Origin of the sequence: Paracidovorax citrulli (assembly GCF_900100305.1) — a bacterium.
GTDB lineage: Bacteria > Pseudomonadota > Gammaproteobacteria > Burkholderiales > Burkholderiaceae_C > Paracidovorax > Paracidovorax citrulli.
The window spans coordinates 56,984-112,505 of sequence record NZ_FNEY01000010.1 but is presented as its reverse complement, the minus strand read 5'-3'; the positions used below and the strand labels follow the sequence as shown (position 1 = coordinate 112,505).

General features: G+C 68.9%; 53 protein-coding genes, 2 pseudogenes and 2 riboswitches (2 of these 57 cut by a window edge). Of the genes and pseudogenes, 25 read left to right on the top strand and 30 right to left on the bottom strand.

Translation table 11 applies throughout. From position 1 onward, the window contains the following. A pseudogene (locus BLR99_RS09210) lies at positions 1–1,189 on the top strand (long-chain fatty acid--CoA ligase); it begins 521 nt to the left of the window's first position. A gap of 43 nt (positions 1,190–1,232) precedes the next feature. Here the strand turns inward: BLR99_RS09210 and BLR99_RS09205 are convergent. After that, positions 1,233–1,640, bottom strand: coding sequence for a PilZ domain-containing protein (locus BLR99_RS09205; protein ID WP_011796229.1), 408 nt, complete (start codon positions 1,638–1,640; stop codon positions 1,233–1,235). A 176-nt stretch (positions 1,641–1,816) separates the two neighbouring features. On the opposite strand from BLR99_RS09205, the gene BLR99_RS09200 reads away from it, so the two are divergent. The 3 genes from BLR99_RS09200 (at position 1,817) to BLR99_RS22565 (ending at position 3,790) form a co-directional block, all read left to right on the top strand. After that, positions 1,817–2,596, top strand: coding sequence for a 2OG-Fe dioxygenase family protein (locus tag BLR99_RS09200; RefSeq protein WP_011796228.1), 780 nt, complete (start codon positions 1,817–1,819; stop codon positions 2,594–2,596). 79 nt (positions 2,597–2,675) lie between these two features. Next, positions 2,676–3,113 carry a universal stress protein gene (locus BLR99_RS09195; RefSeq protein ID WP_011796227.1) on the top strand — a complete coding sequence of 146 codons (438 nt, stop codon included), beginning with the start codon at positions 2,676–2,678 and terminating at the stop codon, positions 3,111–3,113. Between the two features lie 281 nt (positions 3,114–3,394). Next, positions 3,395–3,790: a hypothetical protein gene (locus BLR99_RS22565; RefSeq protein ID WP_017438747.1), complete on the top strand. Its 396-nt coding sequence runs from the start codon at positions 3,395–3,397 to the stop codon at positions 3,788–3,790. Positions 3,791–3,849: 59 nt separating this feature from the next. Here BLR99_RS22565 and BLR99_RS23880 read toward each other — a convergent pair whose 3' ends face one another. The 10 genes and pseudogenes from BLR99_RS23880 to gcvT form a co-directional block, all read right to left on the bottom strand. Beyond that, positions 3,850–4,500, bottom strand: coding sequence for a KUP/HAK/KT family potassium transporter (locus tag BLR99_RS23880; protein WP_434802976.1), 651 nt, complete (start codon positions 4,498–4,500; stop codon positions 3,850–3,852). A gap of 140 nt (positions 4,501–4,640) precedes the next feature. Continuing rightward, positions 4,641–5,276 (bottom strand): annotated as a pseudogene (locus tag BLR99_RS23875) (KUP/HAK/KT family potassium transporter); the annotation flags it as partial. Positions 5,277–5,344: 68 nt separating this feature from the next. Then, positions 5,345–6,346, bottom strand: coding sequence for a Bug family tripartite tricarboxylate transporter substrate binding protein (locus BLR99_RS09180; protein WP_011796226.1), 1,002 nt, complete (start codon positions 6,344–6,346; stop codon positions 5,345–5,347). Positions 6,347–6,423: 77 nt separating this feature from the next. Next, a complete protein-coding gene (locus tag BLR99_RS09175; RefSeq protein WP_041827510.1) occupies positions 6,424–7,188 on the bottom strand; it encodes an SDR family NAD(P)-dependent oxidoreductase in 765 nt (254 codons plus the stop codon). Between the two features lie 77 nt (positions 7,189–7,265). After that, positions 7,266–7,985, bottom strand: a complete 720-nt coding sequence (locus BLR99_RS09170) for an RluA family pseudouridine synthase (protein WP_011796224.1) — start codon at positions 7,983–7,985, stop codon at positions 7,266–7,268. After that, positions 7,982–10,234: a PAS domain-containing hybrid sensor histidine kinase/response regulator gene (locus BLR99_RS09165; protein ID WP_011796223.1), complete on the bottom strand. Its 2,253-nt coding sequence runs from the start codon at positions 10,232–10,234 to the stop codon at positions 7,982–7,984. The genes BLR99_RS09170 and BLR99_RS09165 overlap by 4 nt, the downstream gene beginning before the upstream one ends. 115 nt (positions 10,235–10,349) lie before the next feature. Continuing rightward, positions 10,350–10,811: an FKBP-type peptidyl-prolyl cis-trans isomerase gene (locus BLR99_RS09160; protein WP_011796222.1), complete on the bottom strand. Its 462-nt coding sequence runs from the start codon at positions 10,809–10,811 to the stop codon at positions 10,350–10,352. Positions 10,812–10,902: 91 nt separating this feature from the next. Continuing rightward, positions 10,903–13,869, bottom strand: coding sequence for an aminomethyl-transferring glycine dehydrogenase (gene gcvP / locus BLR99_RS09155; protein WP_011796221.1), 2,967 nt, complete (start codon positions 13,867–13,869; stop codon positions 10,903–10,905). Positions 13,870–13,980: 111 nt separating this feature from the next. Next, positions 13,981–14,355: a glycine cleavage system protein GcvH gene (gene gcvH, locus BLR99_RS09150; RefSeq protein WP_011796220.1), complete on the bottom strand. Its 375-nt coding sequence runs from the start codon at positions 14,353–14,355 to the stop codon at positions 13,981–13,983. A gap of 136 nt (positions 14,356–14,491) precedes the next feature. Beyond that, complete coding sequence (gcvT, locus tag BLR99_RS09145) at positions 14,492–15,622, bottom strand: glycine cleavage system aminomethyltransferase GcvT (RefSeq protein ID WP_011796219.1); 1,131 nt, start codon at positions 15,620–15,622, stop codon at positions 14,492–14,494. A 65-nt stretch (positions 15,623–15,687) separates the two neighbouring features. Continuing rightward, positions 15,688–15,820: riboswitch (glycine riboswitch) on the bottom strand. A 15-nt stretch (positions 15,821–15,835) separates the two neighbouring features. Beyond that, positions 15,836–15,937, bottom strand: a riboswitch (glycine riboswitch). Between the two features lie 240 nt (positions 15,938–16,177). On the opposite strand from gcvT, the gene BLR99_RS09140 reads away from it, so the two are divergent. After that, positions 16,178–16,636: an Lrp/AsnC family transcriptional regulator gene (locus BLR99_RS09140; RefSeq protein WP_011796218.1), complete on the top strand. Its 459-nt coding sequence runs from the start codon at positions 16,178–16,180 to the stop codon at positions 16,634–16,636. A 51-nt stretch (positions 16,637–16,687) separates the two neighbouring features. On the opposite strand, the gene BLR99_RS09135 is transcribed toward BLR99_RS09140, so the two are convergent. The 5 genes from BLR99_RS09135 to BLR99_RS09115 all read right to left on the bottom strand — a co-directional run bounded on the left by BLR99_RS09135 (position 16,688) and on the right by BLR99_RS09115 (position 22,292). Then, complete coding sequence (locus BLR99_RS09135; protein WP_046060109.1) at positions 16,688–17,482, bottom strand: ABC transporter ATP-binding protein; 795 nt, start codon at positions 17,480–17,482, stop codon at positions 16,688–16,690. 175 nt (positions 17,483–17,657) lie between these two features. After that, positions 17,658–18,539, bottom strand: coding sequence for an ABC transporter permease (locus BLR99_RS09130; RefSeq protein ID WP_011796216.1), 882 nt, complete (start codon positions 18,537–18,539; stop codon positions 17,658–17,660). A gap of 92 nt (positions 18,540–18,631) precedes the next feature. Next, positions 18,632–19,615, bottom strand: coding sequence for an ABC transporter substrate-binding protein (locus BLR99_RS09125; protein WP_041827509.1), 984 nt, complete (start codon positions 19,613–19,615; stop codon positions 18,632–18,634). 211 nt (positions 19,616–19,826) lie between these two features. Next, entirely contained in the window at positions 19,827–20,441 is a 615-nt protein-coding gene (locus BLR99_RS09120; protein WP_011796214.1) for a lipocalin family protein, read from the bottom strand. Between the two features lie 144 nt (positions 20,442–20,585). Next, positions 20,586–22,292: an electron transfer flavoprotein-ubiquinone oxidoreductase gene (locus BLR99_RS09115; protein ID WP_011796213.1), complete on the bottom strand. Its 1,707-nt coding sequence runs from the start codon at positions 22,290–22,292 to the stop codon at positions 20,586–20,588. Between the two features lie 147 nt (positions 22,293–22,439). On the opposite strand from BLR99_RS09115, the gene BLR99_RS09110 reads away from it, so the two are divergent. The 3 genes from BLR99_RS09110 (at position 22,440) to BLR99_RS09100 (ending at position 25,705) form a co-directional block, all read left to right on the top strand. Then, positions 22,440–23,222, top strand: coding sequence for an SDR family oxidoreductase (locus BLR99_RS09110; RefSeq protein WP_011796212.1), 783 nt, complete (start codon positions 22,440–22,442; stop codon positions 23,220–23,222). Between the two features lie 282 nt (positions 23,223–23,504). After that, positions 23,505–25,028 carry a catalase KatB gene (gene katB, locus BLR99_RS09105; protein ID WP_011796211.1) on the top strand — a complete coding sequence of 508 codons (1,524 nt, stop codon included), beginning with the start codon at positions 23,505–23,507 and terminating at the stop codon, positions 25,026–25,028. A gap of 71 nt (positions 25,029–25,099) precedes the next feature. Continuing rightward, a complete protein-coding gene (locus BLR99_RS09100; RefSeq protein ID WP_011796210.1) occupies positions 25,100–25,705 on the top strand; it encodes an ankyrin repeat domain-containing protein in 606 nt (201 codons plus the stop codon). Between the two features lie 5 nt (positions 25,706–25,710). Here BLR99_RS09100 and BLR99_RS09095 read toward each other — a convergent pair whose 3' ends face one another. After that, positions 25,711–26,613, bottom strand: a complete 903-nt coding sequence (locus BLR99_RS09095; RefSeq protein WP_011796209.1) for a metal-dependent hydrolase — start codon at positions 26,611–26,613, stop codon at positions 25,711–25,713. A 138-nt stretch (positions 26,614–26,751) separates the two neighbouring features. On the opposite strand from BLR99_RS09095, the gene BLR99_RS09090 reads away from it, so the two are divergent. Next, complete coding sequence (locus tag BLR99_RS09090) at positions 26,752–27,414, top strand: TetR/AcrR family transcriptional regulator (RefSeq protein WP_011796208.1); 663 nt, start codon at positions 26,752–26,754, stop codon at positions 27,412–27,414. 16 nt (positions 27,415–27,430) lie between these two features. Here the strand turns inward: BLR99_RS09090 and BLR99_RS09085 are convergent, their stop codons facing one another. Next, positions 27,431–28,003, bottom strand: coding sequence for a peroxidase-related enzyme (locus tag BLR99_RS09085; protein WP_011796207.1), 573 nt, complete (start codon positions 28,001–28,003; stop codon positions 27,431–27,433). A 55-nt stretch (positions 28,004–28,058) separates the two neighbouring features. Between BLR99_RS09085 and BLR99_RS22560 the strand changes: the two genes are divergently transcribed. The 4 genes from BLR99_RS22560 (at position 28,059) to BLR99_RS09070 (ending at position 33,240) form a co-directional block, all read left to right on the top strand. Continuing rightward, a complete protein-coding gene (locus tag BLR99_RS22560; protein ID WP_116212362.1) occupies positions 28,059–28,280 on the top strand; it encodes a hypothetical protein in 222 nt (73 codons plus the stop codon). A gap of 68 nt (positions 28,281–28,348) precedes the next feature. Continuing rightward, complete coding sequence (gene katG / locus BLR99_RS09080; RefSeq protein ID WP_017438199.1) at positions 28,349–30,580, top strand: catalase/peroxidase HPI; 2,232 nt, start codon at positions 28,349–28,351, stop codon at positions 30,578–30,580. A 109-nt stretch (positions 30,581–30,689) separates the two neighbouring features. Further along, entirely contained in the window at positions 30,690–31,817 is a 1,128-nt protein-coding gene (locus BLR99_RS09075) for a DUF945 family protein (RefSeq protein WP_011796205.1), read from the top strand. 142 nt (positions 31,818–31,959) lie between these two features. Beyond that, positions 31,960–33,240, top strand: a complete 1,281-nt coding sequence (locus BLR99_RS09070; RefSeq protein WP_011796204.1) for an NAD(P)/FAD-dependent oxidoreductase — start codon at positions 31,960–31,962, stop codon at positions 33,238–33,240. A gap of 36 nt (positions 33,241–33,276) precedes the next feature. Here BLR99_RS09070 and BLR99_RS09065 read toward each other — a convergent pair whose 3' ends face one another. Continuing rightward, positions 33,277–34,116 (bottom strand): hypothetical protein, encoded by an 840-nt coding sequence (locus tag BLR99_RS09065; protein ID WP_233427220.1) that lies wholly within the window; start codon positions 34,114–34,116, stop codon positions 33,277–33,279. 116 nt (positions 34,117–34,232) lie between these two features. Then, positions 34,233–34,778, bottom strand: a complete 546-nt coding sequence (locus BLR99_RS09060) for a PAS and helix-turn-helix domain-containing protein (protein WP_011796202.1) — start codon at positions 34,776–34,778, stop codon at positions 34,233–34,235. A 79-nt stretch (positions 34,779–34,857) separates the two neighbouring features. Between BLR99_RS09060 and BLR99_RS09055 the strand changes: the two genes are divergently transcribed. From BLR99_RS09055 to BLR99_RS09045, 3 genes are all read left to right on the top strand, one after another. Beyond that, complete coding sequence (locus BLR99_RS09055; protein WP_011796201.1) at positions 34,858–35,670, top strand: CoA transferase subunit A; 813 nt, start codon at positions 34,858–34,860, stop codon at positions 35,668–35,670. Between the two features lies 1 nt (position 35,671). After that, the gene (locus BLR99_RS09050; protein WP_011796200.1) at positions 35,672–36,313 is read left to right on the top strand and encodes a 3-oxoacid CoA-transferase subunit B; all 642 of its coding nucleotides are present in this window, start codon (positions 35,672–35,674) and stop codon (positions 36,311–36,313) included. A 232-nt stretch (positions 36,314–36,545) separates the two neighbouring features. After that, entirely contained in the window at positions 36,546–37,055 is a 510-nt protein-coding gene (locus BLR99_RS09045; RefSeq protein WP_011796199.1) for a chemotaxis protein CheW, read from the top strand. Positions 37,056–37,100: 45 nt separating this feature from the next. Here the strand turns inward: BLR99_RS09045 and BLR99_RS09040 are convergent, their stop codons facing one another. Both BLR99_RS09040 and BLR99_RS09035 read right to left on the bottom strand, forming a co-directional pair. Then, the gene (locus tag BLR99_RS09040) at positions 37,101–38,123 is read right to left on the bottom strand and encodes a Bug family tripartite tricarboxylate transporter substrate binding protein (RefSeq protein WP_011796198.1); all 1,023 of its coding nucleotides are present in this window, start codon (positions 38,121–38,123) and stop codon (positions 37,101–37,103) included. Positions 38,124–38,172: 49 nt separating this feature from the next. Continuing rightward, complete coding sequence (locus BLR99_RS09035; protein WP_011796197.1) at positions 38,173–39,600, bottom strand: M20 family metallopeptidase; 1,428 nt, start codon at positions 39,598–39,600, stop codon at positions 38,173–38,175. A 117-nt stretch (positions 39,601–39,717) separates the two neighbouring features. On the opposite strand from BLR99_RS09035, the gene BLR99_RS09030 reads away from it, so the two are divergent. After that, positions 39,718–40,638, top strand: coding sequence for a LysR family transcriptional regulator (locus tag BLR99_RS09030; protein WP_017438569.1), 921 nt, complete (start codon positions 39,718–39,720; stop codon positions 40,636–40,638). Between the two features lie 21 nt (positions 40,639–40,659). Here BLR99_RS09030 and BLR99_RS09025 read toward each other — a convergent pair whose 3' ends face one another. Beyond that, positions 40,660–41,913, bottom strand: coding sequence for a GNAT family N-acetyltransferase (locus tag BLR99_RS09025; RefSeq protein WP_041827508.1), 1,254 nt, complete (start codon positions 41,911–41,913; stop codon positions 40,660–40,662). Positions 41,914–42,203: 290 nt separating this feature from the next. On the opposite strand from BLR99_RS09025, the gene BLR99_RS09020 reads away from it, so the two are divergent. Together BLR99_RS09020 and BLR99_RS09015 are read left to right on the top strand one after the other, a co-directional pair. Beyond that, entirely contained in the window at positions 42,204–43,856 is a 1,653-nt protein-coding gene (locus BLR99_RS09020) for an NAD+ synthase (RefSeq protein ID WP_011796194.1), read from the top strand. Between the two features lie 86 nt (positions 43,857–43,942). Then, positions 43,943–44,281: a P-II family nitrogen regulator gene (locus tag BLR99_RS09015; RefSeq protein ID WP_011796193.1), complete on the top strand. Its 339-nt coding sequence runs from the start codon at positions 43,943–43,945 to the stop codon at positions 44,279–44,281. Positions 44,282–44,327: 46 nt separating this feature from the next. Here BLR99_RS09015 and BLR99_RS09010 read toward each other — a convergent pair whose 3' ends face one another. The 7 genes from BLR99_RS09010 to BLR99_RS23080 all read right to left on the bottom strand — a co-directional run bounded on the left by BLR99_RS09010 (position 44,328) and on the right by BLR99_RS23080 (position 48,107). Further along, the gene (locus BLR99_RS09010; RefSeq protein WP_017438568.1) at positions 44,328–44,921 is read right to left on the bottom strand and encodes an LOG family protein; all 594 of its coding nucleotides are present in this window, start codon (positions 44,919–44,921) and stop codon (positions 44,328–44,330) included. Then, a complete protein-coding gene (locus BLR99_RS09005) occupies positions 44,918–45,310 on the bottom strand; it encodes a diacylglycerol kinase (RefSeq protein ID WP_017438567.1) in 393 nt (130 codons plus the stop codon). The genes BLR99_RS09010 and BLR99_RS09005 overlap by 4 nt, the downstream gene beginning before the upstream one ends. Before the next feature lie 99 nt (positions 45,311–45,409). Continuing rightward, on the bottom strand, positions 45,410–45,850 hold the full coding sequence (locus BLR99_RS09000) for an RDD family protein (protein ID WP_041828063.1): 441 nt from the start codon (positions 45,848–45,850) through the stop codon (positions 45,410–45,412). A gap of 115 nt (positions 45,851–45,965) precedes the next feature. Continuing rightward, positions 45,966–46,838: a DUF3106 domain-containing protein gene (locus BLR99_RS08995; RefSeq protein ID WP_011796189.1), complete on the bottom strand. Its 873-nt coding sequence runs from the start codon at positions 46,836–46,838 to the stop codon at positions 45,966–45,968. Between the two features lie 15 nt (positions 46,839–46,853). Then, positions 46,854–47,318 (bottom strand): DUF3619 family protein, encoded by a 465-nt coding sequence (locus BLR99_RS08990; protein WP_074687077.1) that lies wholly within the window; start codon positions 47,316–47,318, stop codon positions 46,854–46,856. After that, positions 47,315–47,884 carry an RNA polymerase sigma factor gene (locus BLR99_RS08985; RefSeq protein WP_011796187.1) on the bottom strand — a complete coding sequence of 190 codons (570 nt, stop codon included), beginning with the start codon at positions 47,882–47,884 and terminating at the stop codon, positions 47,315–47,317. Before BLR99_RS08985 ends, BLR99_RS08990 begins: the two co-directional genes overlap by 4 nt. 76 nt (positions 47,885–47,960) lie before the next feature. Further along, a complete protein-coding gene (locus tag BLR99_RS23080) occupies positions 47,961–48,107 on the bottom strand; it encodes a hypothetical protein (RefSeq protein WP_157050036.1) in 147 nt (48 codons plus the stop codon). Positions 48,108–48,176: 69 nt separating this feature from the next. Here BLR99_RS23080 and BLR99_RS08980 point away from each other — a divergent pair, with 69 nt between their 5' ends. The 6 genes from BLR99_RS08980 to BLR99_RS08955 all read left to right on the top strand — a co-directional run. Continuing rightward, entirely contained in the window at positions 48,177–49,982 is a 1,806-nt protein-coding gene (locus tag BLR99_RS08980) for an acetolactate synthase 3 catalytic subunit (protein WP_011796186.1), read from the top strand. A gap of 138 nt (positions 49,983–50,120) precedes the next feature. Further along, positions 50,121–50,612, top strand: a complete 492-nt coding sequence (gene ilvN, locus BLR99_RS08975; RefSeq protein ID WP_011796185.1) for an acetolactate synthase small subunit — start codon at positions 50,121–50,123, stop codon at positions 50,610–50,612. A gap of 53 nt (positions 50,613–50,665) precedes the next feature. Continuing rightward, positions 50,666–51,682 (top strand): ketol-acid reductoisomerase, encoded by a 1,017-nt coding sequence (gene ilvC / locus BLR99_RS08970; protein WP_011796184.1) that lies wholly within the window; start codon positions 50,666–50,668, stop codon positions 51,680–51,682. Between the two features lie 187 nt (positions 51,683–51,869). After that, complete coding sequence (pssA, locus tag BLR99_RS08965) at positions 51,870–52,703, top strand: CDP-diacylglycerol--serine O-phosphatidyltransferase (protein ID WP_011796183.1); 834 nt, start codon at positions 51,870–51,872, stop codon at positions 52,701–52,703. A gap of 181 nt (positions 52,704–52,884) precedes the next feature. Next, a complete protein-coding gene (locus BLR99_RS08960; RefSeq protein WP_011796182.1) occupies positions 52,885–54,423 on the top strand; it encodes a 2-isopropylmalate synthase in 1,539 nt (512 codons plus the stop codon). A gap of 114 nt (positions 54,424–54,537) precedes the next feature. After that, positions 54,538–55,522, top strand: the 5' portion of a protein-coding gene (locus tag BLR99_RS08955) for a serine hydrolase (RefSeq protein ID WP_011796181.1). Its footprint extends 131 nt past the window's final position; only the first 985 of its 1,116 coding nucleotides appear in the window; its start codon is at positions 54,538–54,540; the stop codon falls past the right edge of the window.

The following is a 55,522-nucleotide window of genomic DNA, read 5'->3' as shown; positions in this document are numbered from 1 at the left end:
GCTCTGCCCGGTGCGCCCGCTGCCCGCGCTCGAAGGCGGCGCGGTGCAGCCCTGGAGCGAGGCCGTGGCCAGCGGTGCCGAGCCGCCGGCCTGCGAGGCGGGCCCCGAGGACCTGGCCGTGCTGCCCTACACCAGCGGCACCACCGGCCTGCCCAAGGGCTGCATGCATCCGCACCGCAGCATCATGCACAACGCCGTCGCCAGTGCGCTCTGGGGCACGGCCACGTCCGAGAGCGTGACCCTGGCCGTGGTGCCCATGTTCCACATCACCGGCATGGTCAGCCTGATGCATTCGTCCATCTATGCCGGCGCCACGCTGGTGATGATGCCGCGCTGGGACCGGGACCTCGCCGGCCGCCTCATCTCCGGCCACCGCGTGACCAACTGGACCAACATCCCCACGATGGTGATCGACCTGATGGCGAGCCCGCGCTTCTCGGAGTACGACCTCTCCAGCCTGGTCTATATCGGCGGCGGCGGGGCCGCCATGCCGCAGGCCGTGGCGCAGCGGCTGCTGGAGCAGTTCGGCCTGCGCTTCTGCGAAGGCTACGGCCTGACCGAGACGGCCGCGCCCTCGCACACCAACCCGCCCGACCGCCCCAAGCAGCAGTGCCTGGGCGTGCCGTTCATCAGCACCGATTCGCGCGTGATCGACCCGGACACCCTGCGGGAAGTGCCCGTGGGCGAGCAGGGCGAGATCGTCATTCATGGGCCGGGCGTGTTCAGCGGGTACTGGAAGCAGCCTGCCGCGACGGAGGCGGCCTTCATCTAGATCGACGGCAAGCGCTTCTTCCGCTCGGGCGACCTCGGCCGCGTGGACGAGGAAGGCTACTTCTTCATCACCGACCGCCTCAAGCGCATGATCAACGCCAGCGGCTTCAAGGTCTGGCCTGCCGAGGTGGAGGCGCTCATGTTCCGCCACCCCGCCGTGCAGGAGGCCTGCGTGATCGCCGCGCGCGACAGCTACCGCGGCGAGACGGTGAAGGCCGTGGTGGTGCTGCGGCCCGCGCACCGCGGGCAGGTGTCCGAGGCCGACATCATCGCCTGGTGCCGGGAGACCATGGCCGTGTACAAGGTGCCGCGCGTCGTGCAGTTCGCCGACGCGCTGCCCAAGAGCGGCAGCGGCAAGGTGATGTGGCGGCAGCTGCAGGAGGCGGAACTGGCCTCGGCCCCGGCTGCCGCGGCCTGAAGCCGCGCGGAGCGCGGGGGCTGGACAGGGCAGGGCAGGCGGCTCAGTGCCCGGTCGCCGGCTGCGCCGGCACCCCCCGGCCGCGGTGCGCCGACACCAGGGTCTGCAGGTCGCGTTCCAGCAGGGCCGGGTCGCCGAGCTGCAGTTCGATGACACGGCGCAGGTGGGTGGCGCTGTCGAGGTCCATGGTGTGGCCCTGCAGGCCCGCGCTGGCGCCGTCCACGTGCGCCAGTTCGCCGGACATCGCGATCTGCTCTTCTCCCGCCATCAGCGGGATGGACAGAGCGCAGGGCGCGCCCGGCGGCAAGGCCTGGCCCGCGGGCAGTTCCAGCAGCGCGCCGCGCAGCGACACGTCCAGCACCTGCACGTCGAAGGTGCCATGGCCGCTCACGGCCAGGCGCGCGGGCGCCTCGAAGGCGACGCGGACATAGTTGCGGCGTTCATGGGCCATGGTGTTTCTCCTGCAGCGCGAGCGCCACTGCCGGCGCGCCGACCTGGATGCTACTGCAGGAGCGCCCGCCGCGGCGCATGCGGCCGGGCAATCTTCGCTGCGTGGTCTCCGGGGCACCACGAACACGTTCCGGGAACGCTCGCGCCGCACCCGCGGCGGGGTTAAGCTCGCGCCACATGGCGCACATCACGTTTCCCCCTCCCTATCTGCCGCCCGACCAGGTCGCCGGCCACCTGCGCAGCACGGGCTATGCCGTGCTGAAGCCCGAGGACACCGCCGCCTGGATCGGCGTGCCGCTCGCGGCGCTGCAGGCGCTGCATGCGGATTGGCCCTCGCTGCCGCCCGATGAATTCCTGAAGGACGGCGGCCGCTACCGCCGGCGGCGGCACTCCTGCTTCGTGGCGGACGGATCCGGGCTGCGGCAGGTGCCGCACCGCGCCCACTGGCAGCCGCTGGACTACAACGCCCTGCACGGCGGCATGCAGCGCTGGTTCGCGCCCATGCAGGATGCCACCGTGTCGCTGCCGGCCTGGCAAAAACTGCTGGCCGCGCTGGCGGGCCTGTCGCAGCAGGCGCTGGCGGAGGGGCCCGAGCGCTGGTTCCTGGAAGCCCACCAGTTCCGCATCGACACCACCGACGGCATCGGCCGGCCGACGCCCGAGGGCGCGCACCGCGACGGCGTTGACCTCGTGGCCGTGTTCCTGGTCGGCCGCGAGGGGGTGAAGGGCGGGGAAACCCGCATCTTCGAGGCGGCGGGGCCCAGCGGCCACCGCTTCACCCTCAGCGAGCCCTGGTCGCTCATGCTGCTGGACGATGCCCGCATGATCCACGAAACCACGCCCATCCAGCCCCTGGGGGATGCGCCGGGCTTCCGCGACACGCTCGTGGTGACCTGCCGGCGCGGCGGGTTCCAGGAGGAAGGCGGGGAAGGCGCGGCAACAACCTCTGGCGCTTGATGCGAATCAACCCGGCGCCGCCGCGTTGCGGCACACTGGTCCCATCGGTTCCACACCACCATCGACGAAGGAGAAGTTCATGTTCAAGCACATCCTGATTCCCGTGGACGGTTCGCCCACTTCCATGATGGCCGTCACCAAGGCCGCCGGCCTCGCCAGGACCTTCGGCTCCCAGGTCACCGCCGTGTACGTGGTGGACCCCTATCCCTTCACCGGCGTGGGCGCGGATTTCGCCTACGGCCAGTCGCAGTACATGAACGCCGCCACCGCCGAGGCCAACACCGCGCTGGACGCCACGCGCAAGGCGCTGGAGGAAGCCGGCGTGGCCGTGACCACCGTGATCGGCGAGGGCCATGCCGTGCACGACGGCATCCTGCGCGCGCTGGAGAGCACCGGCGCCGACCTGATCGTCATGGGCTCCCACGGCCGCCGCGGGCTGGAAAAGCTGGTGCTGGGCAGCGTCACCCAGCGCGTGCTGGGCGTGGTCCACGTGCCGGTGCTGGTCGTGCGCGACTGACGCACCCCGGCAGCAACTGCTTCGCGCTGCGGCAGACAGCGGCTCCCTCGTGGAGCCGCTTTTTCGTGGACCCGCGCACGGCGCGGATACCGCTACAGGGTTCGGCGGTTTTGTTTATGCGCCAGATAATATTTATTGGCGATGGGGTGGGTTTTGTTCATGAATAATCCGGTCGCGCAGCAGAGGTATCCTCGGCGCATTCACCCACCGGAGATGATTTTCCGGTGTTTTTTCTCGTGTGCGCGTAATTTGATTTGCGAAGAATCGATACAGGAAAATTCATGATCGGTAAAAAACACCTCGCCGGACTGGGTATGCTCGTGGCGCTCATGTCCGGAAATGCCTATGCAGTGAACTGTGGAGTGGGACAGACCAAGCACTACATCAAGGTTTCCTCATCCGGCCAGACCGGCTATAAGTGGTCTGTCTTTGCGGATCTGGCGGCTGGTAATGGAGCGAAGGTATATCACTGGGAGGAAACCGACAAAAATTACGGAAGCAGCACGTATTGGGAATACTGCGATGGTCATGATAATGGCAGGCTTTACCTGTGGATCCATCCCACGGGTGTCAACCAATTCGAGTACCTCGATCTTCCGCTGGGCACGGACCATTGCTTCGAGGTATCGGCGCCCCGCAACGCCCTGTTCCCCACGTCGAGAAAGGTCAGCTGCTGACACATTCCGGGCGCTCCCTTGTCCGAGCGCCTGCGTCCTGTCCGTGCAGTGCCTCCGGGCTACATCTCAGTCTTCGACCCCATCTCCACCACCGCGTTGTTCGGCAGTTTCAGGAAATCCGCCGCGGAGCTGGCGCTGTGGTGCATCTGCGCGAACAGCTTCTGCCGCCAGACGGCCATGGCGGCGCCCAGCGTAGGCACGACGGTTTCGCGCGCCAGGAAGTAGCTGGTGCGCATGGGGTCGAGCAGGCCTTCCAGTTCCCTGGCCTGCTGGAGAGCGCGGGGAATGTCCGGCTCGTCCATGAAACCGAAGCGGATCCGCACGCTCCAGGCGCCATCGGTGAGCGGCTGTACCGCCACCTGCTCCCGCAGCGGGATGCGGGGCACGTCGCCCGCCTGGACGTGGACGAACAGGTTGTGGTCGTGCAGCACCTTGTTGTGCTTGAGGTTGTGCAGCATCGCCCCGGGCACCACGCCGGCATGGGCGGTGAGGAAGACGGCGGTGCCGTCCACGCGGGTGGTTCCGGCCGCGAGGATCGATTGCAGGAAGGGCAGCAGCCCGATCACCTCGGCGTTCTGGCGCTGGCGCGGCAGGCCGCGACCGTCGTGCCATGTGGACATGACCAGGTACAGCGCTGTGGCCATCAGCAGGGGGAACCAGCCGCCTTCCGCGATCTTCAGCGAGTTGGAAGCGAAGAAAGCGACATCCACGCACAGGAATGCGCCGGTGGCCGCGATGCACAGCGGCAGGGGCAGGGGCAGGGGCAGGGGCAGGGGCAGGGGCAGGGGCAGCTTCCAGCCATGGCGGATGACGAAGAAGGTCAGGATCGACCATGACCAGGCTGACCGAGATGCGCGGCGATGTGGGGAATGCCCGCGAGCCCCAGGCACGCGAACCACACGAGCATGGCGATGCCGAAGAACCGGCCGAGCCGCGCCGTTCCCCAGCGCTGGGCCACGAAGAGCGCGAGCAATACGGAGAGCGAGATCGGCAGGATGCAGGGCGTGGCGCGGGTGGTGACGACCTCCAGCCCCTCGACCGCGGAGAGCACCGAGATGGCCGGCGTGATGACGCCGTCGCCGAAGAAGAGCGCCACCCCGAAGACCCCGACCGTCATCAGCGCCCGCTTCAGGCGGGGCAGGTGCTGCACCGACTGCGTCGCCAGGGCCAGCAGCGCCATCAGGCCGCCTTCGCCGTGGTTGTCGGCCCGCATGATCAGGACCACGTACTTGACCGAGACGATCACCGTCAAGGTCCAGAAGAACAGAGAGAGGATGCCGATGACGTTGGCCGGCGTGATCTCCAGCCGGCCGGCGGCGAACACTTCCTTGAAGGCGTAAAGCGGGGAAGTGCCGATGTCTCCATACACTACCCCGATCGCGGCGGTGGTGAGCGCCGTGAGCGATGTCGGGGTCTTTGCGTCTGCCGTGGCGGGTCTCGTGGGTCGAATGTGTCGTGGAACGCGGCGGTGCGCGCAGGCCCGCATCAGAACACATTTCGATACGCCATGGCAGAGCCCCGGGCGGGCCGGCGGTCAGGGCCGGCCGGCCATGTTCACTCGATCTTCGCGCCGGACGCCTCCACGATGCCCTTCCACTTGGCGTAGTCCGCCTTGATCAGGGCGGAGAACTGCGCGCTGGTCATCGTTTCGGGTTCGGCGCCCTGGGCCTGGATGGCAGCGCGCATGTCGGGCTGGGCGAGCAGCTTGTTGACCTCGGTGTTCACGGTGGCGACCACGTTCGCGGGCGTGCCGGCGGGGGCGAGGATGCCGTACCAGGAACTCACGTCGAAGCCCTTGTAGCCGGACTCGGCCACGGTGGGCACGTCGGGCAGCGAGGAGCTGCGCTTGATCGAGGTGACGGCCAGCGGGCGCAGCTTGCCGGACTTGATCTGCGCCATGGCGGACGGCACGGACGACACCAGCAGGTCCACGTTGCCGGCCAGCGCGTCCATCAGGGCCGGGTTGGAGCCCTTGTAGGGGATGTGGCTGAGCTTGATGCCCGCGGCCTTCTCGAACAGGTCGCCCGCGAGGTGGATGGTGGTGCCGTTGCCGGGCGAGCCGTAGGTGATCTTGCCGGGCTCGGCGCGCGCGGCCGCCACCACGTCGGCCAGCGTCTTGAAGCGCGAGTTCGCGCTCGTGGCGATGATGACCGGCGTATAGGCCACGTGCGCGATGGCGACGAGGTCCTTGGTGGGGTCCCACGGCAGGTTCTTGTAGAGGTAGGGCGCGACGACGAGGTTGTCCTTCTGGCCCATGACGAGGTCGTAGCCCGTGGGCGCGGCCTTCACGGCCTCGGTGATGCCGATGGTGCCGCCCGCGCCGGCGCGGTTGTCGGGCACCACGGTCCAGTGCAGCGTCTCGGTCAGCCTGGTCGCCACGAGGCGCGAGAGGATGTCGGTGCCGCCGCCGGGCGGGAAGGGCACGATGAGGCGCACCGGCTTGGCCGGGTAGGCGGCGCCCGCGGGCGCGGGGGTGGAGGCGGCCGGCGCGGTCTGGGCCGTGGCGGCGCCCAGCGCGAAGGCGAGGGCGGTGAACGAAATCAGCGAACGGATCATGGGTGTTTGTCTCCGGGAAAGGAACGCCTGTCCCGCGGGCGGGCGGCGCGGCCTAGTTTCTCATGCGCGGGGGGCGCTCAGGCCTCGCGCACGTCGGCCACGGGCGCGTCGCCGAAATCGGGCCGCGCGAGCCAGGCCAGCACGCGCGCCGCGGCCTCGCCGGGCGAGGCGAGCATGCCGGTCGCCTTCAGCTGGGCGAAGTTCTGCACATCGGGGAACGCCCCGGGGTCGGCGCCGCGCAAATGGACCTGCATGTCCGTGTCGATCACGCCGGGCGCCAGCGAGCACACCCGGGCGCCGCCGGGCTGCCGCGCCTCGTCCAGCGCGAGGCAGCGCGTGAAATGGTCCATGCCGGCCTTGGCCGCGCAGTAGGCCGATTGCGAGGCCATCGGCCGCCGCCCGAGGCCGGAGGAAATGTTGAGCACCTTGCGCGGCACGCCCCAGCCGCGCGTGGCGGCCAGGAATGCGGCGGTGAGCTGCATGGGCGCCTCCAGCCCGATGCGCAGCGCATTGGCGAGATCGGCCGGGTCGCTGTCGGCCAGCGGTGCGATGCGGGGCACCACGCCCGCGTTGTTGATGAGCGTGGCGCTGGCGTATCGGCCGGACGGCTGGTCTTCCAGCCATGCGCGCAGCCGGGCGGCGGCCCGGGCGCCGTCGGCGAGGTCCTGCGGCCATTGCGCCAGCGGCATGCCGGTGCGCTGCGCGACGTCTTCCAGCTCGCTGCTCGTGCCGCGCGAGAGGGTGACGAGCGCATGCCCGCCCTGCAGCAGTTGCCGGGCCATAGCCAGGCCCATGCCGCGCGAGGCGCCGGTGAGCACGACCAGGGGCAGGGCTCCGGGCATGGCCGCGGAGCTGGGTGAAGAAGAGGTGGGGGCGGAGGTGTCCTGCATGGTGCCGCGATGGTACTGCGGCGCGGTGCTCAGAACGGCGCTGGCAGCTCGAAGGCGAGCGGCGTTCCGGTGCGCGGGTGGGCGAAGGCGATGTGCTGCGCGTGCAGCAGCAGCCGCGGCGCGAGCGCCTGCACGGCCGGCAGGGCGTAGAGCGTGTCGCCGAGGATGGGCTGGCCCACGGCCGCCATGTGCACGCGCAACTGGTGCGTGCGGCCGGTCACGGGCTCCAGCAGCACGCGCAGGGTGCCGTCCGCCGCCGGCCAGGTTCCGGCACCGTCCCCCGGCACGGCGGGGCGCCAGCGCGTCAGGCTGGCTTTGCCGCCCGGGGCGCCATGGGGAACCACCACGCGCAGCGGCCTGCGCTCCCAGTCGGCGGCGATGGGCATGTCGATCTCCCGCCAGGCCGCGCCGTCCCCGGCCGGGCGCGGCGCATGCACGACCGCGACATAGCGCTTGTGCACCTGGCGCGCGGCGAAGGCGTCGCCGAGCGCGCGCTGGGCCTGCGCATGGCGCGCCATCACCACGATGCCGGAGGTGGCCTGGTCGAGCCGGTGCACGATGCAGGCGCCGGGCCAGTGCAGGGTGGCGCGGGCGCTCAGGCAGTCCTGCTTGTCCGGGCCGCGGCCGGGCACGCAGAGCAGGCCGGAGGGCTTGGCCAGCACCAGCAGGTCATCGTCCGCATGCAGGCAGCCGGGGGGCGCGCCGGCATCGGCATCGGCCAGCGCCTGCGCCGGCAGGGCAGCGTTCACGCCGGCCCGCCGTGGACCAGGCGGTCCACCGTGGCGCACAGTTCATCCACGTCGTTGGGCTTGTGGATCAGCGCGCTCGCGCCTTCGGCCAGCGCCTCGCGCTCGATCTCCGCCGTCACGTGCCCCGAGGCGAGCGCCACGGGCAGGTCGGCGCGGATGCGCTTGGCCTCGCGCACCAGGTCCACGCCGCAGTAGCCGGGCATGTTGTAGTCGGTCACGACCAGGTCGTAGGCCTGCGGGTCCGCGCCCAGCGCCACCACGGCCTCGCGCGGATCGGTGAAGCCGGTCACGCGGTAGCCGCGGCGGCGCAGCAGGCGCTGCACGAGGAAGACCAGGGCCTGGTCGTCGTCCACGTACATCACGTGGCGCTGGCGTTCGTCGGGTGCGCCCGCCGCAGGCGCGGCAGGGCTGGCCGCGCCGGCCGGTGCGGCATCGCCGGCTGGCGCGGCGGCAGCGGGCCCCGGTTCGGGTTCGGCCTCCGCCGCCGGGAAAAACAGCGTGAAGCGGCTGCCCTCGCCGGGCGCGCTCTGTACGTCCACCGCGCCGCCGTGGGTGCGCATCACGCCGTGCACCACGGCCAGGCCCAGTCCGGTGCCCTGGCCGACGGGCTTGGTGGTGAAGAACGGCTCGAAGATGCGCAGCTGCGTGGCCGGGTCGATGCCGGGGCCGTTGTCCACCACGCTGATGGCCACGTATTCGCCGTGCGGCAGCGCGAGGCGCTCGCACAGGCGGTGATCGGGCTGCACGGCCGACGCCTCCACGCACACCGTGCCGCGCGCATCGCCGATGGCATGGATGGCGTTCGTGCAGAGGTTCAGCAGGGCCTGCTCCACCTGGGTGGCGTCGGCCAGCATGGCGGGCAGGTGGCGGTCCAGCTGCAGCCGCAGTTCGATGGCCGGCGGCAGGGTCACGCGCAGCAGGCGCTCGGTATCGTGGATGGCCTCGGCCACCGGCACGGCGGTGCGCCGGGGCGGCTCGTTGCGGCTGAAGGTGAGGATCTGCCGGACGAGGTCGCGCGCGCGCCGGCCGGCCTTCTCGATCTCGCGCAGGCTCTCCAGCACCGGGGAGCCGGCGGCGCAGTCCGCCTTGGCCAGTTCCACGTTGCCGAGGATGGCGCTCAGGATGTTGTTGAAATCGTGCGCGATCCCGCCGGCCATGGTGCCCACGGCCTGCATCTTGTGGGATTCGCGCAGCTGCGCCTCCAGCTCGTTGCGGTGCGCCTCGGCCTTCTTGCGGCCGGTGAGGTCGCGCGCGAACACGGTGGTGGTCTCTCCCTCGGCGTGCCGCTCGAACGACACGCTCACTTCCACCGCCAGTTCCTTGCCGCTGGCCGTGAGCGCGACCATCTCGCCGAGCACGGCCTGGGTGGCCAGCTGGGCGAAGGTCAGGGCCTGGACGGCATCGGGCAGGAAACGGTCGAGGGGGCTGCCCAGCGCATCGGCCGTGGCGCACTGGAACAGGGCCGCGGCAGTGGGGTTGAAGACGGTGATGCGCTGGTTCTGGTCCACGCAGATGATGGCGTCCAGCGCGGAATTGATGACGGCCTCCAGGCGGCGCTCGCTGGCGTAGAGCTGGACGTTGCGCTCCTGCAGGGCCGTGGCGCTCTGCTGCAGGGCGCGGCGCTCGGCCACCAGCGGGCCCTGGTCCACCACGGCGCAGAGGAACTGCCACTGCTCCGGGGCGCCGTCCGCCTGGGGGGCCTCGATGCGCGCGATATACAGGTCGCCGATGATGCCCGCGTCCCCGTCGCCGATGGGAAACACCACCTCGCTGGCCTCGCCGTGGCCATGGTCCCGGGCCTGCTCGAACGTGGCGCGCACGCGGGCGGCGTCCGCGGCACTGACGAAAGGCATGAGCGAGGTCAGGGGGCGGTCCGACTCGGTGGGCTGGAAGCAGCGGTGCGCCATCGAATTGGCCTGCACCACCATGTCGTGCTCGTCCAGCACCATGAGCGCCAGCGGCACGCTGGCGAACAGCGTCTCGAAGCGTTCGGACGCGCTCTCCGCGGCGGCCTGGCTGTAGCGCAGTACCTTGTTCTGCACCTCCAGTTCCGCCTGGTAGGCGCGCAGTTCCGCGATGAGCGCGGCCACGGGGCCTTCCGGACGGCCGGGCTGGCGGCGGTTGTCGCCGCCGTCGCCCGGAGGCCCGGCAGGCTCGCCGGCCGGGCCCGCGGGCCCGCTGCCGGACGCCGTCCCGCGGTCATCCTCCGGGTCGGGCGGCAGCAGGAAGGACAGGTCGGGGCGGCTCATGGGCGGCTCGGGCGGCCCGGCGGTTCACGCCGGGGCGGTGTGCGGAACGCGGCGGTGCCGCGGGCGAGCCTGCCAGTGTACGCCCCTGAAGCCGCCCGGCAGGTCCGCGCTCCGCTCAGCGGCGCACGGAAACCAGTTCGACCTCGAAGCGCAGCGTGGCGTTGGGCGGAATCACGCCGCCCGCGCCAGCCGCGCCGTAGGCGATGGCGGGCGGGCAGGTGAGGCGGGCCTTGCCACCCGGCTTCATGCGCTGCACGCCTTCGGTCCAGCAGGGGATCACGCGGTTGAGCGGGAATTCGGTGGGCTCGCCGCGCTTGTAGGAGCTGTCGAACTCCTTGCCGTCCAGGAACGTGCCGCGGTAGTGCACTTTCACGACGTCGGTGGCCTTGGGCGATTCGCCCGTGCCTTCCTTGAGCGACTCGTACACCAGGCCGCTGGCGGTGGTCACGGGTGCCGGTGCGGCGGCGGCCGGAGCGGCCGAAGCGGCCGGTGCAGCGGGCGCGGCAGTCGGCTTCTGGGCGCAGGCGGTACCGGCCAGCAGGACGGCGGCGAGAGCGGGCAGCAAGGTCTTCTTCACGGTTCGGGTCTCCGGTCAAAAGACGCGATGGTAGCCGGCCCGCGCCGCCGGGCATCGCTGCCGGCGCGCCCAGGCACGGCCACGCGCGGGCTCAGGCGAAGTCGGACACCGGCACGCAGCTGCAGAACAGGTTGCGGTCGCCGTACACGTTGTCCACCCGGCCCACGGGCGACCAGTACTTGGCCTGCCGCAGCGCCGCGACCGGATAGGCCGCCGCCTCGCGCGGGTAGGGGTGCGTCCAGTCGCCGCCCAGCAGGCTGTGCGCGGTGTGGGGCGCGTTCTTGAGCGGGTTGTCGTCCTGCGGCCATTCGCCTTGCTCGATGCGCCGGATCTCGCCGCGGATGGCGATCATCGCGTCGATGAAGCGGTCCAGCTCGGCCAGCGTCTCACTCTCGGTGGGCTCCACCATGAGCGTGTTGGGCACGGGGAAGGAGAGGGTGGGCGCGTGGAAGCCGTAGTCGATCAGCCGCTTGGCGACGTCCTCGGCCATCACGCCGCTGGTCTCCTTGAAGCCGCGCAGGTCCAGGATGCACTCGTGCGCCACGTGGCCGTTGGCGCTCGCGTACAGCGTGGGGTAGTGGTCCTTCAGGCGCGCGCTGATGTAGTTGGCCGAGAGGATGGCCGTCTCGGTGGCGGCGCGCAGGCCGTCCGCGCCCATCATGCGGATGTACATCCAGCTGATCGGGAGCACCGCGGCATTGCCGAGCGGGGCGGCACTGACGGCCCCCACGCTCGCCACTGCGTGTGGTTCGCTGCCCCCCGAGGGGGCCTTCGCCAGCTTGGGACGGCCCGGCGCTGGCTCAAGCGCACCTTGTGCGCCAGCAGTGGCATGGCCCGGCAGGTAGGGCACGAGGTCTTCCACCACGCAGACGGGGCCCACGCCGGGGCCGCCGCCGCCGTGCGGGATGCAGAAGGTCTTGTGCAGGTTCAGGTGGCTCACGTCGCCGCCGAAGGCGCCGGGCGCGGCCACGCCCACCATGGCGTTCATGTTGGCGCCGTCCACGTACACGCGGCCGCCGTGGCGGTGCACGAGCTGGCACAGCTCCTTCACCTGCGTCTCGAACACGCCGTGCGTGCTGGGGTAGGTGATCATCACGCAGGCGAGCTTGTCGGCATGCTGCTCGCACTTGGCGCGCAGGTCGTCCATATCGACGTTGCCGCTGGCGTCGCAGGCGGTGACCACCACCTGCATGCCCACCATCTGCGCGCTGGCCGGGTTGGTGCCGTGGGCGCTGCTCGGGATCAGGCAGATGTTGCGGTGGCCCTGGCCCTGCGCCGCATGGTAGGCGCGGATGGCCAGCAGGCCCGCGTACTCGCCCTGCGATCCGGCATTGGGCTGCAGGCTGATGCCGGCATAGCCCGTGGCCTGGCAGAGCCAGGCGCGCAACTGCTCGTCGAGCTGGCGGTAGCCCTCCAGCTGGTCGGCGGGCGCGAACGGGTGCACCTGCGCGAATTCCGGCCAGGTGATCGGGATCATCTCGCTCGTGGCGTTGAGCTTCATGGTGCAGCTGCCCAGCGGGATCATGCTGCGGTCGAGCGCGAGGTCCTTGTCGGACAGCTGGCGGATGTAGCGCAGCATGCCGGTCTCGGAGTGGTGGGTGTTGAACACCGGGTGCGTCAGGAAGGCGCTCGTGCGGCGCAGTTCGGCGGGGATCAGCGGGTTCACGCCGTCCGCGAAATCCTCGATGCGCGGCAGGGCCTGCCCGTCGGCGGCGAAGATCGACCAGAGCAGTTCGATGTCGGCCCGCGTCGTGGTTTCGTCGAGCGAGATGCAGAGGTAGTCGTTCCAGGCCACGCGCAGGTTGGCGCCGCGCTCCACGGCACGGGCCAGCAGCGCGCCGGTCTGCTCTTTCGTGTGCAGGCACAGGGTGTCGAAGGCCGACTCGTGGTGGTGCGCGGTATGGCCGAGCGCCACGAGGCCCTTGGCCAGGATGGCCGTGAAGCTCGCCACGCGCTGGGCGATGCGCTTGAGGCCTTCGGGGCCGTGGTACACGGCGTACATGCTGGCGATCACCGCCGGCAGCACCTGCGCCGTGCAGATGTTGGAGGTGGCCTTCTCGCGGCGGATGTGCTGCTCGCGCGTCTGCAGCGCCAGGCGGTAGGCCGGCTGGCCGTGCACGTCCACGCTCACGCCCACGAGGCGGCCGGGCAGCGAGCGCTTGAAGTCGTCGCGGCAGGCCATGAAGGCGGCGTGCGGGCCGCCGGCGCCCATCGGCATGCCGAAGCGCTGCGTGCTGCCCACGACGATGTCCGCGCCCCATTCGCCGGGCGGCACGAGCAGCGTGAGCGCCAGCAGGTCGGCGCACACGATGGCGGCGGCCTGCTTCGCATGGATCTTCTTCACGTCGGCGCTCCAGTCGGCGAGCCAGCCGCTGCTGGCCGGGTACTGGATGACGGCGGCGAAGAAATCGCCCTCGAGCGCGGCGTTCCACTCGGCTTCGGAGTTCGCGATCACCACGCTGATGCCCAGCGGCTCGGCGCGCGTGCGGATCACCTCGATGGTCTGCGGATGCGTGTCGCCCGAGACGACGAGCGTCTGGCTCTTGGACTTGACGGAGCGCTTGGCGAGCGTCATGGCCTCGGCCGCGGCCGTGGCCTCGTCCAGCATCGACGCGTTGGCGATGGGCATGCCCGTGAGGTCGCACACCATCGTCTGGAAGTTGACCAGCGCCTCCATGCGGCCCTGCGAGATCTCGGCCTGGTAGGGCGTGTAGGCGGTGTACCAGGCGGGGTTCTCCAGGATGTTGCGCAGGATCACGCCCGGCGTGTGCGTGCCGTAATAGCCCTGGCCGATGAAGCTGCGCAGCACGCGGTTCTTCGAGGCGATCGCCTTGAGTTCCGCGAGCGCGGCCGCCTCGGTCGTGGCGGGCGGCAGCTGCATCGGCTCGGTGCGGGCGATGGAGGCCGGCACGATGCCGCCCACCAGCGCCGCACGCGACGCCTCGCCGATGACCGAGAGCATGCGCTCCTCGTCCGCCGCATCGATGCCGATGTGGCGGGGCTGGAATTCGGCGGCGTTTTCGAGCGCGGAGAGCGGCGGGAGGGTGGACGTGGGCATGGGAGGGGTCCCGGTCAACAGAAAAGGGGAAAAAAGGAACAACGGAAGGGGCGCACCCGGCGCGGGCGCACCGCGGCGGGCCGGCCCGAAGCCACCCGCCGCCGGGGCCGGTCAGGCGTTCTTGGAGAACTCGGTGTAGGCCGTCTCGTCCATGAGCGCGTCGAGCTGCGACGCATCGGACAGGCGCACCTTGAAGAACCAGCCGTCGCCCAGCGGCGCGCTGTTGGCGAGCGACGGATCGGCGCGCAGCGCCTCGTTCACTTCGACGATCTCGCCGGACACGGGCATGTACACGTCGGCAGCGGCCTTCACGGACTCGACCACGCCGGCCACCTCGCCCTGAGCGAAGGTCTTGCCCACCTCGGGCAGATCGACGAACACCACGTCGCCCAGCGCGTCCTGCGCATGGACGGTGATGCCGACGATGGCGGCGCCCGTGTCGGCGGCGTTGATCCACTCGTGGTCGCGGGAATACTTGACGGTCATGGGGGCTCCTGGAGGAAAGGTCCGCGGAAAAAAGCGGGAAAACGAAAAAAAGAATGCGTGGCCCTGGTGGGGGCCCGCGACTGCGACTGTAGCCGCGGCCGGCGCGCGGCCGGGCGCAGGCTCGCGCGCGCCGCGGTCAGCCGCGGTGGTAGCGGGGCGGCAGGAACGGCATGGGGCCGACCTCCATCGGCACGGCCTTGCCGCGCACGATCGCGTGCACCACCGTGCCGGCCGCGGCGAACTCCGGCGCCACGTAGGCCATGGCGATGGGCTGGTTCACGCTCGGGCCCAGCAGGCCGCTGGTCACTTCGCCGATGGCCGCGCCGTCCGTGCTCTGCAGGGCGGTGTGCTCGCGCACGGGCACGCGCTCGCGCGCCACCAGTCCCACCCGGCGGCGGGCGAGCAGCGAGGGGTCGTCGATCTGCGCCAGCACCTTCTCCGCGCCCGGGAAGCCCCCCGCGCGCGCGCCGCCGGTGCGCCGTACCTTCTGGATGGCCCAGTTCAGCGCGGCCTCGGGCGGCGTGGTGGTGGTGTCGATGTCGTTGCCGTAGAGGCACAGGCCGGCTTCCAGCCGCAGCGAGTTGCGCGCGCCGAGGCCGATGGGCTTCACCTCGGGCTGGGCCAGCAGCGCGCGGGCCAGAGCCTCGGCCTGGGCGGCGGGCACGGAGATCTCGAAGCCGTCCTCGCCGGTGTAGCCGCTGCGCGTCACATAGCAGTCGCAGCCGGCGATCTCGAAGCGCCCGCCCGTCATGAAGACCAGGGACGCGGTGCCAGGTGCCAGGCGCGCGAGCGCCGCGGCGGCCTGCGGCCCCTGCAGGGCGAGCAGGGCCTGGTCGGGCAGGGGGATGACCTCGCAGCGGCCGCCGATGCGCTCCTGGATGTGGGCGATGTCGCCGGCCTTGCAGGCGCCGTTCACGATCACGAACAGGTCGTCGCCGCGGTTCACGAACATCAGGTCGTCGATGATGCCGCCTTCGTCGTTCAGCAGCAGGCCGTAGCGCTGTTTGCCGATGCCGAGCCCGATCACGTCCACAGGGATCAGCGTCTCGAAGGCCGCGGCGGCATCGGGGCCGACGAGGCGCAGCTGGCCCATGTGCGAGACGTCGAACAGACCGGCGGCCTGCCGCGTGTGCAGGTGCTCGGCCATCAGGCCGGCGGGGTATTGCACGGGCATGGAGTAGCCGGCGAAGGGCACCATGCGGGCCCCGAGTTCGAGGTGCAGCGCGTGCAGGGGGGTGGTGTGCAGGACGGCGGATTCGGCGGACATGGGCGGAGCGGGCCTTTCAGTCAGGCAGGGACGGACGATGCGCGTGCCGCCATCGAAGCGCCACGCCTGTGCCCGCTGTCCGCTTTACCTGAGAGATTCACCACGCCGTGCGCGCTGCCACGGGGGCGGTGCGTTGCGGGGCTTGCTCCTTCGGTGGGCCTGCCAAGCCAAGGCAGGCCTCTCTCCAGCCGGGGAAACGCCCGCATCCCTGCGGGCGCCTTGCCAGTCCTTTTGCCTGAGCGTTCGGGATTCCCTGCGCCTTCGGCGGCGCCAGCCACCCGTTGCGGGCGCGGCGCTCTCTCCTGACCCGGCGGATTCTAACGGCTGCGCGGTGGCCCGCGGCGCCGGGAGCGCAGGTTTTTGGGGCGGCGTGCCAAGCACCCCGGTCCGGCGGTAACCGGCCGGGGCCTTGCCATTCGCACGCGCCCCGGTAGGGGCGCCCTGTGGAGGAAATTGTGCCGCCTGGGCTGCCGATGGTTTTTCCGTATTTCCAGCAAATGGCGCAGTACGAAGAAAAATATTCTGCGATCTGGCGAATATCTGCACAATCCTTCCATGGATCGTATCGACCGGAAAATCCTCGCCGTGCTCCAGGCCGACGCGCGCGCCAGCCTGCAGGACATCGGCCAGGCCGTGGGCCTGAGCCCGTCGCCCTGCTGGGCGCGCATCCGCCGCATGGAGGAATCCGGCGTGATCGAGGGCTACACGGTGCGCCTCAACGCCCAGGCGCTGGACCTGGCCGATACCGTGCTCGTGCAGGTCACGCTCGACAGCCATTCCGACAACACCCTGGAGAAGTTCGGCGAAACGCTCGCGAGCATCCCCGAGGTGGTGGAGGCGCACCTGGTGTCGGGCGACTACGACTACCTGCTGCGCGTGGTGGTGAAGGACACGCGCGACTACGAGCGCCTGTTGCGCGAGAAGCTCTACAAGATCAAGGGCATCCGCCACAGCCGCTCGAGTTTCGTGCTGCGCACGCTCAAGAAAGCGGATCTGCCCCTGCGCGCGGACTGAGCGGCAGCGCAGGAGCGGTCCCCGCCGCAGCGCAGCGATGGGTTTGCTCCGTCAGCCCAGCAGCAGCGCGTCGTCCGCCAGCTGCTCGCCGCGCACCTTCTCGAACATCTGCAGCAGGTCCGGCACGCCCAGCCGGCTGCGCTCCTCGCCCGACACGTCCAGCACCACCTGGCCCTGGTGCAGCATGACCGTGCGCTGCCCCACGTCCAGTGCCTGGCGCATGCTGTGCGTGACCATCATGGTGGTGAGCCGGTTCTCGGCCACGATGCGGGCCGTGAGCTGCAGCACGAAATCTGCGGTGCGCGGGTCGAGCGCGGCGGTGTGCTCGTCCAGCAGGAGGATGCGCGAGGGCTGCAGCGCCGCCATCAGCAGGCTCACGGCCTGGCGCTGGCCGCCCGAGAGCAGGCCGATGCGGTCGGTGAGACGGTTCTCCAGGCCCAGGCCCAGCGTGGCGAGGCGTTCGCGGAAAGTCTCGCGCCGGGCGGCCTTCACCGCGCCGCGCAGGCCGCGCAGGGTGCCGCGCTGCTGGGCGAGCGCCATGTTCTCCTCGATGGTCAGGTCCTCGCAGGTGCCGGCCATCGGGTCCTGGAAGACGCGCGCCACGCGGCGCGCGCGCGCCCAGACGGGCTGGCGGGTCACGTCCTCGCCGTCGATGGCGATGCGGCCCGCGTCCACCGACAGGTCGCCCGAAATGGCGTTCAGGAAGGTGGATTTGCCGGCCCCGTTGGAGCCGATCACGGTGACGAACTGCCCGGCCGGAATGTCCAGCGACATGCCGCGCAGCGCGCGCGTCTCGATGGGCGTGCCGGGGTTGAAGGTGATGTGCAGGTCTTGTGCGCTCAGCATGTGGCGACGTTCCTATTCGTGAACCAGAGTGGTTGCCATACCGCTAACCTTTCCGCCCGCGCGGCCCAGGCCAGCGGCCGCCGCGCAAGGGCCGCCCCGCCGCGCTGGCGGCGTCCCCCTTCCCGGCGCAGCCGAGAGAAGGGGGAAGGCGCGCAGCGCCTCAGGGGGATGTACTTCATTTCGACGCGAGCTTGCGTTTGATTTGGGGGATCACCAGGGCGACCGTCACCAGCACCGCCGTCACCAGGTTCAGGTCCTGCGCCTTCAGGCCGATGAAGTCGCTGTTGAGCGCCAGCGCGATGAAGAAGCGATAGACGATGGCACCGATGACGACGGCGAGCGTCGCCCACACCAGCCGGCGCGAGGGCAGGATGCTCTCGCCCACGATCACGGCGGCCAGGCCGATCACGATGGTGCCGATGCCCATGGAGATGTCCGAGCCGCCCTGCGTCTGCGCGAAGAGCGCGCCGGCGAGGGCCACCAGCGCGTTCGACACGGCCATGCCCAGCAGCACCATGGCGCCGGTGTTCACGCCCTGGGCGCGGGCCATGCGGGCGTTGGAGCCGGTCGCCCGGATGGCCAGGCCGCGTTCGGTGGCGAAGAACCAGTCCATGGCCAGCTTGGCGGCGATCACGATCACCAGCAGCAGGGCGGGGCGGGCGATGTAGTCGGCCAGGCCCTCGGGCTGCAGCAGCGTGAACAGGGTCGGGTCGTTGATGAGCGGCACGTTGGGGCCGCCCATGATGCGCAGGTTGATCGAATAGAGCGCGATCATCATCAGGATGCTGGCCAGCAGGTCCATGATCTTGAGCTTGACGTTGAGCCAGCCGGTGACGAGGCCGGCCGCCGCGCCTGCCGCGGTGGCCGCGAGCGTGGCCACGTAGGGGTTGGTGCCCGTGGAGATGAGCACGGCGCATACCGCGCCGCCCAGCGGGAAACTGCCGTCCACCGTCAGGTCGGGAAAGCGCAGCAGCCTAAACGAGATGAAGACGCCCAGCGCGACCAGGCTGAAGATCAGCCCGATCTCGACGGCGCCGAGCAGGGAAAAGAGGGACATGGCGGGGAAGGCTTCGGGAAAAACGAAACAGGAGCCGAGGCTCCTGCGGTCATGGGTGTTCCCGGCGCGCGCCGGGAGCGGAACCTCGAACCTTACTTCACGACGTGCGCCGCGGACTTCACGAACGCGTCGGAGAGCTTCACGCCCTGCTTCTCTGCCGCGCCGGGGTTGACCGTGAGTTCCAGCTTCGTGCTGATCTCGGGCTTGATGTCGCCGGGCTTCTCGCCCTTGAGCACGCGCACCACCATGCGGCCGGTCTGCTCGCCCAGGTCGCGGTAGTTGATGCCGTACGACGCGATGGCGCCGCGCTTGACGCTGTCGGCATCGGCGGCCACCAGCGGCAGCCTGGCCTCCTGGCCGACCTTCACGAGCGATTCGTAGGCCGACACCACGTTGTTGTCGGTGCTCGTGTAGATCACGTCGGCCTTGCCGATCAGGCTGCGCGCGGCGCTGCCCACGTCCACCGAGCGGGGCGCGGCGGCCTCGACCAGCGTCATGCCCATCGTGGGCAGCAGGGCCTTGAGTTCCTTGACCACCACGGCGGAATTGGCCTCGCCGGGGTTGTAGACCACGCCCACGCGCCTGGCGTTCGGTACCACCTGCCTGACCAGCTCCATCTGCTTGTCCAGCGCCAGCAGGTCGGACACGCCCGTCACGTTGGTCTTGGTGGGTTCCCAGTTCTTCACCAGCTTGGCGGCGACCGGGTCGGTCACGGCGGAGAAGACCACCGGCACCGTCTTCGTGGCCGCCACCACGGCCTGGGCCGAGGGCGTGGCGATGGCGACGATGGCGTCGGGCTGGTCGCCGACGAACTTGCGTGCGATCTGCGCGGCCGTGCCGGTGTTGCCCTGGGCGCTCTGGTACTGCCACTTCAGCGTCTTGCCCTCCTCGTAGCCGGCGGCCTGCAGGCTCGCCTTCACCCCGTCGCGGATAGCGTCCAGCGCCGGATGCTCCACGATGGCCGTCACGGCCACGGATTTGGGGGCGGGGGCCTGCTGGGCCATCGCTGCGGGGGAGGCGGCCGCGACGGCGGCGGCCACGGCCAGCGCCAGGGCGCCGAACGGATGCTGCTTCATGCTCGAACTTTCTCGCCGCCATGCCCGGGAAGCGGGCACGCCCGATCCCATCGGGTGCTGCGTCGCGGGTGGCGGCTGCGGAATGCCCGCCGGGAGGCGGGCGCGTTTCTGGCGACAACGGAGCCAGGCCCGCACAGAAACGGATGCCGCAGCCTGGAATGTCGAGTGTACCGGCTGCACCACGCGGGTGCGGTGCTCGCGGGCCGCTGGTTCAGCGCGTCGCGGGCTCGGGCGCGGCCGCGTCGGCCTGGGGCACCCACAGGATGCGGCGCATGTCCACGCCCAGTGCGCGCGCACGGGCCAGCAGCCGCTCGCGCACCGCCATGGGCAGCGTGGGTGTGCGCGAAAGAATCCAGAGCGTATCCAGGCGCGGGCCCACCACCATGGCCCAGCGGTAGTCCTCGTCCAGCGCGGCCACGAAGTAGCCGGCATAGAACGGGCCGAAGAAAGACACCTTCAGGGCGGCCGTGGACGTATCGCCCAGGAACACGGCGCGGCCCTCGGCCTCGCGCCAGCGGCGGCGGTCGGGATCGTAGCCGCGGTTCACGACGCGCAGGCTGCCGTCGCCCCGGCGGCTGTAGTGGGCGCTGGTGCGGATCAGGCCGCGCTCGAAACGCTGGTCGATGCGGGCCACCTCGTACCAGTGGCCGGCATAGCGGTCCACGTTGAAGTGCTGCACCGGCTGCACGCCCGGCGGAGGGCGCAGGGCCGAGCGGAGGTAGAGAGCCGCCGCGCCGGCGGCCGCGGCCACGGTGGCGGCCGCCGCCCATGGCACGAGCGGGCGGCGGCGCTGGGTGGTGTAGTGCTGGAGGTCGGGACGGGGCATGGCGGTTCTGGGCTCCTGGCGGAACCGGCAGGAAATGCGGACCTCCGCGAGTCTGGCCCGCGGAACCGGCCCACCCTGTAGGCCGGAGGCCAACGGGCGGGTCGGAGCGGCGGCTGCCGCCGCCGCTCCCCGGGGCCCTGCGCCTTACATACCCGAGTAGTTCGGTCCGCCGCCGCCTTCGGGCGTGACCCACACGATGTTCTGCGTCGGGTCCTTGATGTCGCAGGTCTTGCAGTGCACGCAGTTCTGCGCGTTGATCTGCAGCCGCTGCGCATTGCCGCCCTGCGCCTCGTCGGGCACGAACTCGTACACCGCCGCGGGGCAGTAGCGGGCCTCGGGGCCGGCGTATTTCGCCAGGTTGATGTTCACCGGCACGCCCGGGTCCTTGAGCGTGAGGTGGGCCGGCTGGTTCTCCGCATGGTTGGTGTTGCTGATGAACACGCTGGAGAGGCGGTCGAAGGTGAGCTTGCCGTCGGGCTTGGGATAGACGATGGGCTTGCACTCGGCCGCCGGCTTCAGGTAGGCGTGGTCGGGCTTGTCGCGGTGCAGCGTCCAGGGGATGTTGCCCTTGAGCACGAACTGCTCGATGCCGTTCATCAGCGTGGCCGTGACCAGGCCCTTCTTGAACCACGCCTTGAAGTTGCGCGCCTTGTTGAGCTCTTCGTGCAGCCAGCTGTTCTCGAAGGCCTGCGGATAGGCCGTGAGTTCGTCGTGCTGGCGGCCGGCGCGGATCGCGTCGTAGGCGGCCTCGGCGGCCAGCATGCCGGTCTTGATGGCCGCATGGCTGCCCTTGATGCGGCTCACGTTCAGGAAGCCCGCGTCGCAGCCCACCAGCGCCCCGCCGGGGAACACGAACTTGGGCAGCGACAGCAGGCCGCCCGCCGTGATGGCGCGCGCGCCGTAGCCGATGCGCTTGGCCGGCTTGATGCCCTTGGCCTCGTCGCCTTCCAGGTAGTAGCGGATGTTGGGGTGGGTCTTCCAGCGCTGGAATTCCTCGAAGGGGCTCAGGTAGGGATTGGAATAGTCCAGCCCGGTGATGAAGCCCAGCGTGACCTTGTTGTCCTCCGCGTGGTAGAGGAAGGCGCCGCCGTAGGTGTCGGCATCCATGGGCCAGCCGGCGGTGTGCATCACGAAGCCGGGCTGGTGCACCTTGGGGTCGATTTCCCACAGCTCCTTCACGCCGATGCCGTAGGTCTGCGGATCGCGGCCCTCGTCGAGCTTGTAGCGGGCGATGATCTGCTTGCCCAGGTGCCCGCGCGAGCCTTCGGCGAACAGGGTGTACTTGGCGTGCAGCTCCATGCCCAGCTGGAAGTCGCCCGTGGGTTCGCCGTCCTTGCCGACGCCCATGTTGCCGGTGGCCACGCCCTTGACGGAGCCGTCCTCGTTGTAGAGCACTTCGGCCGCGGGGAAGCCCGGGAAGATCTCCACGCCCAGTTCCTCGGCCTGCGCGGCGAGCCAGCGCACCACGTTGCCCAGGCTGACGATGTAGTTGCCATGGTTCTGGAAGCAGCCGGGCTGCAGGAAGTTGGGGGTGCGCCAGGACGATTTCTCGCCCAGGAAGATCATGGCGTCTTCCGTCACCGGCTGCTTCAGGGGCGCGCCGCGCTCCTTCCAGTCGGGGATCAGCTCGGTGAGCGCGCGCGGATCCATGATGGCGCCCGAGAGGATGTGCGCGCCGGGCTCGGAGCCCTTTTCGAGCACCACCACCGACACGTCCTGCCCGTTCGTGGCGGCCATCTGCTTGAGCCGGATGGCCGCGGAGAGCCCGGCCGGGCCGCCGCCGACCACGACCACGTCGTATTCCATGGCCTCTCGCGGACCGTACTGGGCAAGGATTTCGTCTTTCGTCATGGGTTGTCTCGTCTCGGCATTTGATAATCGAACGATGTCGCGTCCAGGGCGTGGGGCCCCGCGCGGGCGCTGTGCGGTCCATTGTATGCACCCGGGGCGCAACAAACGAACGATCGTTCTTTTTTCTTTCTTCCGGAGGCTGTTTCCATGGCATACACCATCGACTTGTCGGGCCGCGTGGCCCTGGTGACGGGCGCTTCGAGCGGCCTGGGCGAGCAGTTCGCCCGCACCCTGGCGCGCGCGGGGGCCGGCGTGGTGCTGGCCAGCCGGCGCATGGAAAAGCTCAAGGCCCTGCGCGCGCGCATCGAGGGGGAGGGCGGCGACGCCCACGTGGTCGAGCTGGACGTGACCGACCACGACTCCATCAAGGCCGCCGTGGCCCATGCGGAGACCGAGATGGGCTCGATCGACATCCTCGTGAACAACTCGGGCGTCTCCACCACCCAGCGTATCCAGGACGTCACCCCGGACGACTTCGACTTCGTCTTCGACACCAACGTGCGCGGCGCCTTCTTCGTCGCGCAGGAGGTCGGCAAGCGCATGCTGGCGCGTTCGCGCGGCGCCGCGCCGGGCAGCTTCACGGGCGGGCGCATCATCAACATCGCCTCCATGGCCGGCCTCAAGGTGCTGCCGCAGATCGGCGCCTTCAGCATGAGCAAGGCGGCCGTGGTGCACATGACCCGCGCCATGGCGCTGGAATGGGGGCGCTTCGGCATCAACGTGAACGCGATCTGCCCGGGCTACATCGATACGGAGATCAACCACCACCACTGGCAGACCGAGCAGGGCCGCAAGCTCGTGGACCTGCTGCCGCGCAAGCGCGTGGGCGAGCCGCGCGACCTGGACGCGCTCATCGTCATGCTGGCCAGCGACCAGAGCCATTTCGTGAACGGGGCGGTGATCGCGGCCGACGACGGTTTCGGCGCCTGATGCTGGCCGGCATCCTCGCGGGGCTCGCCTTCTGGCGCACGGGCAAACGTAACCAGTTGCTTGATGGTGCAAACAGGAATTGCAGATTCCATTTTCATGCTATCAATAAAATAGCTTGGAACATCATAAGTTCATGGGTTTCCAGCTGATGGCTTCAAAGGTTGCAAATTCCACCCATCGGAAAATTTGATGGGCGCCATAGCTTCGGCCCTCTTGCTGCCGAGCTGCCCGCCCCCCGATGATTCGCTCCGTTTTTACCCAACCACGGAGTGGAGTCGTCCCATGAAATTCCAGAGACTTGTGACCGCAGCCGTCGTGCTGCATGCGGCCATGGCGCCGGCCGCGTTCGCGCAATCGGTGCTCACGCGCGACAACGGAGCGCCGGTCGGCGACAACCAGAACTCGCAGACGGCGGGCCCGAACGGCCCCAGCCTGCTGCAGGACGTGCAGCTCATCCAGAAGCTGCAGCGCTTCGACCGCGAGCGCATCCCCGAGCGCGTGGTGCATGCGCGCGGCACGGGCGTGAAGGGCGAGTTCACCGCGTCCGAGGACATCTCCGCGCTGACCAAGGCCAAGCTCTTCCGCCCCGGCGAGCGCACCCCCGTGTTCGTGCGCTTCTCGTCCGTGGTGCACGGCAACCATTCGCCCGAGACGCTGCGCGACCCGCGCGGCTTCGCCACCAAGTTCTACACGTCCGAAGGCAACTGGGATCTGGTGGGCAACAACTTCCCCACCTTCTTCATCCGCGACGCGATCAAGTTCCCCGACATGGTGCACGCGTTCAAGCCCGATCCGCGCAGCAACCTCGACGACGACTCGCGCCGCTTCGACTTCTTCTCGCACGTGCCCGAGGCCACGCGCACGCTCACGCTGCTCTATTCGAACGAAGGCACGCCCGCGGGCTACCGCTTCATGGACGGCAACAGCGTGCATGCCTACAAGTTCGTGAACGCCCAGGGCCAGGTGCACTACGTCAAGTTCCACTGGAAGAGCCTGCAGGGCCTGAAGAACCTCGATCCGAAACAGGTCGAGCAGGTCCAGGGCAAGGACTACAGCCACATGACGAACGACCTGGTGAACGCCATCCGCCAGGGCGACTTTCCCAAGTGGGACCTGTACATCCAGGTGCTCAAGCCTGAAGACCTCGGCAAGTTCGACTTCGACCCGCTGGACGCCACCAAGATCTGGCCCGGCATTCCCGAGCGCAAGATCGGCCAGATGGTCCTGAACAAGAACGTGGACAACTTCTTCCAGGAGACCGAACAGGTGGCGATGGCGCCGGCCAACATCGTGCCCGGCATCGAGCCCTCGGAAGACCGCCTGCTGCAGGGCCGCGTGTTCTCGTATTCGGACACGCAGCTCTATCGCGTCGGCACCAACGGCCTGTCCCTGCCCGTGAACCGGCCCCGCGTCGCGGTGAACAACGGCAACCAGGACGGCACCCTGAACACCGGCCACACCACCAGCGGCGTGAACTACGAGCCCAGCCGCCTGGAGCCGCGCCCGCAGGACCCCACCGCGCGCTACAGCCAGCTCCCGCTCACGGGCACGACCCAGCAGGCGAAGATCTCGAAGGAGCAGAACTTCAAGCAGGCCGGCGACCTGTACCGCAGCTACGGCAAGAAGGAGCAGCAGGACCTGATCCAGAGCTTCGGCGAATCCCTCGCGGGCGCCGATGCCGAGAGCAAGCACATCATCCTGTCGTTCCTCTACAAGGCCGATCCCGAATACGGCACGGGCGTGGCCCGCGTGGCCAAGGGCGACCTGGCGCGCGTGAAGCAGCTCGCCGCCGCGCTGAAGGACTGATACCGCGGCGTTCCACGAAGCCGGCCGCACGCCACCCTGGTGGCGGCCGGCCCCTTGCGAAGGAGGATTCCATGCGCAGCCTCTGCGTTCCGGCCTGGTGCCTGGCCGCGGGCCTCGCGGCCGGTGCCCAGGCCCTGGCCGCCCCTGCCGCCCCCGAAGCTTCGCCGCCCCGGGCAGTGGCCTCTGCCGCTGCCGCCGCACCCCACGATCCGGCCCGGCTGCAGGCGCAACTGCGGCAGTACCTTTTCGACGCCGCACGCCAGGGGCGATCGGACATGGTGGGCGAGTTCGTGGCGGCGGGCTACGACCTGAACGTGCGCGACGAGAAGGGGTACACGGCGCTCATTCTCGCCGCCTACCACGGCCACCGCGAGGTGGTCGAGCAATTGCTGAAGGCCGGTGCCGATCCCTGCGCGCAGGACCGGCGCGGCAACACCGCCCTGATGGGCGCCATCTTCAAGGGCGAACTGGCGATTGCCCGCCGCCTCGTGCAGACGGCCTGCGCGCCGGACCAGCGCAACAACGCGGGCCAGACGGCCGCGATGTACGCGGCGCTGTTCCAGCGCACCGAACTTCTGCGGGACCTGGCCGCGAAGGGCGCGGACCTCGGCGCCCGGGACTCCCGGGGCAACGGCGTCGCCGAGTTGCAGCGCGGCGAGTTCGCCACCACACGCTGAACCTGTCAGGCGGCCCGGGCGGCGGCACCCACGGTGCGCAGCCGGTCGGCATTCGCGGCGAGCCAGCTTTGCGCCAGCTCCGCGGCCCCGGGCGCGGCATGCTCCCGATCGGGGTGGAAGTCCCGCCGCAGGTAGCGCAGCAGCGCCGGAATGCTGCGCCAGGCGACGCCGTCGCGGCCCCAGAACATGCGCACCGCGCTCAGCCACGTACCGGGCCGCCACAGGCTGCCGTCGCTGCGCAGGTTCACGACGGTCTGGCGTATCGTGTCCACCATGAACACCAGGCCGGCGTAGAGGTACCAGCGCACCCGCCAGTCGTGGCGGCCGCCCAGGGCTTCGTAGAGCGCGAAGGCCACGGCGCGGTGCTCGGTTTCCTCCGCCGCGTGCCAGCGCCAGACGGTCTGCATCTGCGGATCGGCGCCTTCCAGCCAGCGCGGGTAGCGCAGCGTGCCGTCCGCCAGCAGGGCGGTGAAGTGTTCATACGCGCAGGTGATGGCCAGCGCATGCATCGGGTTGTCGGTGCGCTCGTGCAGGCGGGCGATGCGCGCCCGCGCCCGGTCCTGCCACTGGTTGTCCAGCCCCTGGCGCTCCAGTTCGGCGTTGTAGAGGCCGTGGATGTGGCGGTGCGTGGCCTCCTGCCCGACGAAGCCGCGCACCAGCGCCCGCAGGGCGTCGTGGTCGGGCCGGCCGGCTTCGAGCCGCCCGGCTGCGGCGCGCACCGAGTCGATGAAGAACTGTTCGCCCACCGGGAAGCTCATCGACAGCGCATTGAAGAACTGGGTGCGGAAGGCGTCGCCGCCGTGCCAGCGGCGCGGGAAGCCCCGCGCCAGGTCCACGGCGAGCTTGCGCACCGGCAGCACGGCAGTGCGCTGGAGTCCTGGGCGGGCAGGGGCTGCGGAGGTGTCCATGGTCGGTCCTTTCGGAAAAATCGCGCGTCCCGTGATCGCGGCCGGGGCCGCGGCCGTGGTTGCGGCATCGCGCATTTCTGAGCATTATTCAGTTTTCAACCGCGTTCGCTACTCGCCTAGCGCTCACATTTTTCCCCCATGGCCACCAAACGAACGTCCTCCTCCACAAGCTCCGTGGGCATGCGCCGCCAGCCCACCCAGGAGCGCGCGCGGCAGACCATCGAGGCCATTTTCGGAGCCACTGCTCAGATTGTGGAAAACGATGGCGACACCGCCTTGACCACCAACCGCATCGCCCAGGTGGCGGGGGTGTCCATCGGCACGCTCTACCAGTATTTCCCGTCGCGGGAGGCCGTGCTGCTGGCGATGGTGGAGCGCGAGCGCGAACGGGTGCAGCAGGAGCTGCAGCAGATGCTGGACGACGCGGTGGCCCGGCAGCGCCCCGTGCGCGAGGTGCTGCAGGACATGGTGCGGCTGCTGGTGTCGGCCTTCGGCACGGGCGGGCAGTCGCGCGTGCGGCGCGCCATGGTGCGCCTGGGCTGGCGCGTGGACCAGCACGACCGCTTCACCGCCGCGCTGCGCGAGGGCGCCGAGCGCAACGCCATGGCGCTGGCGCGGCTGGTGGAAGCCGGCGATGCATCGGTGCGGCCGCCCACGCCGGCCATGATGTTCGTGGCCACCCGCGCGGTGATGGGCGCGATCCGCAGCGCATCGCTGGAGAATTCGCCGCTGCTCGGCCAGCCGGCTTTCGAGGACGAGCTGGTGCGCATGCTCTGGGGGCTGCTGCGCGCCGAAGGCTGACCGCGGGGAGGGGGCGTCAGCGCTGCCGCGGCACCCGCCCCATCAGGTAGAACTCCGGATTGGGCTGCATGCCCGCGAAGCTGGCCATGCGGTTGGAGAGCCCGAAGAACGCCGTGATGGCGGCGATGTCCCAGATGTCCTCGTCGTCGAAGCCGTGGGCATGCAGCGCGGTGAAGTCGTCCTCGCCGATCGCCTGCGACTGCTGGCAGACCTTCATGGCGAAGTCGAGCATGGCCCGCTGGCGCGGCGTGATGTCGGCCTTGCGGTGGTTCACGGCCACCTGGTCGGCCACGAAGGGCTTCTTCTCGTAGATGCGCAGCAGCGCGCCGTGCGCCACGACGCAGTACAGGCACTGGTTGGCCGCGCTGGTGGCGGTGACGATCATCTCGCGGTCGCCCTTGGTGAGCGAGCCTTCCTCCTTGAGCATCAGCGCGTCGTGGTACGCGAAGAAGGCGCGCCACTCGGCGGGCCGGCGCGCGAAGGCCAGGAACACATTCGGAATGAAGCCGGCCTTGTCCTGCACTTCGAGGATGCGGGCCTGGATGTCCCCGGGCAGCGTGTTCAGTTCGGGAAGGGGGTAGCGGCTCACGGTGTTCGTCTCCTGTCGTCGTTCGAATGGGTGGTGAGCGAAAACGGTATCACGGATGCCAGTGGCTGGCGCGCATGCCGACCCGTTCCTCGAAGCTCCGGTGTTCGACGATGCGGGCAAGCTCCACGTGAACGTCATCCCCTGGGGCCGCATCCGGTTCCACCACCACCTCGCCTTCGGCGGCGAGGACCGGCGCACCAGTGGAAAAGCGCAGGGGCAGGCAAGCGGGCCGGGAGCCGGAGGGGGTGTGCTTTTAAAAAACCTATCAAAAGCATGAAATCAATTGATTTTCGCTTTTGACGCCTTCCACCTAGGATTGCTCATCCATTCAGACAGGAGTGCCCCATGACGCAAGACGCAACCAAGTGCCCGTTCCACGCAGCCGCTGCCAGCGGTGGAATCATCAACAAGGACTGGTGGCCCAACCAGCTGCGCCTCGACCTCCTGAACCAGCATTCGAGCAAATCCGACCCCCTGGGCGCGGGCTTCGATTATGCCGAGGAGTTCAAGAAGCTGGACTACGAAGGCCTCAAGCGCGACCTGCGCGCCCTCATGACGGATTCGCAGGACTGGTGGCCCGCCGACTTCGGCCACTACGGTCCGCAGTTCGTCCGCATGACCTGGCATGCCGCCGGCACCTACCGCACGGGCGACGGCCGCGGCGGTGCGGGCCGGGGCCAGCAGCGCTTCGCCCCCCTCAACAGCTGGCCCGACAACGTCAACATCGACAAATCCCGCCGCCTGCTCTGGCCCATCAAGCAGAAGTACGGGCAGAAAATCTCCTGGGCCGACCTGCTGGTGCTGACCGGCAACGTGGCGCTGGAAACCATGGGCTTCCGCACCTTCGGCTTCGCTGGCGGCCGCGAGGACACCTGGGAACCCGACCAGGACGTGTACTGGGGCAGCGAGAAGACCTGGCTGGGCGGCGACGCGCGCTACGGCAAGGGCACGCCGGGCGACGGCACCCTGGTGGCGGAACCCGCCATGCACGGCCACGAAAAGGACCGCGTGCTCGAGAACCCGCTGGCGGCCGTGCAGATGGGCCTGATCTACGTCAACCCCGAAGGTCCCGAGGGCAACCCCGACCCGGTTGCCGCCGCGCACGACATCCGCGAAACCTTCGCCCGCATGGCCATGAACGATGAGGAAACCGTCGCGCTGATCGCCGGCGGCCACACCTTCGGCAAGACCCACGGCGCCGGCACCGCAGACCATGTCGGCCCCGAACCTGAAGCCGCCGGCCTGGAGCAGCAGGGTCTGGGCTGGGTCAGCAGCTTCGGCTCCGGCAAGGCGGGCGACGCCATCACCAGCGGCCTGGAAGTCACCTGGACCAGCACGCCCGCCCAGTGGGGCAACGAATTCTTCGAGAACCTGTTCAAGTTCGAATGGGAACTCACCAAGAGCCCGGCCGGTGCCCACCAGTGGCAGGCCAAAAACGCGCCCGCCACGATCCCCGACGCGCACGACCCGTCTAAGAAGCGCGTGCCGACCATGCTCACGACCGACCTGTCGCTGCGCTTCGATCCGGCCTACGAGAAGATCTCGCGCCGCTTCCTGGAAAACCCGCAGGCCTTCGCCGAAGCCTTCGCCCGTGCCTGGTTCAAGCTCACGCACCGCGACATGGGCCCGCGCGCCCGCTACCTGGGCCCCGAGGTGCCGAAGGAAGAACTGGTCTGGCAGGACCCGATCCCGGCCGTCACCCACGACCTGGTCGATGCCGCCGACGTGGCCGCGCTCAAAGCACGCGTGCTGGCCTCCGGCCTCACCGTGCAGGAACTGGTCGGCACCGCCTGGGCATCGGCCTCCACCTTCCGCGGCTCCGACAAGCGCGGCGGCGCCAACGGTGCGCGCATCCGCCTGGCACCCCAGAAGGACTGGGCCGTCAACCAGCCCGAGCAACTGGCCCGCGTGCTGCAGGTGCTCGAAGGCATCCAGCGCGAATTCAACAAGGGCGCCGATGGCGACAAGCGCATCTCGCTGGCCGACCTGATCGTCCTGGCCGGTGCGGCTGGCGTCGAGCAGGCCGCCCGGGCCGCGGGCGTGGCCGTGACGGTGCCGTTCCATCCCGGCCGCGCCGATGCCCGCCAGGACCAGACCGACGTGGAGTCGTTCTCCGTGCTCGAGCCGTCGGCCGATGGCTTCCGCAACTACACCAAGGCCCGCTACAGCGTGCCGGCCGAGGTGCTGCTGCTGGACAAGGCCCAGTTGCTGACCCTCACGGCGCCGGAGATGACCGTGCTCGTCGGCGGCCTGCGCGCCATCAACATCAACGTGGGCGGCGCCACGCACGGCGTGTTCACCGCCACGCCGGGCGCATTGACGAACGACTTCTTCGCCAACCTGCTGGACATGTCCACCGAGTGGAAGCCTGCCGGCGACCTGTTCGAGGGCCGCGACCGCAAGACCGGCGAGAAGAGGTGGACCGGCACCCGGGTCGATCTGGTCTTCGGCTCCAACTCCGTGCTGCGCTCCCTGGCCGAGGTGTACGCCAGTGCCGACGCGAAGGAGAAGTTCGTGCGGGACTTCGTGGCCGCCTGGGCCAAGGTGATGGACCTGGACCGTTTCGACCTGCGCTGATCGCACGGCGCGGCCACGCCGCCTGCCGCGAAGCCCGCTGCCCGGAAAGGCGGCGGGCTTTTTTCTTTCCGGGGCCCGCGCCGGACGCCGCCTCTGTCTCGCCACTCCCATGAATCACCGGGCTCTGGTGGTTGCGGTCGCAGCGGCTTACGGTGGCGCGACCTGGTACCTCGGCCAGCGCGCCCAGGCGGGCTACCAGGATGCCGTGGCCGAGTTGCGCAATGCGCTCGGCGACGATGCGGTGGTCTCCACCGATTACGACAGGGGGGGCTTCGCATCGAAGGCACGCATGGTGCTGCAATGGGCGCCGGCGCCCGCGCAGGAGGGCCGTCCCGCCTCCCCGCCGCGGCGGCTGGTGGTGGACACCCTGGTGCGGCACGGCCCGCTGGCCGGCGCGCGGGTCGCAGGGGCCGTGGCGGACTACCGGTTCGCGCTGGAGGGACTGGACGACGAGGCCCTTGCCCACCTCGGCAAGGCGTCCGCTCCCGTGCTGACGAGCGTGCACCATCTCACGGGCAGCCACGATGTCCACCTGCGGCTGCCGGCCGGCGAAGCAGAGGGCGGCGACGGGGTGACCCTGCGGTGGCAGGAGATGGTGTACGACATGGCCATCGGCCGGGACGGCAGGCATTTCCAGGGCCACTTTCGCGGGCCTGAATTCGGCATGACGGGCATCCCGGACGCTTCCGCGCAGGCGGCTGCCGAGGAAGAGGAAGAAAACGACGCCGGCGAGACGGCATCCCCCGAGCCCATGGACCGCACGTCGATCACCGTGCAGGGCATGGAAGGCAGCTTCGACAACGTCGCGATCCGCGGACTCTGGGGCGTGGGCACGGGCAAGGCCGACTTCCGCTTCGGGCGGGTGGCCATGAGCGTCCTGCCCGCGGCAGGCGGCGACGCCCGGCACACGCTGGACCTCAAGAACGCCGCGGGAACCTACATCATCGATGCCACCGACGACACGTTGGGCATGACGACGACGCTGAACGCGGCGGGGCGCATCGGCGGCATCGACTTCGAGTCGGTCAGTATGGAAGAACGGATCCAGCGCATCAGCATCGAGGCGATCCGGCCCGGCGCTCAGGCGCAGGACGTGGACGCCATGGTGGCGATGGCCCAGTCCTCGGGCTACCTCCTCCAGGAAGGCGAGTTCCTGACCAGCGCGGTCCAGCTGCAGCCGGGCCAGCTGATACTCAACGGCAAGACCCTGCCGCTGCCCTCCGGCGCGGCGCGCTGACCCAACCCCGGCATTCCGTCCGGCAAGCCCCCAGCGGCCCGCGGCGCTTGTCCTTCTGCATCGGCAGGCCATGGCCGCCGTGGATGGCAGATCAGGGTTTGCCGCAATAGACTCGGACATTGAATTATTGGAGAGCCATTTCATGCATTCCGACATCGTGATCGTGGGCGGAGGGGCCGGCGGGCTGGAACTGGCTGCGCGCCTCGGGCGCAGCCTCGGTGCGAAGCAGGGCCGCGAACGGGTGCTGCTGGTGGACCGTTCCCCCTTCCATATCTGGAAGCCCACGCTGCACGAGGTGGCCGCCGGCACGCTGGACGTCCACCAGGAAGGACTGTCCTACCCCGTACTGGCGCGGCGCAACCATTTCGGCTTCGCCATCGGAGACCTGGTAGGGCTGGACGCCGCGCGCAAGACCATCGAGCTGGGCGAGATACGCAACGCCGAGGGCGAACTGCTGGTGCCGCGCCGCACGGTGAGCTACACCCGCCTGGTGCTGGCCATCGGCAGCGGCTCCAACGCCTTCGGCACGCCCGGCATCGAGCATGCCTACCTGCTGGAGAACGTGCGCGATGCGCAGCGCTTCCATACCGACTGGCTGGGCGCCTGCGCGCGGGCCTCGTTTTCCGAAAGCCGGGCGCTGTCGATCGCCATCGTGGGCGCGGGCGCGACGGGCGTGGAACTGTCCGCCGAATTGCTGGAAGCCTATGCCGAGCTGCTCGAAAGCCTGGGCAGCAGCCAGCGCTTTCGCCTGGACATCACCCTGGTCGAAGGCGGCAGCCGCATCCTGGGCGGCCTGCCGGAAAAGATCTCCGCGCAGGCCGAAGTGGCGCTGCGCCGCAAGCAGGTGCAGGTGCTCACCGGCACGCGCGTGACCGAGATCCGCCGCGGCGCCCTGGTCACCCCTGCCGGGGAGATCCCGGCCGACATGGTGGTCTGGGCCGCGGGCATCAAGGCTGCCGAAGGCAATGCCCGCATGGGCCTGGAAGTGAACCGCCTCAACCAGTTCATCGTGGACGACCGCCTGCGCACCTCGGCGCCCGACGTGCTGGCTTTAGGCGACTGCGCTGCCTGCCCGTGGGTCGATGGCAAGACCGTGCCCGCCCGAGCGCAGGCCGCGCACCAGCAGGCCGACTACCTGGCCAAGGTGCTGGGCGCGCTGCTGCGCGAGCGGGAGATGACGGAACCGTTCATCTACAAGGATTTCGGCTCGCTGGTTTCGCTGGGCGACAACAAGGGCGTAGGCAACCTCATGGGAGGCCTGGGCGGGCGCAACTTCTTCGTCGAGGGCCTGATCGCCAAGTGGATGTATATCTCCCTGCACCTGAATCACCACCGCGCCATCCTGGGTACCGGCAAGACGGTGGTGCTGGCGCTGGCGCGGCTGCTGCAGCAGCGCGTGTCCGGCCGGCTCAAGCTCCATTGACGCGGCCCGGGCCCGGCCCGGGCCCGCAGCCTGCGATCACTTCGATGTGTAGGTGATTTTCGTCATCTCGGTCGTCGAGGCGGCCCCGTTCGACGAAGAGCTGGCGATCTTGATCGTGCGCCCGCGATAGGGACCGTCCGACACCGTCCACAACTGGAAGTTGGCCTGCACCGTGCCGGCGTTCGGCGAGACGATGACCTGGTCCGTGTTGAACTTGCAGACGTTGAACGTTCCCATCGCCGTCTGCACCGTCTGCATGCCGGTGTAGGTGAAGCGTTCCTGCACGGTGTCCTTGGTCGTCACCGTGCCATTGCCCGCCTTCGCGACCACCGTGGTCTGGATGGTGTAGTTGCGCTCCACGGTCTGCCCGGGCTGCATGTCCAGGGGCGTGGAGACGGGTGGGTCGTACACCTGCGTCAGGACCTGCGTGGACGTGTCCGACACCACGCCGTAGGCCAGTTCGTTGCCGTTCACCAGATCGCGGAATTCCCGGTTGTCTCCCACGGCGGCGTCGGAGCGCGGTATGAACATCACCGGGCGTGCACCGGCGAAGTCCTGCCGGGCACCCGTGGTGGTCGTGCGCGTGAACGCGATGTCGGGCTGGCCTTGCATTTTGGTGATGCCTTCCTCCACGAGCACGGTGCCTTCGTTGTAGTCCGCCACGTTGTAGCAGGCGGCAGAACTGCCGGCAGACGGCGCGGGCGCCGGCGCCGGAGAAGGGGAAGGGGAAGGGGAAGGGGAAGGGGAACTTCCAGGCGCCGGAGTCAGCTCGCCGCCACCCCCACCGCCGCCACAGGCGGTGAGGGATGCCGCGGCGAATGCGGCGAACGCGGCGAAGGCCGCGGCCTTCCGGAGGGATGCAACAGAATGGGTCATGGCGGTGGAGGGCCGTGGTTGGGAAGGCGCGAAAGTTATCTGCCAGCCCGTTCGTTCCGAACCCCACCACAGGGGAGGAAATGCAACCAGGTGTTTTCCGGTCCGGTCTTCCGCCCTCAGCCGGCCATCAATTTCTGCACCAGATCGGCGGCGGTCGAGGCGCCGTACTTGCGCATCAGGCGCGCCCGGTAGATCTCCACCGTGCGGTGGCTGATGTCCAGCGCCCGGCCGATCTCCTTGGAGGTCATCCCGTCCAGCAGGCGCGCGGCCACCTCGCGTTCGCGGCCCGTGAGCTCGGCCTTCACCGGGCGCTGCGAGCTCAGGTCCTCGAAGCTCCAGATGCCCGATTCGTGCGGGTCCTCGCGGTTGAGCGCCCGGCCCGATACGTGGCACCAGAACACCTCGCCGCTGGTCCGGCGCATGATGCGGTTGTCCGCGTAGTGGCCCTTCGCATTCAGGATGGGCTCCATGCGCCGGCCCAGGCGCTCGTACTCGTCGGCACTGGGGTAGAGAATGCGGAACGACTGGCCGATCAGCACCTCGCGCGAGGCGCCGAACATCTCGCACACCTGCCGGTTGCAGTCCACCATGGTGCGGTTGCGCGAGATGACCAGGCCCACCGGGGCCATGTCGAACGCGAGGCGGTAATCGGCGACATCCATGGAAGTATTTAGGGAGAACTACGTAACGATATACGTAGTATCGTAGCGGCCATCCACCTTGTTGTTGAGGAGTCTCCAAGTGAACAAGCTTTTCCCCTCCGCGGTCGAGGCGCTCAAGGGCGTCGTGGCCGACGGCCAGTTGCTGGCCGTCGGCGGTTTCGGGCTCTGCGGCATTCCCGAAGCGCTGATCGACGCCCTGCGCGACAGCGGCGTGAAGGGCCTCACCGTGATTTCCAACAATGCCGGCGTGGACGGCTTCGGCCTCGGCAAGCTGCTGGAGACGCGGCAGATCAAAAAGATGATCTCCTCCTACGTGGGCGAGAACAAGGAGTTCGAGCGCCAGTACCTCGCGGGCGAGCTGGAACTGGAGTTCACGCCCCAGGGCACGCTGGCCGAGAAGCTGCGTGCCGGCGGCGCGGGCATCCCGGCCTTCTTCACCAGGACCGGTGTCGGCACCATCGTGGCCGAGGGCAAGGAGTTGCGCGAGTTCGATGGCGGGACCTACGTGATGGAGCGCTCCCTCGTGCCCGACGTGTCGCTGGTCAAGGCGCACCGTGCCGACAAGTCGGGCAACCTGCAGTTCCGCCTCACGGCGCGCAACTTCAATCCGGCAGCGGCCACGGCGGGCAAGCTCTGCATCGTCGAGGTGGAAGAGATCGTCGAAACCGGGGAGATCGCACCCGACGACGTGCACCTGCCCGGCATCTACGTGCACCGCATCGTGCACAACCCCAACCCTGAAAAGCGCATCGAAAAACGCACCGTGAGCGCCGCCGCGCCCGTCGATGCCGTCGCCGCCAAGGTCGAGGCCCAGGCCGTGATCGCCCAGGCCGCCGTCGCGGCAGACCCCGTGGTGCCCACCGTACCCGCCAACAAGAAAGAAGGAGCCTGAGATGCCCTGGACCCAAGACCAGATGGCCGCGCGCGCGGCGCAGGAACTGGAAGACGGTTTCTACGTGAACCTCGGCATCGGCATTCCCACGCTGGTGGCCAACCACACCGGCGACAAGGAAGTGTGGCTGCAGTCCGAGAACGGCATGCTGGGCATCGGCCCGTTCCCGACCGAGGACGCGGTGGACGCCGACCTCATCAACGCCGGCAAGCAGACCGTGACCACCATTCCCGGGTCGTCCATCTTCGGCAGCGACCAGTCGTTCGCCATGATCCGCGGCGGCAAGATCAACCTCTCGATCCTGGGCGCCATGCAGGTCAGCGAGAAGGGCGACCTGGCCAACTGGATGATCCCGGGCAAGATGGTCAAGGGCATGGGCGGCGCCATGGACCTCGTGGCCGGCGTCAAGCGCGTGATCGTGCTCATGGAACACGTGGCCCGGAAGAAGGACGGGACCGAGGACCTGAAGATCCTGCCGGCCTGCACGCTGCCCCTGACGGGCGTGGGCGTCGTCGATCGCATCATCACCGACCTGGCCGTCCTGGACGTGACGCCCGGGGGTCTGAAGGTCGTGGAACTGGCGCCGGGCGTGGACTTCGATGCACTGCAGGCGAAGACCGGCGTGAAGCTGCTGCCCGCCTGAGCGGCATGGCCTGCCCGCCGGGGAGAGGGGGTGGGCCTGGCCTTTGACGCTGCCGTGGGGCCTTCGCAACGGCCCGAGGTCGGGATCTGTTCCGACAGCCCGCGGAGTGGGAAAATGGTTAAATGTGACCACAAGTAACCGACGGGCTGCCATTTTGCCCCGACAATGTGATAAACGTGCCGGATCGCGTAGCCCGGCCACGCACCTGACCCGCTTCATCAAAGGATCCGCCATGCTGTCCACCCCTTCCGCCGCCCAGCACCGCTCGGGAGCCCAAACCGCCACTCCGCCCGCGGAGTACCTGACGTTCCGCCTGGGCCAGGAGGAATACGGCATCGACATCCTGCGCGTGCAGGAAATCCGCTCCTATGAGCAACCGACGCGCATGGCGCATGCGCCGGAGTTCATCAAGGGCGTGATCGACCTGCGCGGCGTGATCGTTCCCATCGTGGACCTGCGCCTGAAGCTCAACTGCGCGCAGGCCGAGTACACCGACTTCACGGTCGTCATCATCCTGAACGTCGGCGGAACGGTCCTCGGGGCGGTGGTGGACGCGGTGGCGGACGTGGTGGAGCTCTCCGCCGAGGCCATCCGTCCCGCCCCTCAGTTCCAGGGGCAGGTGGACTCCGCCTTCGTCACCGGCATCGCCACGCTGGGCGAGCGCATGCTGATCGTCATGGACATCGAGTCGCTGCTGAGCAGCTCCGAGATGGGCCTCGTGCGCTCCGTCGCAGCGAACTGATTCCCCTGCACGCCCGCACATCCCGGAAGGGATGCGCGGGCATCATCATTCGACGACGATGCCGGCGCGGTGGGCCAGCGCCCGGTAGCGTCCGATTTCCGTTTCCATCTGTTGCCGGAACCCGGCGGCACCGATCGAAACCGGCTCCATTCCCTGGCTGCGCAGCTGGGTCCGCAGGCCCGGCTCCGCGAGCACCGCCTGGATCTCGCTGGCGAGCCGCGCCAGCACCGGCTGCGGCGTGCGCGCCGGTGCAGACCACGCATACCAGCCATCGAAGACCGCATCCGGCCAGGGCGTCTCGGTCATGGCCACGACGTCGGGCAGCAGGCTGGCCCTGCCCGGGCCCACGATGGCCAGCGCGCGCAGCTTGCCGGAGCGCACATGGGGCGCCACCGCGGCCACCGTGTCGATTCCCAGTTCGATCTCTCCGCCGATCACCGCCACCGTCGTCTGGCTGCTGCCCCGGTACGGTACGTCCTGCAGCTTCGTGCCCGTCGCCAGGGCGAAAAGCTCGCCGGCCAGGTGCGGCGCCGATCCCGGGCCGAAGGTCGCATAGCGGATGCTGCCGGGCCGGTTTCGCGCATCCCGCACCAGGTCGGCCACGGAGCGCCAGGGCTGGCGCGCGGCCACCACCAGCACCAGGGGCGTGCGGGCCACGATCATCACCGGTTCCAGGTCGCGCAACGGATCGTAGGGCAGGCGGCTGCGCAGCGCCGGATTGACCGTGTAGGTGCTCGATCCCGACAGCAGCAGCGTGTAGCCGTCGGGCGCGGCCTTGGCCACGGCATCCGCACCGATCGCGGTGGCCGCGCCGGGGCGGTTGTCCACGACCACCGGCTGCCCGAGGCGTTCGCCCAGGCGCTGGCTGATCGCGCGCGCCACCAGATCAGTGCCGCCGCCCGGCGGGAAGGGCACCACGACCCGCACGGTCCGCGCCGGCCACGCCTCCTGCGCGAGCGCCGCGCCCGGGCGGCCCGATGCGCAAAGGGCCGTGCCGAGCACGCCGATGGAGAACATGCGGCGGTCCACGCCGAGGGAAGATGGCCGGGGGTGGGAAGAAGGCATCATGGTGCGACAGGGGCTGTCCGGAAGCCGGAGGGAAGGGGAAAAGAAAGGCTCAGGCCGGCACCGCGGCAGGCCTGCGGGCCGTCCAGGGAGGCGGCATGCCGCCGGCCGTCTCGCCCAGGTCCCAGTAGAGGCCGGCCATGATGCCCAATCCTTCGCGCGCCACCGGGGCGAGCAGGTGCTCGTTGGGGGCATGCTGCGCGCAGGCCGGATAGGAGTGCGGCACCCACAGCGTCGGCAGCCCCAGCAGATCGGCGAACACGTCATTGGGCAGCGATCCCGCCAGGTTCGGAAGAATGTCGGGGGCCTGGCCGGCGGTGCGCTCGATCGAGGCGCGGGCCCAGTCCACCCAGGGATGGTCCGGGTCGAGGCGGGTTGCCGCCCCGGCCAGCGTGATGGACACCTCCACATCGGGAAAGCCCTGCGCGTCGAGGTGGCCGCGCACGATGGATTCCAGCGCCTGCCACGGCGTGCCCACCACGAAGCGCAGCTGGCAATGCGCCACCGCCTCGCCCGGTATGGCATTCACCGGGCGCTGCGGCTGCCCGGCGCCGAAGGCCAGCACTTCCAGCGTGTTCCAGCCCATGAGGCGCTCCGCAGGCGAGAGTCCCGGCTCGCCCCAGCCCGGAGACAGGGCGGGATCGTGCGCCCCGCCGCCGATAGCGATCGATGCCAGGGCCTGGCGCACGGCCGGCGTGACCGGAGGCGGGCGCAAGCCGTCGATCGTGATGCGGCCGCGCGCGTCCACCAGCGAGGCCACGGCGTGGCACAGTCGCGTGGCGGGGTTCGCCAGCACGCCGCCCCAGTTGCCTGAGTGGTAAGCCCGCGGGCGCTCGTGCAGGCGCAGCGTGAAATTGATGGCTCCGCGCGATCCCATGAACAGAGTGGGGCGTCCGGCATTCACCCGCGGGCCGTCGCTCGCCAGGAAGAGGTCGGCGCGCAGCGCTTCCCGGTGGGCGGCGCAGACGGCGTGCAGGCCGGGCGAGGCGGCCTCCTCGCCCATCTCGATGAGCCAGGTCGCGTTGTAGCCGAGGCGTCCGCCGCGGGCCTGCAGCACCGCCTCCATGGCGCCCAGGTTGATGGTGTGCTGGCCCTTGTTGTCCGCGGTGCCGCGCCCGTAGAGGCGGTCGCCGCGTGCGCGCAGCACCCAGGGCTCCAGGCCCTCGTCCCAATGGGCGTCCTGTCCGCTGGTCACGTCGCCATGGCCATAGGCCAGCACGGTGGGCAGGGCGGGATCCTCCACGCGCCGCGCGATCAGGAACGGGCCGGCGGCGGGCTGCGGGTTCGGCACCACCGAGGTCTCGAAGCCCATCGCGGCCAGGCGGGGCACGAGCTCCTCGCGCAGATAGGCCTCCAGCGACGGAGATGCCTGGCCCGTATCGCTCTCGGTGCGCAGCGCCACCCGGCGCTGCAGATCGGCGAAGAAGCGGCCGCCGTCGAAATAGGCGTGGGCCAGCGCAATGGCGTCGGATCGGTGCATGGTCTGGGGGCTCCGGCAAAGGGTGCCCGCAAGTAAACCCCCGTCCACTGATTGCCGGAAGTGCCGTTTTTACAGCAGGGCATTGCCTTTTTGGCAATCCAGGCCGAACATGGACCGATGGCAGCTCCTTCCCTTCACAGCACTTCCATCCGCTATTTCCTGGAGGTGGCCGGCAGCGGCTCGGTCCAGTTGGCCGCGTCGCGGCTTTTCGTGGCGCCCTCGGCGGTCAGCCGGCAGATCGCCAAGCTGGAAGACATGCTCGGTGCATCGCTCTTCGAGCGCCAGCCCCGCGGCATGGCGCTGACGGCGGCAGGACAGCGGCTCGCTGCCCACCTGCGCCATGCCGTGCTGGACGCGGAACACGTGATCGACCAGGTGCGGCAGCTCGGTCGCGAAACGTCGGCGCGCGTGCGCCTGTGCTGCACCGAAGGTTTCGCCGCCGATTTCATGCCGGCCTTCATGCAGGACTATTGGCACGCCCAGCCCGGCAGCCGGGTGGAACTGCAGGTCGGCGATCCCGGATCGGTCACGCAGTGGCTGCTGCGGGGCGAGGCGGACATCGGCCTCAAATACGCCGTGGCGCCGGAGCCCGGCCTGCAGGTGGAACATTCCTCGCGCGCGCCCGTCCTGGCCGTGATGGCCACGGGCCACCCCCTGGCGTCCCAGGACCGCGTGGCGCTGGCCGAGGTGGTGAAATACCCGCTGCTCGTGGGCAGCGCGGGCGTCACCGCGCGGCAGCTTTTCGACCTCGCCTGCAACGCGCAAGGCCTGCGCTACCACGCGGAGTTCGTGAGCAATTTTTCATCGGTGATGCTGCCGTTGCTGCGCAGTCCGCAGATTTTGCTGTCCGGCCCGCTCAGTGTCGCGCACCGGGTGAGGGCGGGCGCGGTGGTGGCCCGGCCCTTCGCGGGCGCGACCGTCCTGCACCAGCGCCGGCTGCAGGTGCTTTCGCTCGAAGGCCGCACATTGCCCACACCCCTTCGCGCCTGTCTCGATGCCCTCCGGGGCGCCATCGAAAACGCCGGCGCGCTGCCCTGAGGCCGCGGGACCGTCCCGCCGTCAGCCGCCCGAGCCGGTGGGGCCTGCGTCCCGGCACCGAGGACTGTCCGCGGACCGGAACGGGCTGTGCGCCTCCAGTTCCTGCAGATAGCCCTGCACGCCCCGGCCTTCGCGGTGCAGGAAATCCTCCACCGCCGCCGCGAACCCGGGATGCGCCAGCCAGTGCGCGCTGGAGGTCGCCACCGGCATCAGCGCCCGGGCCATCTTGTGCTCGCCTTGCGCGCCCCCCTCGAAGCGGTCGGCGCCGTGCGCGATGCACCAGGCCAGCGGCTGGTAGTAGCAGGCCTCGAAATGCAGGCAGTCCACGCGCTCCATCGCGCCCCAGTAGCGCCCATACGCCACCAGCCCGCCGTGCGGACCCGCATCCTCGCCCAGCGCGACCAGGCTGCAGGCGATCGGCTCGCCACCGCGCTCCGCCACGAAGAGCAGCCAGGCCTCGGGCATCTCGCGCTCCATCCGGTGGAAGAAGTCGCGCGTGAGATACGGCGGGTTGCCGTGTTCCCAATACGTGCGCTCGTAGCAGCGGTAGAAGAAATCCCAGTCCTGCGGGCCGATGCCTCTGCCGCGTGCCCAGCGGAAGGTCACGCCGGCGTCCGCCACACGGCGGCGTTCCTGGCGGATCTTCTTGCGCTTGTCCTGCGAGAGCGTCGCGAGGAATGCGTCGAACGTGGCGAAGGCCGCGCCCGTGGCCGGATCGGCATTGCGCCAGTGGAACTGCACCGTCTGCCGCAGCATCAGCCCCGCCGCGCGGGCGGCCTCCACGTCCTGCGGCGCGGCGAACAGCAGGTGCAGCGACGACATGCCCGCTTCCTCGCACCACTGCACCAGCGCCCGGACGAGTACCTCGCGCGCGGCGTCGTCCATCGCCAGCAGCCGTGCACCGGGCACCGGGGTGAACGGTACCGCGACCACCGCCTTGGGGTAGTACTCCACGCCATGCCGGGCGTAGGCGTGGGCCCAGGCATGGTCGAACACGTACTCGCCGTAGGAATGGGGCTTGGCGTACAGCACGCACGCGCCCACCAGCACGCCCGACCGGCGCAGGGTGCAGAACACGGGCGACCAGCCGGATTCCGGCACGGCGCTGCCGCTGGCATGCAGTGCGGCCAGGTAGGCGTGCCGCATGAACGGCGTCGGCGCGGCCTGGGCCTCGAGCAGGGCGTCCCACTCCCGGGCATTCACGTCCCCGGGCGAGCCATGGCATTGGAGGGTGTATTCGCCGGGGGAGGGCGGAAGATCGTCAGAGGCACTCACGAAGCGGTCCGAAGGTGAAAGCAGGGAAGGGCGGGGCCCGCCGCGGGAAAGCGGCCTGTCCATGATGGCGCAAAAGCAGTCTCCCCGTCCGCCGTGGAGATGCCCGATCCACTGCCCAAAAATACGGCACTGCAATAAATCTGTAATCTTCACAAGGGTTTACCCGCGTCCTACAGGGCAAGCCACGGCTTATCCACAGAGTTGTCCAGCGTACGCGGGGATAACGTGACGCGCCGTGCGTGGCGGACACGGATGACATAATCTCCCGAGTCCTTTCCCGCAGCCTTTCCATGCCATTCGTCATCAGCATCGCGCAATTCAACTTCATCGTCGGCGATGTCGAAGGCAATGCCCGAAAGATCATCTCCGCCGCCCATGAGGCCCACGCCCAGGGTGCCGCGCTGCTGCTCACTCCCGAACTGGCCCTGTGCGGCTATGCCGCCGAGGATCTCTTCCTGCGCCCCGCGTTCCTCGATGCCTGCGACCGGGCGCTGCAGGACATCGCGCAGGCCACGGCGGCATGCGGCGACCTGGCGGTGGTGGTCGGCCACCCGTGGCGCAGCGTGGCCGGTGGCGCCGAGCGGTGCCACAACGCCGCCAGCGTGCTGCGTGGCGGGCGCGTCGAGCAGACCTACGCCAAGCAGGAACTGCCCAACTACGCCGTGTTCGACGAGCAGCGGTATTTCGACCCGGGCACGCAACCCTGCGTGTTCGACGTGCAGGGCGTGCGCGTCGGGCTGCTGATCTGCGAGGACGCCTGGTTTCCCGGGCCGGCGGCCCGCGCGGCGCAGGCGGGCGCCCAGTTGCTCGCGACGCTGAACGCCTCGCCCTTCCACCTGGGCAAGAGCGCCGAGCGCGAGCAGATCATGCGCGAACGTGTTGCGGAAACGGGGCTGCCCCTGGTCTATGCCCACCTGGTGGGCGGGCAGGACGAGGTGGTCTTCGAAGGCCGCTCGTTCGCGCTGGATGCCACCGGCTTCGTCGGCGTCCGCGCGCCGGGCTTCGCCGAAGCGCTGGTGCGGGTCGTGGCGCGTGCCGAAGACGGCGTGCTCCGGTTCGAGCCCGACGTGGCGCCCATTCCCGCGCCCGAGGCCGATCTCTGGAGCGCACTGGTGCTGGGCGTGCGCGACTACGTGGGCAAGAACGGATTCCCGGGCGTGCTGCTGGGCCTGTCCGGCGGCATCGATTCGGCGCTGGTGCTCGCCATCGCGGTGGACGCGCTCGGCCCCGACAAGGTGCGCGCGGTGATGATGCCTTCGCCCTATACGGCCGACATCAGCTGGATCGATGCGCGCGACATGGCCGAGCGGCTCGGCGTGCGCTATGACGAGATCGCCATCGCCCCGCAGTTCGAGGCCTTCAAGGCCGCGCTCGCATCCGAGTTCGCCGGGCGTGCGGAAGACGCCACCGAGGAAAACCTGCAGGCGCGCATCCGCGGCACGCTGCTCATGGCGCTGTCCAACAAGTTCGGCTCGGTCGTGCTCACCACCGGCAACAAGAGCGAAATGGCCACGGGCTATTGCACGCTCTACGGCGACATGGCCGGCGGCTTCGCGGTCATCAAGGACGTGGCCAAGACGACCGTCTATGGACTGGCGCGGTGGCGCAATGCGCACGACCCCTTCGGCACCGGCGCCTCGCCCATTCCCGAACGCATCATCACCCGCCCGCCGAGCGCGGAGCTGCGGCCGGACCAGAAGGACCAGGACAGCCTGCCGCCCTACGACGTGCTGGACGCCATCGTCGGGCGCTACATGGAAAACGACGAACCCATCGAGTCCATCATCGCCGCGGGTTACGCGCGCGCGGACGTCGAGCGCGTCACCCGTCTCATCCAGGTCAACGAGTACAAGCGCCGGCAATCCCCCGTCGGCATCCGCGTCACCCGCCGCAGCTTCGGCAAGGACTGGCGCTACCCGATCACCAACCGTTTCCGGGCCTGACGGCCCGTGAGCATCCGTCCGCGGCGCAGCGGCGGCCCCCAGGGCCCGCAGCGTCCGCCGGCATCACGTTTCGAGGAGTTCCCGCCATGAAAATGATTACCGCCGTCATCAAGCCCTTCAAGCTCGAAGAGGTCCGCGAGGCGCTGGCCGAATGCGGCGTCACCGGCCTGACCGTGACGGAGGTCAAGGGTTTCGGCCGGCAGAAAGGTCACACCGAGCTCTATCGCGGTGCCGAGTACGTGGTGGACTTCCTGCCCAAGGTGAAGGTGGAGGTCGTGGTCAGGAACGAGGACGTGGACCGCTGCGTGGATGCGATCGTCACCGCGGCGCGCACCGGCAAGATCGGCGACGGCAAGATCTTCGTGACGGAGGTCGAGCGGGTGGTGCGCATCCGGACGGGCGACCTCGACGACGCGGCCGTCTGAGACGGCAGCACCATCCGGCACAGGCCGACGGCCGCCCTGCCTGCCGTCAGATCACCGTGCGCAGCGGCACGGAGTCCTGGCGGGTGCCGGCGGCCTCCACCAGCGCGCGCAGCAGGGCATCGGGATCGGAGTCCACCGACAGCAGCCCCATCTGCCAGTCGCTCATCAGGCCGCTGCGCACGCTGTGCCGCAGGAAGTCGAGCAGCCCGCCGTAGTAGCCGTCCACGTCGAGCAGGCCCAGCGGCTTGTCGTGGTAGCCGAGCTGGCGCCACGTCCAGACCTCGAAAAGCTCCTCGAACGTGCCTATGCCCCCGGGCAGGGCGATGAAGGCGTCGCAGCGCTCGGCCATCATGGCCTTGCGCTCGTGCATGGTCTGCACGACGTGCAGCTCGTCGCAGGCTTGGTTGGCCAGTTCCTTGTCCACCAGGGCCTGCGGGATGATGCCCACGACCCGCCCGCCGGCCCGGCGCGTGGCCTCGGCCACCGCGCCCATCAGCCCGCTGCGGCCACCTCCGTACACCAGTTGGCCGCCATGGCGCCCGATCCATTCCCCCACGGCGATGGCCGCATCGGTGAAGGCCGGGTTCTCGCCGGGGCGCGAGCCGAGATAGACACAGATCGAAAAAGCGGGGTCGGTCATCCGTAAAACCTCTGGAACAATGCCGCGGCCCATACCGCGGCACAGTAGATCAGGCTCAGCAGCACGGCGGCGCTGCCCATGTCCTTGGCGCGCTTGGACAGCGCATGCCATTCTGGCCCGATGCGGTCGATCGCGGCCTCGACGGCGGAATTCAGCAACTCCGTGATCAGCACGAGCACCACGCTGCTGCACAGCAGCGCAGCCTCCACCCAGCTGCGCGCGATCCAGAAGGCCAGCGGGAGCAGGATGCACGCCAGTATGGCCTCGAGCCGGAAAGCCTTTTCGGACCAGCCGGCCTGCAGGCCGTGGCAGGAGTGGATTCCCGCGTGCCAGATGCGGCCCAGGCCGCGCCGGGCCTTGTGGGGATTGTCGAAAATCGGTGCGGTCATAGGGAAGGATCGGGCAGTTTCGCCGTGGGCCGTGACAGTGCGTGCGGGGGCGGGGCCTGCCGGGCGGAGCGGGCAGCCTGCCGGCCGGGGCATGCGCCGTCAGGCCTGCACCAGCCGGGTGCCGGCCCAGGCATCGTGCCAGAACTGGCGCTGGGGGTGGAAGCGGCTGAGGAGCGCCCAGACGAGCACCCAGCCCAGGGTGATGACGGTGATCTCGCCCGCACCCAGGCCCAGCGGGCCGACGATGGCGAGCGGGGGCAGGAACCACAGCCAGCTCAGCACGTAGCGCCAGAGCGCACGCGCCTGTGTCACCGGGGCGCCGTGGCGGTCCCGCAGCCGGATGTGCCAGGTCTTCATGGCCAGCGTCTGGCCCTTGGCCCAGAACCACGTGAAATAGATGCCGAAGACCACGAACAGGAATCCCATGCGCAGCGCCCGGAGATCCAGCGCGTGGCGTGACTGGCTCAGCGAATCGAACAGATAGCCGGAGATGAAAACGACCCCGAACATCAGGATGCCTTCGTACACCCAGCAGGCCATGCGCCTGCGCAGCGAAGGGGTGCGCAGCGGGATGGACGGGGCAGGGGGGGCGTGGGGCGGCGCTTCGGGAGAGGGGGCTTCGAGGTCGCGGGGCGTGGTGGAGGGCATCCCGGGATTATTGCGGCGCATACTGCGACTCGCTGTCCTTGGATTCCTGGGAGGACGGCGACGCCGCAGGCGCGGAGGGCTCGGAAGCCGAGGACAGGGGCGGCAACGGCCCGGCCACTGCACTGGGCACCACCACGGGCTGGGTCTCGACCACCGCTGCGGAGGCCGGAAGCACCGTCGCGGGCGCCACGATCACGGGCAGTGCCTGCATGGGGTGGGAGGCCGGCGGCGCGGGGATCTTGGGGGCGTTCGCCCGGTTCACCGCGGCGGCCGCGGCCGGCACCCGGGCCAGCTTGCGCGGGGAGATCGGACGTATCGCGGTGGCGGCTCCCGTCGGCCGGGGCGCGGCGCGGGCAGCCAGTTGCCTGCGCTCTTCCTCGCTCAGGGCCAGGTAGGCCTCCCACTGGGCGCGCTTGTCGTCGACCGACAGCTTGTTCGTCAGCGCGTAGTTCAGCCTCGCCTGGCTGCGCTGCTGGCCGCTGAGGCTGGCCCAGTCGGTGATGCGGGCCTGCAGTTTCTGCTGCTCATGCGCGGACAGGTGGGGAAACGACGCCGCCAGTGTCAGCCAGTGGCGTTTCTGCGCCTCGCTCATGGTGGCCCAGCGGTCCCCCAGCGGGGCCAGGGCATGCTTCTGCGCGGCCGTAAGCTCGCTCCAGGAGGGGCCCGTGCCCGCGCCGTCCGGATCGGGGGCGGCGAACCGGGTTTCGGGGCCCCGGGCGGTGTGCTTGCTGGCGAGCGCCTCGGCCGGTACCGGCGCGCTGGGCGCCATTCCCGCCTGTTTCCATGCCTGCCAGCCCAGGACGGACAATGCGCCCAGCAATGCGAAAGCCAGCACGGCGGCTGGCATCAATCGGGGAGCGGCGAGCGAAGCTATGGGCATGCAGGGAAAGCGGGGTCAGCGGTTCGGGGCCTGTGCGGTGGTCTTGAGGTACTGCAGGAAGCCCGGGTCGGCGTAGGCAGAGGGCGGAAGGTCGTCGGTGAGCAGGGCCGCATCGACTTCCGCGACCTCGTTCATGCCTTTTTCTTCCTGGGCGACATTGATGACCACGAGGCCGACCGCCAATGCCGTCAGGGGGATGACGGAGGCCAGCGCGCGCCACCAGGTGCGGCCTTCGCCCCCTCCGCCCAGGATGGCGCTTGCCTTGTTGCCGAACACCGCTGCCGCGCCCGCGGCCTGCCGGACGGGAACCGATGCCACCCGCTTGCGGCGGGAAACGGCCTGCACGCGGGCCGCCCGAAGGCGCTCCGAGATGTCGTAGGGCATGTCCGCCGTGCCCTCCGACAGGCGCGCGGTGACGCGGTGGGCGAATCGCTCCGCGCCGGCTTCCTGGACGGAAAGGGATTGGGAAGTGGAGTTCATAGTTCGATTCCTCGTGCCTTCAGTGCCTTGCTGAGGGTCTGGATGGCGCGGAAACAATGGGTCTTGACGCTGCCTTCCGAGCAGCCCATGGCCGCGGCTGTTTCCGCAACATCCATCTCTTCCCAGTAACGCATCAGAAAAGCCTCCCGTTGACGGGCGGGCAACTCCTGTATCTCGGATTCGATGTCCCGGAAGACCTGGGCGCGGCGGACGAGATCTTCCGCGCTCTGCGATGTCTGCGTGTCCTCGGGACCCGAATAGGCTTCCAGCAGATCGAAGTCGTCGCCATTGTCTCCCGGTCCCTCGAAGTCGCTCATGTTCGAAAAGAGCGCGTTGCGGGTCTTCTGGCGGCGGAACCAGTCCAGCGTGCAGTTGGACAGGATGCGCTGGAACAGCATCGGCAGCTCCGACGGCGGCTTGTCCCCGTAGTGCTCGGCCAGCTTGAGCATGCTGTCCTGGACGATGTCCAAAGCCGCTTCCTCATTGCGCACATGGTAGAGCGAGCGCTTGAAGGCTCGCTTTTCCACGCTTTTGAGAAAGTCGGACAGTTCCTGTTCGGTCGCCAAGAGAGGTCGGGGCCCGGGAAGGGCAGGGAAGGAGGGCCGCCTGGCACGCAACGCGACGGCGGGTGTTCGGCGCGCATTATCGCATCGGCGTGATGTTTTTTGGACCGAGCGCGCCGCCGGGCAGGTCGGCGGTGCCATAATCCGGTCTGCAATTCAAAAAGGCAAACGGGTCCCGGTCCGGCGCATCCATCATTTCGCCCATGTCCGAGGCCTCAAGTTCCACGCTGGTTCCACAAGAACCCTGCAAGGAGCACCCTAGGTTTTTCGTCAGAGAAATTCACAAAGGTTGATCATGGAAATCTCCAGGGCCGAGCTCTCTTCGGCATCCACCGCCGCGCAGGCGGGCGGAACCCACGCCACCGGCACCTCCGCTGCTCCCCAGGACCTCATGGGGGCCGAGATCCTCATCAAGGCATTGCAGGCCGAAGGCGTGCAGTACATGTGGGGCTACCCGGGCGGGGCGGTGCTCTACATCTACGACGCCCTCTACAAGCAGGACACCATCCAGCACGTGCTGGTACGGCACGAGCAGGCGGCCGTGCACGCGGCGGACGGCTATGCGCGCGCCACGGGCGACGTGGGCGTGGCGCTGGTGACCTCCGGCCCGGGCCTCACCAACGCGGTGACCGGCATCGCGACGGCCTACATGGATTCGATTCCCATGGTCATCATCTCCGGCCAGGTGCCCACGCCGGCGATCGGCCTGGATGCCTTCCAGGAATGCGACACCGTGGGCATCACGCGGCCCATCGTCAAGCACAACTTCCTGGTCAAGGACACGCGCGACCTGGCTGAGACCCTGAAGAAGGCCTTCCACATCGCCCGCACCGGCCGTCCCGGTCCCGTGGTGGTGGACATCCCGAAGGATGTGTCTTTCAAGAAGGTTCCCTACCACGGCTATCCGCAGAGCGTGGAAATGCGCTCGTACAACCCGGTCCGCCGCGGGCATGGCGGACAGATCCGCAAGGCGCTGCAACTGCTGCTGTCCGCCAAGCGCCCCTACATCTATACCGGCGGCGGCGTGCTGCTGGGCAACGCCACGCAGGAGCTGCGCACGCTGGTGGACATGCTGGGCTATCCGGTCACCAACACGCTCATGGGGCTGGGCGCCTATCCGGCGAGTTCGCCCAAGTTCCTGGGCATGCTGGGCATGCACGGCACGATCGAGGCCAACAACGCCATGCAGAACTGCGACGTGCTGCTGGCCGTGGGCGCGCGCTTCGACGACCGCGTGATCGGCAACCCCAGGCACTTCGCGCAGAACGACCGCAAGATCATCCACGTGGACATCGACCCGTCGAGCATCTCCAAGCGCGTGAAGGTGGACGTGCCGATCGTGGGCGACGTCAAGGACGTGCTCACCGAGCTGATCTCGATGATCCGCGAATCCACGGTGCGGCCCGATGCTGGCGCGCTGGCGTCCTGGTGGGACACGATCGAAGGCTGGCGCCGCCGCGACTGCCTCAAGTACGACCGGGGCAACCAGGAGGTCATCAAGCCGCAGTTCGTGGTCGAGACCCTCTGGAACATGACCCGGGACGCGGACACCTACATCACGTCCGACGTCGGCCAGCACCAGATGTGGGCCGCCCAGTATTACCGCTTCGACGAGCCGCGCCGCTGGATCAATTCCGGCGGGCTGGGCACGATGGGCGTGGGCATCCCCTATGCCATGGGCATCAAGCTGGCGAAGCCGCAGAGCGAGGTGTTCTGCATCACGGGCGAAGGCTCGGTGCAGATGAACATCCAGGAACTCTCGACCTGCCTGCAGTACAACACGCCGATCAAGATCTGCTCGCTCAACAACCGCTACCTCGGCATGGTGCGGCAGTGGCAGGAGATCGAGTATTCCGGCCGCTACAGCCACAGCTACATGGATGCGCTGCCGAACTTCGTGAAGCTCGCCGAGGCCTACGGTCACGTCGGCATGCTCATCGAGCGCCCGCAGGACGTGGAGCCCGCGCTGCGCGAGGCCCGCAGGCTCAAGGACCGGACCGTCTTCCTCGACTTCCGCACCGATCCCACGGAGAACGTGTTCCCGATGGTGCAGGCCGGCAAGGGCATCACGGAAATGCTGCTCGGCTCGGAGGATCTCTGAGCCTTTGAGCGCCGCAGGGGCCGGCTCCCGCCCTGTCGCGCCGTCCTCGCGGGCGGCGCCTTTCGACGAATCTATTGTCTGCCGAGCCTGGGGCTTACCGGTCCCAGGGGAGGGCAGCGAAAAGAGGAATCTCCAGTCATGAAACACATCATTGCCGTTCTGCTCGAGAACGAGCCGGGCGCCCTGTCGCGCGTGGTGGGATTGTTCTCCGCCCGGGGCTACAACATCGAATCCCTCACGGTGGCTCCCACCGAGGATGCGTCCCTCTCGCGGATGACCATCCAGACCACGGGCTCCGACGACGTGATCGAACAGATCACCAAGCACCTCAACCGCCTGATCGAAGTCGTGAAGGTGGTGGACCTGACCGAGGGCTCCTACACGGAGCGCGAACTCATGATGGTCAAGGTCCGGGCCGTGGGCAAGGAGCGCGAGGAGATGAAGCGCATGGCCGACATCTTCCGCGGCCGCATCATCGACGTCACCGAGAAGAGCTACACCGTGGAGCTGACCGGCGACCAGTCCAAGAACGATGCCTTCCTGCAGGCCATCGACCGCACCGCCATCCTCGAAACCGTGCGCACCGGCGCCTGCGGCATCGGGCGCGGCGAGCGCATCCTCCGCGTCTAGCCACGCATCCCTCATACATCTTTTCTTCACCGATTCAACCTGGAGCCAACAACATGAAAGTTTTCTACGACAAGGACTGTGACCTGAGCCTGATCAAGGGCAAGACCGTGGCCATCATCGGCTACGGCTCGCAGGGCCATGCCCACGCACAGAACCTGAACGACAGCGGCGTGAAGGTCGTGGTCGGCCTGCGCAAGGGCGGTGCGTCCTGGGACAAGGTCGGCAAGGCCGGCCTGACGGTGCTCGAAGTGAACGAGGCCGTGAAGTCCGCCGATGTCGTCATGATCCTGCTGCCCGACGAGCAGATCGCCGAGGTGTACAAGAACAACGTCGAGCCGAACATCAAGCAGGGCGCTTCCCTGGCGTTCGCGCACGGCTTCAACGTGCACTACAACCAGGTGGTGCCCCGCGCCGACCTGGACGTGTGGATGGTGGCCCCGAAGGCCCCGGGCCACACGGTGCGCTCCACCTACAGCCAGGGCGGCGGCGTACCCCACCTGGTGGCCGTGCACCAGGACAAGTCCGGCAAGGCCCGCGACCTGGCCCTGTCCTACGCCATGGCCAACGGTGGCGGCAAGGCCGGCATCATCGAGACCAACTTCAAGGAAGAGACCGAGACCGATCTGTTCGGCGAGCAGGCCGTGCTGTGCGGCGGCGCGGTCGAGCTGATCAAGATGGGCTTCGAGACGCTCGTGGAAGCCGGCTATGCCCCCGAAATGGCCTACTTCGAATGCCTGCACGAGCTCAAGCTCATCGTGGACCTGATCTACGAAGGCGGCATCGCCAACATGAACTATTCCATCTCGAACAACGCCGAGTTCGGCGAGTACGTGACGGGCCCCGAGGTCATCAACGAGCAGTCGCGCGCGGCCATGCGCAATGCGCTCAAGCGCATCCAGAACGGCGACTACGCGAAGATGTTCATCCAGGAAGGCCGCCTGAACTACCCGAGCATGACGGCCCGCCGCCGCAACACGGCCGACCACAAGATCGAGGTCGTGGGTGCGCAACTGCGCGCGATGATGCCCTGGATCGCCAAGAACAAGCTCGTGGACCAGAGCCGCAACTGATCTTTGTCCGCCGTGGCGCGCCACGCGGTCCTGCAAGGCCACCCGCCCGGGTGGCCTTTCTTTCTTTTCGGGGGCCGGTTCGGAGCGTTCTACACTCCACGGTTTCATTCGCCCCAGCCACTTATCCCATGTCCATGAATCCACTGGTTGAATGCACTGCCGCAGCAGCGGGCCGGAGGGCCGTCTGATGCACGATGGCAAGGAAGCGGCGGGCACCCCGGGCGTGATGACGCGCAAGCGCCGCAAGGGCATCTACATCCTGCCCAATCTCTTCACGCTGGCGGCGCTGTTCGGCGGCTTCTACGCCATCGTGATGGCCATGAACGGCCGTTTCGACCTCGCGGCGGTCGGCGTGTTCTGCGCGATGGTGCTCGACAGCCTCGACGGCCGCGTGGCCCGCATGACCAACACCCAGAGCGCCTTCGGCGAGCAGATGGATTCGCTGTCCGACATGGTGTCGTTCGGCGCGGCCCCCGCGCTGATCGCCTACGAATGGGCGCTCAAGGGCCTCGGGCGCTGGGGCTGGATCGCCGCCTTCGTCTATTGCGCATGCGCGGCGCTGCGGCTCGCCCGCTTCAACGTCAACACCGGCGTGGTGGACAAGCGGTACTTCCAGGGGCTGCCGTCCCCGGCGGCCGCGGCCCTGGTGGCGGGCTTCATCTGGCTGATGACGGAGCTGGGCGTGCAGCGCGGCGTGGATGCCTGGGTGGCCTGGATCCACATCTGCTGGCTGATGTTCGCCGTGACCCTGTATGCGGGCCTCACCATGGTGACCAACGTGCCGTTCTACAGCTTCAAGGACATCCAGATGAAGCGCAGCGTGCCGTTCGCCACCATCGTGCTGATCGCGCTGGGCATCGCGGTGGTGAACATCCATCCACCCACGGTGCTCTTCGGCGTGTTCGTGCTCTACGGGTTGAGCGGCTACGGCGTCTATGCCTGGCGCAAGGCCAAGGGCCAGCACAGCAGCGTCATCAGCATCTCCACGGACGAGCCGGACGAGCGCGGCCTGCACAAGTGACGCGGGCACGGCGCCTGCCGGGCTTGTGCTACATTGCCCGTGGAGTGCCCACCTTCCCGCGGCAAGGCACCGCAAGGCATACCGACGAAGGCCCGCATGCACATGGCAGCGGGCCTTTTTCTTGCGGGCCCTCGCGCCCTGCGGGGCGGGGCGCCGGCCCACCAACGACAAGGAGCACACGATGTCCGACAAACTCATCATCTTCGACACCACCCTGCGCGACGGCGAGCAGTCTCCCGGCGCCTCGATGACCCGCGACGAGAAGCTGCGCATCGCCCGCCAGCTCGAGCGCCTCAGGGTGGACGTGATCGAGGCCGGCTTCGCCGCCAGCTCGAACGGGGATTTCGAGGCCGTGCAGGCGATCGCCCAGGCCATCAAGGATTCGACGGTGTGCTCGCTGTCCCGCGCGAACGACCGCGACATCGCCCGCGCGGCGGAGGCGCTCAAGGACGCGCAGCGCGCGCGCATCCACACCTTCATCGCCACCAGCCCGCTGCACATGGAAAAGAAGCTTCGCATGACGCCGGAGCAGGTGCTGGAGCAGGCGAAGCAGTCCGTGCGTTTCGCGCGCAATCTCGTGGCCGACATCGAATTCAGCCCGGAAGACGGCTACCGCAGCGAGCCCGACTTCCTCTGCCGCGTGCTGGAGGCCGTGATCGCCGAGGGGGCCACGACGATCAACGTGCCGGACACGGTGGGCTATGCCATTCCCGAGCTCTACGGCAATTTCATCAGGAACCTGCGCGAGCGCATCCCCAACAGCGACAAGGCCGTTTGGTCGGTGCATTGCCACAACGACCTCGGCATGGCGGTGGCCAACTCCCTGGCCGGCGTGAAGATCGGCGGCGCCCGTCAGGTCGAATGCACCATCAATGGCCTGGGCGAGCGGGCGGGCAACTGCTCGCTGGAGGAGATCGTCATGGCCGTGAAGACGCGGCGCGACTACTTCGGCCTGGAACTGGGCATCGATACGCAGCACATCGTGGCCGCCAGCCGCATGGTGAGCCAGACCACGGGCTTCGTCGTGCAGCCGAACAAGGCCGTGGTGGGCGCCAACGCCTTCGCCCATGCCAGCGGCATCCACCAGGACGGCGTGCTCAAGGCCCGCGATACCTACGAGATCATGCGCGCGGAGGACGTGGGCTGGACCGCCAACAAGATCGTGCTGGGCAAGCTGAGCGGGCGCAACGCCTTCAAGCAGCGGCTGCAGGACCTCGGCGTGCAGCTGGAGAGCGAGGCGGACGTGAACGCCGCTTTCCTGCGCTTCAAGGAACTCGCGGACCGCAAGAGCGAGATCTTCGACGAGGACATCCTCGCGCTGGTCAGCGGCGACGCCACGGCCGGCGCCGGCGAGCGCTACGGCTTCGTGTCCCTGTCGCAGCGCAGCGAGACCGGCGAGCGGCCCCATGCCGCGGTGGTCTTCACCGTGGACGGCAAGGAGGTGCATGGCGCATCGGAAGGCAACGGCCCGGTCGATGCATCGCTCAAGGCCATCGAGTCGCATGTGCACAGCGGCGCCGAGATGGTGCTGTATTCAGTGAACGCGATCAGCGGCTCCACGGAGAGCCAGGGCGAGGTGACCGTGCGCCTGCAGGACAGCGGGCGGGTCGTCAACGGGGTGGGGGCGGACCCGGACATCGTCGTCGCGTCAGCCAAAGCCTACCTGAGCGCGTTGAACAAATTGCAAAGCAAAGCCGAGCGCGTGGCTGCGCAAGGCTGAAACTGGAATTTATAATTCAGCCACTTCATTGAGAAGGTCGCGCAAGATGTTGATCTTGCGCGACTTTTTTTGCTCACATACACTGTCACACAATTTTGCCGCTTGGAGCATCTGATGCAAGAACGCTGCCGCATCGTCCCCCGGCTCATCCATGCGCTGGCCTTTTGCGCATTGAGCCTCGCACTGGCCGTTCCCGGAGCGCACGCGGCCGAGCGCAAGAAAGCGGGAGCGAAGAAGCCGGCCGCCACGGCCACCGCCAAGCAGCAGCGCACGGCGTCGCGGTCCACCAAAGCCGTGCCCCGCAGGGCCGTGACGCGGGTCAAGGCCACGCGCTCCGTTTCCGGAAGCGCCCGGCTGGCCCCCCGCGTGGCGGCCGTGGTGCCGGAGCGCCAGTCCTTCGGCCAGGTCGCCGGCCTGCACTCGGTGACCGACCCCCTCGACCTGAAGTCCAGCGTGGCGCTGGTGATCGACCAGGACACGCAGGAGGTGCTGCTCAGCAAGAACGACCATGCGGTGCTGCCCATCGCTTCGCTCACCAAGCTCATGACGGGCCTGCTGATCTCCGAAGCCAAGCTGCCCATGGATGAGCCGATCACCATCACCCAGGACGACGTCGATACCGAGAAGTTCAGCAGCTCCCGCCTGGCCGTGGGCACCACGCTCACGCGCGGAGAAATGCTGCACCTGGCCCTCATGTCCAGCGAAAACCGTGCCGCCCATGCCCTGGGCCGCACGTTTCCCGGCGGCCTGGAGGCCTTCGTGGCCCGCATGAATGCCAAGGCCCGCCTGATCGGCATGACCGAAACGCGCTATGTGGAGCCCACGGGGCTGTCCAGCCACAACCAGTCGAGCGCGCGCGATCTCGCCACGCTGGTGAACGTCGCCCATGCCGATCCGCTGCTGCGTGAACTCACCACGTCGCCGGGCTACGAGGTGGCGGTGGGCCGCCGCACGCTGCACTTCAACAACACCAACCGCCTGGTGAAGAACCCCGCGTGGGACATCGGCCTGCAGAAGACGGGCTACATCTCCGAGGCGGGCCGCTGCCTCGTGATGCAGGCCCATATCGCGGGCCGCAAGCTCATCATGGTGTTCCTGG

Coding starts and splice junctions, on each gene's coding strand:
- BLR99_RS09205 (WP_011796229.1), bottom strand. CDS start 1,640: ATGGCCCATGAACGCCGCAACTATGTCCGCGTCGCCTTCGAGGCGCCC.
- BLR99_RS09200 (WP_011796228.1), top strand. CDS start 1,817: ATGGCGCACATCACGTTTCCCCCTCCCTATCTGCCGCCCGACCAGGTC.
- BLR99_RS09195 (WP_011796227.1), top strand. CDS start 2,676: ATGTTCAAGCACATCCTGATTCCCGTGGACGGTTCGCCCACTTCCATG.
- BLR99_RS22565 (WP_017438747.1), top strand. CDS start 3,395: ATGATCGGTAAAAAACACCTCGCCGGACTGGGTATGCTCGTGGCGCTC.
- BLR99_RS09180 (WP_011796226.1), bottom strand. CDS start 6,346: ATGATCCGTTCGCTGATTTCGTTCACCGCCCTCGCCTTCGCGCTGGGC.
- BLR99_RS09175 (WP_041827510.1), bottom strand. CDS start 7,188: ATGCCCGGAGCCCTGCCCCTGGTCGTGCTCACCGGCGCCTCGCGCGGC.
- BLR99_RS09165 (WP_011796223.1), bottom strand. CDS start 10,234: ATGAGCCGCCCCGACCTGTCCTTCCTGCTGCCGCCCGACCCGGAGGAT.
- gcvP (WP_011796221.1), bottom strand. CDS start 13,869: ATGCCCACGTCCACCCTCCCGCCGCTCTCCGCGCTCGAAAACGCCGCC.
- gcvH (WP_011796220.1), bottom strand. CDS start 14,355: ATGACCGTCAAGTATTCCCGCGACCACGAGTGGATCAACGCCGCCGAC.
- gcvT (WP_011796219.1), bottom strand. CDS start 15,622: ATGTCCGCCGAATCCGCCGTCCTGCACACCACCCCCCTGCACGCGCTG.
- BLR99_RS09140 (WP_011796218.1), top strand. CDS start 16,178: ATGGATCGTATCGACCGGAAAATCCTCGCCGTGCTCCAGGCCGACGCG.
- BLR99_RS09135 (WP_046060109.1), bottom strand. CDS start 17,482: ATGCTGAGCGCACAAGACCTGCACATCACCTTCAACCCCGGCACGCCC.
- BLR99_RS09130 (WP_011796216.1), bottom strand. CDS start 18,539: ATGTCCCTCTTTTCCCTGCTCGGCGCCGTCGAGATCGGGCTGATCTTC.
- BLR99_RS09125 (WP_041827509.1), bottom strand. CDS start 19,615: ATGAAGCAGCATCCGTTCGGCGCCCTGGCGCTGGCCGTGGCCGCCGCC.
- BLR99_RS09120 (WP_011796214.1), bottom strand. CDS start 20,441: ATGCCCCGTCCCGACCTCCAGCACTACACCACCCAGCGCCGCCGCCCG.
- BLR99_RS09115 (WP_011796213.1), bottom strand. CDS start 22,292: ATGACGAAAGACGAAATCCTTGCCCAGTACGGTCCGCGAGAGGCCATG.
- BLR99_RS09110 (WP_011796212.1), top strand. CDS start 22,440: ATGGCATACACCATCGACTTGTCGGGCCGCGTGGCCCTGGTGACGGGC.
- katB (WP_011796211.1), top strand. CDS start 23,505: ATGAAATTCCAGAGACTTGTGACCGCAGCCGTCGTGCTGCATGCGGCC.
- BLR99_RS09100 (WP_011796210.1), top strand. CDS start 25,100: ATGCGCAGCCTCTGCGTTCCGGCCTGGTGCCTGGCCGCGGGCCTCGCG.
- BLR99_RS09095 (WP_011796209.1), bottom strand. CDS start 26,613: ATGGACACCTCCGCAGCCCCTGCCCGCCCAGGACTCCAGCGCACTGCC.
- BLR99_RS09090 (WP_011796208.1), top strand. CDS start 26,752: ATGGCCACCAAACGAACGTCCTCCTCCACAAGCTCCGTGGGCATGCGC.
- BLR99_RS22560 (WP_116212362.1), top strand. CDS start 28,059: ATGCCAGTGGCTGGCGCGCATGCCGACCCGTTCCTCGAAGCTCCGGTG.
- katG (WP_017438199.1), top strand. CDS start 28,349: ATGACGCAAGACGCAACCAAGTGCCCGTTCCACGCAGCCGCTGCCAGC.
- BLR99_RS09075 (WP_011796205.1), top strand. CDS start 30,690: ATGAATCACCGGGCTCTGGTGGTTGCGGTCGCAGCGGCTTACGGTGGC.
- BLR99_RS09070 (WP_011796204.1), top strand. CDS start 31,960: ATGCATTCCGACATCGTGATCGTGGGCGGAGGGGCCGGCGGGCTGGAA.
- BLR99_RS09065 (WP_233427220.1), bottom strand. CDS start 34,116: ATGACCCATTCTGTTGCATCCCTCCGGAAGGCCGCGGCCTTCGCCGCG.
- BLR99_RS09060 (WP_011796202.1), bottom strand. CDS start 34,778: ATGGATGTCGCCGATTACCGCCTCGCGTTCGACATGGCCCCGGTGGGC.
- BLR99_RS09050 (WP_011796200.1), top strand. CDS start 35,672: ATGCCCTGGACCCAAGACCAGATGGCCGCGCGCGCGGCGCAGGAACTG.
- BLR99_RS09045 (WP_011796199.1), top strand. CDS start 36,546: ATGCTGTCCACCCCTTCCGCCGCCCAGCACCGCTCGGGAGCCCAAACC.
- BLR99_RS09040 (WP_011796198.1), bottom strand. CDS start 38,123: ATGATGCCTTCTTCCCACCCCCGGCCATCTTCCCTCGGCGTGGACCGC.
- BLR99_RS09035 (WP_011796197.1), bottom strand. CDS start 39,600: ATGCACCGATCCGACGCCATTGCGCTGGCCCACGCCTATTTCGACGGC.
- BLR99_RS09030 (WP_017438569.1), top strand. CDS start 39,718: ATGGCAGCTCCTTCCCTTCACAGCACTTCCATCCGCTATTTCCTGGAG.
- BLR99_RS09020 (WP_011796194.1), top strand. CDS start 42,204: ATGCCATTCGTCATCAGCATCGCGCAATTCAACTTCATCGTCGGCGAT.
- BLR99_RS09015 (WP_011796193.1), top strand. CDS start 43,943: ATGAAAATGATTACCGCCGTCATCAAGCCCTTCAAGCTCGAAGAGGTC.
- BLR99_RS09010 (WP_017438568.1), bottom strand. CDS start 44,921: ATGACCGACCCCGCTTTTTCGATCTGTGTCTATCTCGGCTCGCGCCCC.
- BLR99_RS09005 (WP_017438567.1), bottom strand. CDS start 45,310: ATGACCGCACCGATTTTCGACAATCCCCACAAGGCCCGGCGCGGCCTG.
- BLR99_RS09000 (WP_041828063.1), bottom strand. CDS start 45,850: ATGGCCTGCTGGGTGTACGAAGGCATCCTGATGTTCGGGGTCGTTTTC.
- BLR99_RS08995 (WP_011796189.1), bottom strand. CDS start 46,838: ATGCCCATAGCTTCGCTCGCCGCTCCCCGATTGATGCCAGCCGCCGTG.
- BLR99_RS08990 (WP_074687077.1), bottom strand. CDS start 47,318: ATGAACTCCACTTCCCAATCCCTTTCCGTCCAGGAAGCCGGCGCGGAG.
- BLR99_RS08980 (WP_011796186.1), top strand. CDS start 48,177: ATGGAAATCTCCAGGGCCGAGCTCTCTTCGGCATCCACCGCCGCGCAG.
- ilvN (WP_011796185.1), top strand. CDS start 50,121: ATGAAACACATCATTGCCGTTCTGCTCGAGAACGAGCCGGGCGCCCTG.
- ilvC (WP_011796184.1), top strand. CDS start 50,666: ATGAAAGTTTTCTACGACAAGGACTGTGACCTGAGCCTGATCAAGGGC.
- pssA (WP_011796183.1), top strand. CDS start 51,870: ATGCACGATGGCAAGGAAGCGGCGGGCACCCCGGGCGTGATGACGCGC.
- BLR99_RS08960 (WP_011796182.1), top strand. CDS start 52,885: ATGTCCGACAAACTCATCATCTTCGACACCACCCTGCGCGACGGCGAG.